Raw genomic sequence first — 55,363 nt, 5'->3', positions numbered from 1 at the left:
ACAACTGGTGCGGGGTGATGGTGTTGAACACCTTGACCACCTGGGAGTCCGCGAGGTGGCGCTGGATCAGCGCGCTGGAGGTCAGTTCGCCCGCGTCCAGCTCGGCCAGGTGGCCGTCCCGCTCGGGGTAGTAGTTCGCCGTGTCCAGCACCGTCTTGCCGGCCAGCGCTTTGGCGGGGAGCCGCCCGTAGGCGTTCAGCGGGATGGCCGCCACCACCAGGTCCGCGGCGCGTGCCGCCTCTGCCGGTGTGGCCGCTCGGGCACCCCCGCCCAGGTCGGCGACCACATCGGCGAGGGTCTCGGGTCCTCGCGAATTGCTGAGGACAACCTTGAGGCCGGCCGCGATGGCCAGGCGGGCAACGGAAGAACCGATCATTCCGCTGCCGATGAGTCCGAGCGTTTGGGACACGACTTATCTCCATTCATTCGGGTGGATGCCGGGACAGGAGCTCGTGGGTGGCTCGCCTGACAGCGTGGAGCCGCCGCGACCGCCCGGCCAGGCCCGTGTCCTGCGTACTCACGGCGTGATCACCCGCCGCACGCCCAGACGTAGGGTTGTCGCGTGGACGACCGGATCGAGCTGAGCGAGTTCCTCAAGTCACGCCGTGCCCGTCTGCGCCCGGAGGACGTCGGGCTGCGCGACTACGGCCGAGCGCGCCGGGTCGCGGGTCTGAGGCGTGAGGAGCTGGCCCGGCTGGCGGGCGTGAGCATCGCCCACTACACGCGTCTGGAACAGGGCAAGGGCGACAGCGTCTCGGACGAGATCTTGGGCGCCATCGGCGCGGCGCTGCGCCTGGACACCGACGAACTGACCTACCTGCACCGGGTAGCGCGGCGTCCGCAGCCGTGCGCGGGTGCCGGAGACCCGTCGGAGGTGCCTCTTGGCTTTCGCCACCTGTTGGCGTCGTTCGTGACGACGCCGGCGCTGGTGATCGGACGGCACACCCAGATCTTCGGCTGGAACCAACTCGCCGTGGCGGTGTTCGGGGACTTCCCCGCGTTGGCCGAGAACCGCCGCACGCTCTCGCACCTGCTGTTCACCGAGCCCTCCGCGCGCGTGCTGCACCACGCCGGTTGGGAGCGGGCCGCGCGCGAGCACGTGGCGCATCTGCGCGTTCTGCTCGGGCGCCATCGCGGGGACGCCGGACTCGCGGCGCACATCGGCGACATGCGGGAACTGAGCGCGGACTTCGCGCGGATGTGGGCCGAGCATCCGGTCGCGCGGCTGCGGTCCCGGACGTACGTGCTGCACCACCCGGTCGTGGGCGAACTGACCCTGCACCGCGAGCTCATCACGCTGCCCGACGAACCGTCGTGCTGCGGGCTGGACCTGTACGCCGCCGAGCCGGGTTCGGCAGCTGAGCAGGCACTGAAAGAACTCGGGAGCCTGTAGGCCGCGTGCCCTGTCCCCTCCGGCGCCAAGCGCGTATAGTTCGTTAAGATTCTTCTTAACGATCGATGCTATATAGGCGGTAGATACGGTGACCGAGATCGCCCCGGACGAGGCCGAGTTCGTTGACCGGCTCGGGCTGTTCTTCGAGATGGTGGGCGGTCCTCGTACGATGGGACGGATCTACGGCTGGCTGATGATCTGTGATCCGCCGCAGCAGTCGCTGACCGAACTGGCGGCCGCGCTCGGGGTGAGCAAGCCGTCGATCAGCACCGTCATCCGGCCCATGCAGGAAGGCGGCCTGGTGGAGCGGCTGCCCTCATCGACCCGCGAGCACCGTTACCGGCTCACACCCGGCGGTTTCACCCGCGTGCTGCAGGTCCAGCTGGATCGTATGGGGGCCGGTGCGGAGGCGGCCGAGTTCGGGCTGTCGGTGATCGGGGAGGGCCGCCCGGAGCAACGGGACCGTCTCGAAGAGCTCCGCGACTTCTGCGAGTTCTCCGCCACCGAGGTACACGACGAATTCATGCGGCGGTGGGAGGACTACCGCGCGGCGAAAAGGAGAGGGCGATGACGGAGAAGATCGACTTCACCGGCGTGGAGCAGACGATGCTCGCCACCCTGTATCTCCGGGCCTGGGAAAGTCGTTCGAAGGATTCGATTCTCCGGGATCACATCGCGGCCGGGGTCGTGGATCGTATCGACTACGACTTCGGCAAATTAATGCTACGCGGTGGGGCGGGCAACCGGTTCATGCTGGCATTGCGCGCCAGGCAACTCGACGATTGGAGCGCCGATTTCCTCCGCCGGCATCCGGACGCCGTCGTGCTGCACCTGGGCTGCGGGCTGGACAGCCGGGCCTTCCGGCTCGACCTGCCGGTCGGCGTCCGCTGGTTCGACGTCGACCTACCCGATGTCATCGACCTGCGCCGCAAGCTCTATCCGGAGCCGGACGGGTATCGCACCATCGGTTCCTCGGTCACCGAAACGAGGTGGCTGGATGAGATTCCCACGGAGTATCCGGTGCTGGTCATCGCCGAAGGGCTGCTGATGTACCTCACCGAAAACGAGAACAAGCGGCTGCTCCAACAGTTAACCGACCGTTTCAGCAGCGGCGAATTACTGTTCGATGGATTCGCCCCATGGGTCGTTCGCCTGACACAACGGATGTCGAAGAGGCTGGCCCGCAAGGGATATCCGTCCTACTCGACGGCGATTCGGGACCGCCGGGAGATCGAGCGGTGGAATCCGCGATTCAGATATCTCGAGGACGTCCCCTTCCCCTCGCTCTACGCGAAGATTCCGGTGCGCGTTTACCGCCTCACGTACCGGCTCATGAACATGATCCCCGCGTCCAGAGACTTCTACCGGATGTTCCGCTTCGGTTTCTGACCGTGCCGGACACTGGACCCGATTGATCGTTTAACCTTTCCGGGTGACGGATACACCTGAGGGTCTCGCGTTGCCCACTGCCCTGGCCGAGGTGGCTGAGGTCGGCTTCGAGTGGGAGTGGGACGAGGAGACCGACGAGACCCGCGGCTGCGACTTCGAGCCATACGATCACTTCGAGGAGCCCGACCGGACGGCGTGGTGGTTTCGCCTGTGGACCGGCAACCAAGAGGTCGACGGCGGCGAGTTCCGCTTCTTCGGCACGACCGGGTCGGGTGATTACACCGGCTTCTGGCTGGTACGGCCCGATGCGGCGATCACTGAGCAGCCCGTTGTCCATATCGGTTCGGAGGGTGAGTCAGGTGTGATCGCCCGGGATCTCGGCGACCTCCTCTGGCTGTTCGCCGCCGGGCTGGGCCCCGCCGAGGCCTTCACGGACCCCGATTCCCCCACCGAGCCGAATGAGGCCTTCCATGTGATCGCCGAGCGACACGCACCCGGCCGTCGCCGCACCCCCACGCAGATCGTCGCTGCCGCACGAGCCGAGTTCCCGCAGTTCACGGATCTCATCGACGCGATGTGTCGCTGAGTGAGACTCACTCGGCCTTATCTCGCCGTCAAAGGGTCAGCAGCGACCCGTGCCGTGCTCTCCGCGTGGATGCCAGTCCTCCGGCCAGGCCGCTCACGGCGCAGACCAGCACCAGCCCGGCGTACTGCGGCAGGGAGTAGGCGAACCACGCCTCGCCGGTCGCGGCCTTTCCGAGCGCGGTGAGCGAGGCGGCGGCGATGCCCGTTCCGAGCAGCGTCCCGGCGCACGTCACGATCAGCGTCTCCCAGCACACCGCCCTGGCCAGTTGCCGACGCTTGATCCCCACGCTGCGCAGCAGCCGGATCTCCTCGGTCCGCTCGGCCATCGTCATGGCCGTCGCGTTGAGCACCGAGATCACGGTGTAGACCACCGCCGAGCCCACCAGCATCGGAGCCGCCCACGCCGACGCACCGGTACGGGTGACACCCGCCGCCGCGTCGGAGGTCGCCACGGCGAACAGGAAGGTGCACGCCAGCGCCACGGTCAGCATCACCGGGGACGCGGCCGACATCGCCCGGCGAGGCTGGGTGACCAGCGAGGACCTGACCAGCATCCCGGCTCCTGGATCGAGCCAGGCCACCACGCCCCCGAGCAGCCAGCCCATCCCGCGCAGCGCCCCCGGGCCCAGCGCGGACGCGCCCACGCAGAGCACCATGGTCGCCCCCAGCCCGGTGGGCACCGCGGCCTTCGCCTTGACCAGCGGCACCAGAAACAGCAGTACGGTGCCCCCGGCCAGCGCCACTCCTCCAGCCACCGCCCTGGGCCAGGGCAGCAGTCGCCGCTGCGCCGCGTTCTCCCGCAGCACCTCCAGCGGGCCCACACCCACTGCCTTGCGTACCGCGGACCGGGCCGCCAGCAGCGTCACCACCAGCCCGACGACCATCGCCAGGATGAACGGCCCCGTCGTGATCTCCACCGGGACGCCCTCGGGCGCCAATCCGGTCATCCGCATGAACGCCGCCATCAGCGTGGCGTACGGCACGGCCAGCGCGCAGCCCGCCGTGCTCGCCAGCACGGCCACCACCAGTGCCTCCGCCGTGACCAGCCGGCCCACCTGCCGCGGCGTCATGCCGATCGAGCGCAGCAGCGCCCAGGTCCTGCGCTGACTCAGCACGTGCAGGCTCAGCATGCCCGCGACCACGAAGATCGACACGAACCCCGACACCACGGCCGACAGCACCAGCAAGCCCATGACGCCGTTCAGATCGTCGCTTGCGCCCGCGCCGACGACCACCAGGCCGCTGCCACCCACCAGCATCACGGCCAGGAGTACCGCTGTGAACGAAGCGGCGAGGCCCATTCGATTGACCCGGACGTTGTTCCAGGCGAGGACGAGTGTCACCGGCGACCACTCAACCGCATGCCGATCTGGTCCGCCGAGGGCCTTTCCAGGACGTCGACGATCAGCCCATCGGTCAGGAACAGCACGCGGTCCGCCCGAGCCGCCGCCTCCGGATCATGGGTGACCATCACCACCGTCTGGCCGAATTCGTCGACCGCCTCCCGCAGCAGTGCCAGCACCTCGTGCCCGGTGCGGCGGTCCAGCGCGCCCGTCGGCTCGTCGGCGAACAGCACCTCCGGCCTGCCGAGCAGGGCGCGGGCGATCGCCACCCGCTGCTGCTGGCCACCGGACAACTGCGCCGGGCGATGCCCCTCCCGCCCGGCCAGGCCGACCCGGTGCAGCAACTCGCGCACGTGTGACGGGTCGGGCCGCCGCCTGGCCAGGCGGCGGGGCAGGATCACGTTCTGCCAGGCAGTCAGTGAGGGCACCAGGTTGAACGCCTGGAAAATGACGCCGATCCGGTCGCGGCGGAGCACCGCCAGCTCCTTCTCCGCCAGGCGGGTGATGTCCTGCCCGGCGATCAGGACCGCGCCCGAGTCCGGCCGGTCCAGCCCTGCCGCGCACTGCAGCAGTGTGCTCTTCCCCGACCCCGACGGGCCCATCACTGCGGTGAAACTGCCGCGGGGGAACCCGGCGCTGACCTGCCGCAGCGCGGCCACCTCGGCAGCACCTTTCCCATATGTCCTGGTAACTCCCTCAAGGAGAACCACGTGATCGCTCATGATCGGCAAGCCTGCCGCAACGTGTCGATCATCGCCCATCAGGTATCTCCCTGATCGGTCCCTGAGGCTCGCTGCACGCCTCCTGAGGGTGCGTCGTTTTGTCATGAACCGCTCAAGAACGTCGGAGCATGCCGCTAACTTTCTCCGGTATGCACCACGAATCGCCACTCAACGCGCTACCCGACGGACTGCCACCGGGCCGTCTGGTGACGCCCGAACGCGGCTCCGACAGCCCCGTCATGTGGGTCTCGGACCAACGGCTTCCTGACGCGGGACGACACTGGCGGCGACTCTTCGAACTTCGCGACAAGACCGGCCTCTACCCACTGCTGCTGGACGAGCTCCGAGACGACTCCGGACGACCGTGGCACGACGGCGAACTCAATGCCGCGCCGATCGGTGCCATCGACGCGCTGACCGCCGAGAACGTACTGGTCGGGTTCTGGACCGACGGCCCGCTCGGCCCTTGGCCCGGACTGGCGCCGCCGGGCGTGCCGGGCCGGGATCCTGACACGGCCGCCGCACTGCTCGCGGAGTCCCTCGGCGCGGCCCGCCCCTGGTTGCTCGGCCTGGTCCCAGCCACGCGCGGCGCGGACACGCTGACGCTGTGCGGATGGACCGGGCCGCTCAACCACACCAACGAAACAGAGAAGATCTCGGCCGTGGTCCGTTCGTGGGAAGAGCGGTTCGGGGCTCGTGTGGTGACCGTCGGTTACAGCACGCTTGAGCTGTCCGTGGCCGCACCACCGACCACGCTCGAGCACGCCCGCCAGGTGGCGGCCGAGCATGAGGCGTTCGCCCCGGACACCATCTGGCAGGGCTGCGGAGACTTCGAGGACTATGCCAAAGCACTGGTCGGCTCCGACGATTGGTCCTTCTGGTGGGACTGACATCTCGGCCAGTGGCCCTCAAGCTCCAGAGGCAAGCGACGGCGAAACAGGTGAACGGACCGGTCAGGAACCGAGCCGCGCCTAGCCTGACCGCTATGGGTATCACCATTCACCCGAGCTTCCTGCCGCACGACGACCCCGACCTCTTCGCGCTGAGCCTCGACAGGGCCAGGCCGGCTCACGACCGGCGACGGCAGTTCGCTGAGCCGACCGGAACGGTGAGACCATCGACCCGGCACTGACCGGACGTTCGAGACGACTCTCAGACTCTGGGGAGGAGACCAGCCCACATGCCCACCGGAGCGACCCCCGAGGCCAACCGGTCCTACCGCGCGGTGCTGCGCGACCGCCAGATGGCCGGGCTCCTGCTGGGCGACCTCCTGGCCAACGCCGGTACGGGCATGATCATCGTGGCCATGCCTGTCCAGACGCTGTCCATCCACGGCAGTGTGCCCAAGGCGATCGCCATCGGGCTGGTGGAGGCCGCGCCGTTCGTCCTGTCCACCATCCTCGCCCTGGCCATCGGACTGGGGCGGGTGAGGGTGCCGCCGCGAACCCTCCTGATCGCCGACTGTGTCCTACGGTCGCTGACCTTCGCCATCCTCGGCGTCTTGGCCGTCACCGAACAACTTTCGCTGCCCGTGCTGATCGTTGGTCTCCTCTTCGGCGCGACGTTCCGGATGGCCGGCTCAAGCAGCCGACGTCTGCTGGCGACGTCCATCGCGGGAGAGAGCGGGCGGTTCGCGGTCAACGGCTTACTCGGGCTGAATTCCACGTTCGCGCTCTACATCGTCGGCCCGGTGCTGGGCGGAGTGATCGTGGCGTCCACCGGGGCGGGCGTCGCGCTCTTCTTCGACGCGTGCGGTGCGCTGATCCTGCTGGCCGCCGTCCTGGTATCCGTTCCCCGAGCCACCAAAGATCGTGACGCGCCTGGTCGCCCAGGAGCCCGCGAATCGGGCTGGCGGATCCTGCGTCGCCGACCGGTCGCCGCGCGGCTGCTGGTGGTCGAGTTCTTCTTCAATTTCTGCTATATGCCGATCGAGGTGGCGCTTCCCCTGTACGTACGCGGGACGCTGGACGCCGACGCGTCCGCTCTGGGTCTCATGTGGGGTGCGCTGGGCATTGGCGCATTCGTCGGCGCCGCTCTCGTCAATCAGTTGCGCAACCTTCCGCAGCGTCATGTGCTGATCGCCATCATCGGCCTGTGGGCGATATGCCCGATCGCTCTGGCGTTCGTCGGCGATCTCACTCTCGCGCTGATCGTTTTCGGTCTGGGCGGCCTGGTGTGGGCGCCGTTCACGCCTGTCGCGTACAGCTTCCTGCAATCGGGGCTCGAGCCCGACGAACAACAGCAGGTCGTCACGCTCTGGACGACCGGCTCCACGGTGGCCGCCCCGCTCGGCCTGATCGTCGGCGGACCGCTGATCGAGCTGGCCGGGAGCACCGGAGGGCTGGCGTTGTCCGGTGGGCTGACACTGCTGCTGCTCCCGATCGCGGCACTGGCCGTGCTCAGACGCGCGCCCGGGTCGATCGCGCCTTCCACGCGCGATCGGGTGCGGTAAACGGACCTGTCACCAGCGACGGTACGAGATCTCGGGTTGTGTCATCTCCGGGTCGAGAGGTCAGACGCGGAGCAGGTCGGACGAGACCGTCCAGAGGCGCTTGGCGGCGGTGGGATCGAGCGCCCATTCCTTGACACCGTGGGGGTGCTGTGCGAGGTCGGCGTCGTCCGGCACGGTGTAGGCCTCCTGCGCGTCGTCGAGGTAGTGGCCTCCGGAGTGAGCGAACTCCGGGGCGACGGCCGCGACGATGCTGGTGGCGGCTCCCTGCTCGACCGTTTTGTAGGTGAAGACCCCGGCGGCCTCGGCCGCGTCGAGCGACGCCTTCTGTTGCGCGGTGAAGTTCCGCTGCAGTCCCGTTGCGACACCGCCGGGGTTCACCGTGTTGGCGATGATGCCGTCGGATGACCAGAGGCGGGTCGCCTCGACGGCGAACAGAGAGTTCGCCGTCTTCGATTGGGCGTAGGCGATCTGCGGATCGTAGCCGCGACGCTCGAAGTGGAGGTCGTCGAAGTCGATGCCGGAACGCATGTGCGCTGTCGAACTGACCGAGACGATACGTGCTCCGTCGCGGTCGGTCGCTCCCAGGGCCAGGGCGTCGTGAAGGCCGCAGGCCAGGGCGAAGTGGCCGAGATGGTTCGTCGCGAATTGCAGTTCCCAGCCCTCAGGCGTCCGTTCGAGGCCACCGGTGACCACGCCCGCGTTGTTGATCAGCAGGTGAAGCGGGCCGTTCCACGCGTCGACGAATCGAGTGACGGTGGTCCTGTCGGTGAGATCGAGCCGGACGACTCGGGGCCGGATCCCTCCGGTCGACTTCGCGATCGTCTCGGCGACAGCGTCACCCGCGGTCGTGTCTCGGACAGCGAGCGTCACTTCCGCTCCGGCAGAGGTCAGCACACGAGCCGTCTCGGTCCCGATTCCAGAGGAAGCTCCGGTCACGATCGCGCGGACGCCGGTGAGATCGACGCCCCGTAGCACCTCTGCGGCGGTGCTGGACGAGGTAAAGGGTGTGGAGATGAGTTTGGCGGTGGTCATGGTCGCGACTATACAGACTAGACAATGTTTGTATAGTTAGCGTCTCGCTCGTATGCTCGCTTCATGAGCAGTCCCGAGGTTGGTCACCCGCCGCCGTCGACAGTCGCCGACACCGACCGTCGGTCCATGGTTCTGGACTCCGCCATGGTCACGTTCGCGCGATTCGGTTACCGGAAGACCTCGATGGAGGAGGTGGCGCGGGCGGCGCGCATCTCCCGGCCCGGGCTCTATTTCCTGTTTTCCGCGAAGGAGACTCTGTTCCGTGCCGCGGTCGCCCAGGCCTTGGACCGCGACATCACAGCGGTCGAACACGTCCTGGCCGACACCGGCCGACCCCTTCTGGAGCGTCTCGTCGAAGCGTTCGATCAGTGGGCGGGTCGTTACATCGGCCCGCTGACGAGCGATGTCGCGGTGGTCATCGAGGACAATCCCGACCTCCTCGGAGAGATCATCGAGACCCCGCGGCGACGTTTCGAGGAACTGATCACAGACGCGATCGCCATGAAGTCGGGACGAGAGGCGGCTTCCCCTGTCGCGCAGACGATGATCAGCGCGTCGATCGGCCTCAAGCATCAGATCGCATCACGGGAGATCTACCTCGAACGACTGGAGGTAGCCATCGATCTCCTGCTGCGCTGAAGACGCTCGCCAAAGTCGTACGTGGAGGCGTTGTCGACCACGGCCCCGCCGCCTGCCGCGCGGATGGCGGGGAGCTAGCCGCCGAGTGGGCTCACCTCAGCACGTCGACCGATTTCGCGTAGCCGGCTACTGACGGCGGAGGGAGCCGAGGGCATCGGCGAGCAGGTCGATGCCCTCGACGATGGCCGGTTCGGTCAGGTTGCCGTACCCGAAGACCAGACCTTCCGGTCCGGCCTTCTCCACCCAGTAGGGCGCCAAACCGTAGACCCCGAGGCCGCGTTCCAGCGCCGCGTTCGTCACAGCGGCCTCGGTCAGATCGGGCGGCAGCCACGTCATCACATGGAGGCCCGCGGAGACTCCGATCGGCACGAGGTCCGGCACCCGCTCGGTCAGCCGGCCGACGAGCGTGTCCCGCAACCGCCGGTACCGCGGCCGCATCCGGCGCAGGTGCCGATCGAACTCACCTCGCGCGACGAAGTCCGCGAAGGTCAGCTGGTCGAACACCGGCGAGCCGCGATCGTCGAGCACCTTGGCCGTCGACATCGGCTCGACCAGACGGCTCGGCAGGATCAGCCAGCCGAGCCTGAGCCCGGGCGCCAGCGTCTTGCTCGCCGTACCGGCGTAGACCACGGACTCCGGCGCCAGGCCCTGGATGGCGCCGATCGGCTCGCGGTCGTAGCGGTACTCCGCGTCGTAGTCGTCCTCGATGACCAAGACATCGTGCTTCGTGGCCCACGCGACCAACCCGGCCCGCGTCCGCGCCGAAGCCACCGCACCGGTCGGGAACTGGTGCGCAGCGGTCACCAGGACGACGTCGGCTCCCGACCGCTCGAGCGCCTCCACCTCCAGCCCGGTCTCCAGCACCGGTACGCCGACCGTCTCCAGCCCCGCCTTCGTCGCGACGTCGCGAACCTCATTGTCGGACGGGTCCTCGACCGCCAGCCGGCGATACCCGGCGGCCGCCAGCACCTGCAGGAGCAGCCGCGAACCTTGGGCGAAGCCGTTGCAGATCAGCATGTTCTCCGGCCGCGCCGACGTACCGCGAACCCGGTTCAGGTAGTCGGCCAGAGCCTCACGGAGTTCGGCGGTGCCGCGCCCGTCCAGGTAGGCCAGGCTCCTGTTCGGCGTCTCGTTGAGCACCTTGCGGATCGACCGCAACCAAGCGGCGCGAGGGAACTGGGAGACGTCCGGCTTGCTGTACTTGAAATCGATCCGGGGCGGCTCACCGGTTGCCGCGGCGCTCTTCTGCTCCACCTGGATCCCGGCCGCCGCCGGCGCGACCTGCGTGTAACCGCCGGTCCGGCTGACCAGATACCCCTCGGCCACCAACTGCTGGTAGGCCTCGACGACCACTCCCCTGGACAGCCCGAGATCCGTCGCGAGGGCGCGCGTCGCCGGCATCACCGCGCCGGCCCGGAGCAGCCCCTGCCGGATCCGGTCCCGGATGCCGCTTTCCAACTGCTGGTGCAGCGGCACGGACAAGTCGCGCCGGAGCTCGACGAGCAGCTCACCGGTGCCCAAATTGGTCCTGGATCGGCTCACAGAACTGGACCTTATCGAAGTACCGCTTCGCTGTCAGGGTGGTGAGCACCACCACTTGCGACAGGAGTACGACGATGACCACCACCGCTCTCACCCTCGAACTGCTGCACCCGGGAGAGGCCGGGTACGAGGAGGCGCGAACGGTCTGGAACGCGATGATCGACCGGCACCCGGCCGTGATCGCCCGCTGTCACGGCACCGCGGACGTCGCGGCGGCGGTCCGCTTCGCCCAGGCCAGGGACCTGGAGATCGGGGTCCGCTGCGGCGGCCACAACATCGCCGGACTCGCCGTACCCGAGGGCGGGATGATGATCGATCTGACGCCGATGAACGAGGTCCGCGTCGACCCCGAGCGGCGGCTCGCCTGGATCCAAGGCGGCGCCCTGCTCGGCGAACTGGATCGCGCCGCGCAGGAGTACGGCCTGGCCACCACGGCCGGCAACGTGTCGCACACCGGCGTCGGCGGCCTCACCCTCGGCGGCGGGATGGGCTGGCTCGCCCGGCAGTTCGGGCTGGCCTGCGACAACGTGGCCTCGTACGAACTCGTGACCGCCGCCGGCGACATCGTGACAGCGAGTGCGACCGAGAACCCCGAGCTGTTCTGGGGGCTACGCGGTGGCGGCGGCAACTTCGGCATCGTCACTTCGTTCGAGTTCCGCTTGCACCAGGTCGGCACCCGCACCCTCGTCGCCGAGTTCACCTATGCCTGGGAAGATGCCTTCGCCGTACTGCGAGGTTGGCGCGACCTGAACGCCACCGCACCCCGCCAGGCCACCTTCACCGCGAGCCTCAGCGGCCAGGAGCTGACCATCGGCTTCGTCTGGGTCGGTGACCCGGACGAGGGCGCCGAGCTGATCGCGGCCTTCCGCGAGCTCGGCACGATAGTTGCCGAGAGCGTCGAGGAGCTGTCCTACCTGACCCTGCAGAGCCGCGAAGACAGCGTGCAAGGACATCGGTTCCGCCGCTACTGGAAAGGCCACTACTTCAAGTCTCTGCCCGACGAGGCGATCCGCGCCCTGCTCCGCAACCCCGGCATCGGCGCCAGCCTGCAGGCGTACGGCGGCGCGATCGCCGAGGTCGCGGATGACGACGCCGCCTTCAGCCACCGCGACACGCAGTTCGAGTTCGTCACCGCCACCCGCTGGGAGGACCCCGCCGACGACGCGGAGCGGATCGCCACGATCCGTGCGTACGCCGCCACCCTCGACCCGTACGCCGGCGGCGCCTACGTCAACACCCTTAACGGCGAGAGCGTCAGCCGCGCCTTCCCACCGGCCAAGCTGGCCCGGCTGACCGCGCTGAAGAACAGCTACGACCCGGCCAACGTCTTCCACCTCAACCAGAACATCCGGCCGACCGTCCAGGAGCCTTCTGAAGATGTTGCTGGTGTGACGGGTCGCAGGCCAGCCACCCGCTGAGGCCCTCCAACTGGGTAGCAACCCCGGAGAAGGCCCACCCTCAACCCCTTGATCACCGCGCTCCTGCCGCGCGTGGGCGTCATTCCTGTGGCCGCCGCCGGGCTACAGCACTGGCCGATGGTGCGGACACGGCCCCAGGCGTCCCCAGCAGCGGCAGCCATATCTCGTCCACGATCTCGACGATCGACTCCTCCGGCACCGCGCGCATCGTCATGAACATGTCGTGGCGCAACAGGTCCAGCGGCAGATTCACCACGCGGGACGAACGTGGCACGTCGGGCAGTTCGCCGCGCTCGACCGCACGGGCGACGATCATCTCGAAGGCGGTCACCTGGCCCGGCGGGAGAAGGGTGTCGCGCAGCTCACTGAGGCTGGTGCCGGTGTCGCGGAAGTAGCCGGCCAGCTGCACGCTCATCAACGTGATCATGCCTGCTCGGTCGGCGTCGGCGTTGCGCAGGAAGCCGATCGCGTCGTCGCGGAGGTTGCCGGTGTCGGGCACCGCGATCAGCTGCCAGAACTTGGTGAGGGTGGCCAGCAGCAGGTCCTCGCGCTGTGGCCAGCGCCGGTAGAGGACGGGACGACTCGTGCCGGCGCGGGCGGCGACGGTCTCGTAGGTGAAGCCGTGATATCCGTGCTCGACCAGCACGTCCCACGCGGCGTCGAGGATCGCGTCCTCGAGTTCGGCGCCGCGCCGACGGGATCCGCCGGCGCCACGGGCCGCGCCGCCGCCAGCACGACGTCCCGCCGCCTGTGCCCCGACCGCCCCGATCGCCTCGCGCTCCTCCGCGCTCCGCCCGCGCTTGAGATTCACTTGCGTATCTTATCGCGGTCACTTACGGTGTCCCCGGTTAGATACAGTCGCGTACCTTAAGGCGGATATCAGTGACGTTCGACGTCATCATCGTCGGCGGTGGACCCGCCGGCCTGTTTCTGGCCTGCGAGCTCCGCCTCGCGGGAGTCCAGCCTTTGGTGCTGGAACGACGGCCGGAACCAGACCTGTCAGACAAGGCACACGGCCTCGTCGGTCAGGTCGTAAGGCTGATGGACAACCGTGGCCTCTTCGAGCGCTGCGGGGGCCGAGGAGTGCCGGAGCCCGCGCCTGGGTTCTTCTTCGCCGGGATGCCGCTGCCGCTGCACACGCTCGGTAAGGAGAACCCGATGTACCTCCTGCCGATCAACCAGCGTGATCTTGAACGGGTGCTCAACGAGCGTGCGGCCGAACTCGGCGCGGAGGTCCGGCGAGGGTGGGACGTGCTGTCCTTCAGCCAGACCGATGACCGGGTCGACGTCGTGGCACGCGGTTCGGACGGCACCGAGACGACCTTCACGGCCCGATACCTCGTCGGCTGCGACGGCGGCGGCAGCCTGATCCGGAAGCTGTCAGGAATCGGCTTCCTCGGCACCACCGACCACGTTGTCGACCGGACAGCCCTCATCGGGCCGAGCGACCACTTCCGTTTCGTGCCGGGTGGACGTGTCGTGATCGACGGCCTCGGCGAGATCCCGGCGATGTTCCACCGTACCGACCGGGGCGTTCTCAACCTCCTGCCGCACGACCCGGAGCGGCCGCTGGTCAACACGGCCGAATGGGAACGGCACCCGGCAGGCGACTTCCCGGGGCCGGGTGCGCCGATGACCCTGGCCGAGATGGAGGACAGCATCGAACGGGTCATCGGAGTCCGCCTGCCCCTGACTCCGCCGCCCGAGGGCGCGCCCACCTTGCTTCGCCGCGTGTGCCATCGAAACTCCCGGCAAGCCGACCGCTACCGCGACGGCCGCGTCTTCATCGCTGGCGACGCCGCACACGTCAGCCACGGGCCGACCCTGAACGCGGCGCTGCAAGACGCGGCCAACCTGGCCTGGAAACTCGCCGCGGCAGTACAGGGCTGGGCTTCGGAAGGCCTCCTGGACAGCTACGAAACCGAACGCCACGCGACCGGCGAGCGCGTGCTCATGCATACCCAGGCCGCGTCCGCCCTGCTGGCGCCCGGAGGCGACGTCACCGCACTACGCCGGCTCTTCGCGGAACTCCTCGACCGCACCGAGAACCTGCGCATGGTCGCGGCCACGACGGCGGGCGCCGATGTCCGTTACGACATGGGCGAAGAACACCCCGCCGCGCCCACCGGCTGGTTCGTACCACCCCTTGACCTGACCACTGACGACGGACGCGCGCGGCGCCTCGCCGAGCTCCTGCGCGACGCCCGTCCCCTGCTTCTCGACCTCACCGGCGCAAACGACCTCGCCACCACCGCGGAGCCCTGGTACGACCGAGTGCGCCGCGTGACCGCGACCGCCGACGACGCCCCAGCACCCGCGCTGCTCATCCGTCCCGACGGCTACGTCGCTTGGGCGGGCGCGGATCCCGACAGCCTGAAAGTGGCCCTCACCCGCTGGTTCAGCCCAGTGCTTCGGCAAGGACGTCGCCGTGTTCACCAACGAACCAAGCCACCGAATGTGATCCAACCCGGCGGGCTTGAACTGGTGAAATACCGCTCGCCAAGAACGTCGATCTGGCCAAGGCAGAACACGGCACAGCCGTGTTCTGCCTTGGCGGAGAGCGTCGCACCGACGCTTTGACCTACTGGACCGACCACACCAGGACGAAGGAGAAATCCAGTTTCGTCCTGCGGTTCAGCGGGATATCGATCTTGACCCGGCGAGCGATCTCATTACGGCTGATGCCCAGTCCATGGGCGATGAGCCGTCCGGGACGGACCGGCACGGGATCGTCGAAGGTGACCGTGATCTGAACGGGCCACGGATCCTCGGGAACGGGAGGTGCGTGGAGTTCCCAGCACCCGTCCCAATCGAGGGCGAACCGGTTGCGTCGGGCGATCAACGGGTCGAGAAGGGTATCGGCGGCGAGGGACGGCGAGTTGTCCGAGTAATCGGCCAGAAGGTCGGCGGGCAGTGAACGGACCGGGACGCGATCGTGGACGGTGAGCTTGCTGGTCCGGTCACAGGAAACGCAGTTGACCAGGAGCCAGACGTCGAGAAGTTTGCCGTTGGCGTTGACGCGGAACTTGCCGTTGCCGATGGTGGCGCGGCCGGAAGGGCAGGCCACGCACCGGAGGGCGAGCAGCGGCAGGCGGGTGCGTCGTACGGCCCAGGGCAGCACGATATGAGGATGTGAAGACATGATCTCTCTGAAGACCTGACGAAGAGCACGGAAAACAGAGCCGACGGCGTCCGTCGGCGACCGATGCGCAGGAAAGTGTCAGGTCTAAAGAGCAGGCGGCGTCATGCGCGCGAAGTCCTCACGTAGGGGTGGGGGCCCAATCTAGTCGAGGCCGCAGATGGTGGCGATCTGGGGTCTCAGTGTGGCGAAGGGCAATGGTCGTACGGCCTGCTGCATGAGGGTGCCCAGCAGATAGGAGAACAACGCGTGGGCTCGCGCGGGCGCGTCGTGCCGTTCCCCGTTCCGCGCCTCATGAGGACCCGTCCCCGCTACTCCTGCGCGCTCGCGCCGGCCGCCGGCGTCGTCGACACGGCCAGGCTCGCCGAACAGCTCGGTTACCGGCGCGTCTGGCTGTTCGACTCACCGGCGCTGCACGGCGACGTTTGGGTGGCGCTGGCGCGCATCGCGTCCGGGACCGACCGGATCGGACTCGCCACCGGGGTCGCCGTCCCGGGCCTGCGCCATCCGATGGTGACCGCCTCGGCCATCGGCTCGGTCCACGAGCTGGCGCCCGGCCGGCTCGTCGCCGCCGTCGGGACCGGCTACACCGCGCGGCACGCTCTTGGGCACCAGCCCGTCTCCTGGGCCGACACCGTCCGCTATATCCGCCAGGTGCGGGCACTTCTCGACGGCGAGGTCGTCGAGGTCGACGGCCGGCCCTGCCAGATGACGCACCTGCCCGGCTTCGCACCCGCACGTCCGATCGACGTGCCCCTGTGGGTGGCCGCCTCCGGGCCGAAGGGTTTCGCCGCGGCCCGGGAGCTCGCCGCGCCCGGCGTCGTGATGACCAGCGTCCCGGTGGACGGCGATCACGGATGGGAACGGTGCGCGGTACTGAGGTTCGGCACCGTCCTGCGCCCGGGCGAGGACCACACCACCCCGCACGTCATCGAGGCCGCCGGTCCCGGTTATGCCAGCATTGTGCACGCCGTGTGGCAGAAAGCGGGCATCGCGGTCGATGCCATGCCAGGCGGAAAGGCATGGCGGACCTCGCTCGAAGCCGAACGCCCTGAGCGCGAACGGCATCTCGTCGCCCACCAAGGCCATATCTCCCGGCTGACCGAACGTGATCGCGGCGTCGTGACCGCTGCCGGGCCGGCGATCCTGGAGCCGGGCTGGACCGGTGATGCCGCCTCGATCGCCGCCCGGTTCGACGAAGCAGGTGCCGCCGGGGTCACCGAGGTCGTGTACGTCCCGGCCGGACGCGATATCCCCGGCGAACTGCGGGCGTTCGCCCAGGCCGCCCGCTCGTGACCCCGCCATTGCCGAGAAAAGCGTCCACCGACTCGCCTGCAAAGCGGCGCGCACTTTACTGAATGGCTTAATGCGCCTCCATGCCCTGCCGCATGGTCATTATTGTCCGAAGGCCCCACACGATCGCCATAAATTCGCCATAATTTCGCTACACAGCCCCTTCGCCTGCATGAACACATAAATAAATCGCAGCAGAGGCATGGCTCCACTGGCGATTTAACACCGGCCCGTGAAATTGTCAATCTCTTGTCAAAGCGATTTATCCATGCTTATCCTCCAGGTGATCAAATCTCTTTCTCAGTTTTCCTGGAGGCACCACTTGCGCCGATTAGCGCTCCCCGTCGCCGTCACGGCGATGCTTATCCCCTTCCTCGCCCCCGAGGTCTCCGCCGCCACGCAGACCTCGACGGCCTCCGCCGCCCTGCTCGCCGACCCGCCGCCGGCCGACGTTCAGGAGATCGGCCCCGGCCAGTACTCCGCCGACAACCAGACCTTCAAGCTCACCGAGCTGGACGTGTCCGCGGGCGCGATCAGCCGCAGGCACGGTGTGGCGCTGGCCGGTGGCGACCTGGCTCGGCCGCAGTCGGCCCCGGCGACCCGCCCCGAACTGGGCGTCTTCGGGCCGAGCTGGCAGGCCGAGTTCGCCGGCGGTCAGATCAACCGGAAGCTCGAGAACCAGAACGGCACCCTTGTCGTCACGGAACTCGACGACGGGACGTCGACCAGCTACCCCCTCAAGAGCAGCGTCTCCACCCCTGACGGCGGCGGCATCCAGATCTACCAGGCCGCCAACGGATCCAAGATCACCGAAACCACCAAGTGGGACGCGGTCGTCGGTGCGATGCGCACCACGACGATCGAGACGCTCGTGTCGGACGTGGGCGCCCAGGAGGCGGGCGACGACGGCTTCACCAACGCCGACGGCACCCCCGTCAGCGCCACCGACCTCCAGCCCACCTACACCTGGGCCCGGCCGGCCGGTGCGCCGAGCGCCGACCCCTGGCGGGTGACCGACGTGGGCAACACCGCCTTCGGCAAGTCCACGATCACCTACGACACCCAGGGTCGCGTCAGCACCGTCAAGGAGCCGGCCGGCGTGTCAGACCCCGCGTCCGTCACCAAGTTCACCTACGCCACGGCCACCACGGCCACCAGCACCTCCAACGGCGACTTCGCGGGCCGGCTCAAGGAGGTCTCGGTCACCTACGGGACCGAGACACCGCAGACCGAGGCGAGCTACTCCTACGACCCGAACGGTCTGCTGCGCACCGTCACCGACCCCAGCGTCGGCGCCGTTCAGGGCACCTACTCCTACGACCCGGTGGGACGCCTGTCGTCGATCGACTCCGTCACCAACGGCGGCTGGCAGCTCTCCTTCCCGGCGGGCGTCGCGGCTCCCCAGGTGACCGCCACCGGCACCGACATGCCGGCCAACGGCGGGACCACCACGGGCGCGGCCGGGCTCGACGACCCCAACGCCACCGAGCCGCCGGCCGGCGACTTCCTGCCGGACGGCGTGGATCCCCCGCAGTCCTACCCGGCGAAGTGCAGCACGGCCGCGACCTGGATGTGGTACACGAAGTCGGGCTGCTCGGCCTGGGCATGGCACGGCGGCAAGTGGCGCAAGCCCGACTGGAAGCGCACCGCCAGCGGCTTCAAGGTCAGGGGCATCTACTACGACCACTGCACGAGCTCTCCGGACAAGCCACACAACTTCGACTTCCGGCCGGCCTGTGACTCCCACGACTACGGGTACGGCCTGATAGCCAACAAGAGGAAGCATTACCGCTACTACCTCTCCAACGCCCATTCAAAGGCTGACGTGGACAACCGGTTCTACGTCACCATGCGCGACAAGGTGTGCGGTGGCTACTTCATCCTGGTGCGGCCCGACTGCCGGGCATGGGCCTGGGTGTACTACAAGTTCGTCAAGAGGTACGGCAATCCCTGATAACCGCCCGAGCTCGACGTGACACCTGAGCTCTGACCTTTTCGGGGGACTTTCCCTCCGCCGGATGGCGGCCTCGGCCGCCATCCGGCCACCCCTTATGCCGGCGTCGTCTCCCTGCACCTCCTTCATGTAAGGCGCGGTACGTCATGAAATTGCGAGTCTTATCCTGTGTCATCGCGGCGCTGGCGGCCACGGCGCTCGCGACCGGGCCGGCCAACGCGGCAGAGGCCCCGCCCACGACTCCCGCAGCGTCCGCTTCGGCCACACAGCAGACCACTTCGACCGCTCAGCAGGGCACTTCGGCGGCTCCCTATGTCGAACCCCAGCTCAGCGCGCGGGTGGCGGCCGCGGGCAAGATACGAGTGAACGTCGTCAGCAAGACCCGCGCCGACCTGCCGGACGCGGCCTCCAGCGGCCAGGTCGTTCAGCAACTGTCCCGCTTCCCCGTGGTCACCCTGCACGTCGACCAGGCCGGGCTGGACCGGCTGGCCAAGCTGCCCAGTGTGGTGAGCGTGACCGAGGACAAGCCGGTGCGGCCGGTGCTGGCCGAGAGCGTCCCGCTGATCGGCGCCGACAAGACCAGGGCCGCGGGCAAGACGGGCGCCGGAGCCGTGGTGGCCGTGCTGGACACCGGCGTCGCGGTCAACCACCCCTTCCTCAAAGACCGGGTGCTGGAAGAGGCCTGCTTCTCCCCCATCGACGCCGACTACTCCTCCACCAGCCTGTGTCCCGACGGCACCGCCGAGCAGGAAGGGCCTGGCGCCGCCGACGCCGACCAGGGCCCCTGCGCCGACGCCGCGCTGGACTGCGACCACGGCACCCACGTGGCCGGCATCGCGGTCGGCAACGGCCAGGGTGTGACCGGCGCCCCGCCGGCCGGAGTCGCGCCCGGCGCCGAGCTCGTCGCCATCCAGGTGTTCAGCAAGTTCACCTCCGAAGACCTCTGTGGGGCGGGCGCCGCCCCGTGCGTGCTCAGCTTCACCAGCGCTCAGCTCGCCGGCCTGGAGAAAGTGCTGGAACTGAAGGACGAGGGAGTGCCGCTGGTGGCCGCCAACCTCAGCCTGGGCGGTGGCCAGTACACCGCCGCCTGCGACGGCGACCCGCGCAAGGCGATCATCGACAGCCTGCGCACCGCCGGTGTGGCCACCGTGGTCGCGGCCGGCAACGACGGCTTCGGCACCGCCGTGGCCGCCCCGGCCTGCGTGTCCTCGGCGATCACCGTCGGCGCCACCACCGACCAGGACGGCGTGGCCGCCTTCAGCAACCGCGGCGCGCTGCTGGACCTCTTCGCCCCCGGTGTGTCGATCATCTCCTCGGTGCCCGGCAACAAGTGGGCCTCCTTGAACGGCACCTCGATGGCCGCCCCGCACGTCACCGGCGCCCTGGCCGTGCTGCGCCAGGCGATGCCCGACGCCCCGCTGGCCCAGCTCGAAACGGCCTTGAAGACCACCGGCAAGGCCATCGCCTACAACGGCGTGACCACCCCCCGCATCCAGGTCGACGCCGCCGTGCTCGGAAAGACTCCTGACGCCGGAGCCTGGCCCGTTCCGTACTACGAGAACATGAAGGACACCGCGATCCCCGACCACGGCACCGTGACGTCCTCCATCTCGGTCACCGGCCTGCTCGGCACCGCGCCCGCCACCACTGAGGTGTACGTCGACATCCACCACACCTGGCGTGGCGAGCTGAAGATCGACCTGCTCGCCCCGGACGGCAAGGTCTACCCGCTGCAGGCCAACGACCCCAACGACAGCGCCGACATCCTGCACGAGACCTACCAGGTCAACGCCAGCGCGTCGCCGGCCAGCGGCACCTGGAAACTGCGCGTGCAGGACGTCGAATACCTCGACACCGGCTTCATCGACGGCTGGTCGATCCGGCTGCCCTGCTTCGGCAACTGGGACGACACCGCCATCCCCGATCCCGGCGTCGCCGAATCCAGCATCGTCCTGGCCTGGATCAACGGCAACGCTCCCACCCGCTCCCGGGTCCACGTCGAGATCGACCACACCTGGCGCGGTGACCTGAAGCTCGACCTGGTCGCGCCGGACGGCAAGGTGTACCCGTTGCGCGCCGCCGATGCCAAGGACGGCACCGACAACATCGATGAGAGTTACTGGGTGAACGCCAGTGCCTCAGCGGCCAACGGCACCTGGAAACTCCGGGCGGAGGATTTAGCCAAGGGTGACAAGGGCTTCATCAACGGATGGACCCTGACCCTGTAGCGGCACTCGCGAAACGGGGTCCGGCCAGGAACGCGGACGCGCTCCTGGCCGACCTCACTCTGCCGCGGTTAGTCGTTGAGGAACAGCTCGATGACCGGTACGACGACGTCGGGACGCTGGACCGGCAGGTCGAGGGTCAGGGTGTCGGGGGTCAGGGCGCCGATCGCCGTGTTCTGGGCCGTCTGGCTGGGGTCGATCACGCGCGTACGGATCTCCGAGGCGTCGTGCAGGAACTGGGCGTACTTCACGCGCCCGCCCAGCCCTGGCAGGTGCAGGTGGCGGAACGGCCAGCCGAACACGTGCAGATAGAGCCGGTTACCGCGCTGGGTGTAGCGGCAGTCGGGAGGCGCGGTGAAGCCGCTGGGGCCGGCGCCGTAGATGGAGCGGGAGTTCAGCCGCATCCAGTCGCCGATGTCGGCGAGGCTCTGGCGGGCGCGCGGGTCGATCTGGCCGCGTCCGTCCGGGCCGACGTTGAGCAGCAGGTTGCCGCCCTTGGCGACGCTGTCGATCAGCATGCGTACGAGCAGGTCAGGGGTCTTGTAGTCGAGGTTGTCCCGGTCGTATCCCCAGCTGCCGTTGAGGGTCTGGCAGGCCTCCCACGGCACCTCCTGGCCGTCGATGGTCATCGGGGCGGCGGGCTGGTACTGCTCGGGGGTGACGAAGTCGCCGGGGATGCCGAGCCGGTCGTTGACGATGATCCCCGGCTGGAGCTCGCGCACCATGTCCATCAACTCGGGTGAGCGCCAGTCGTCGGCGCCCTTGCCGCCCCAGTAGCCCGTTCGGCCGGCGTAGGAGAAGTCGAAGAACAGGTAGTCGATCTGGCCGTAGTCGGTGAGCAGCTCGCGTACCTGGGCGTGCAGGTAGTCGGCGTACTTGGAGATGTCGCGGCCCTTGGCGGCGGCCTTGAACTCCTCGTCCTCGCGCTGCGGGTGCAGGGAGTCGACGGGGAACTCGGGGTGGTGCCAGTCGATCAGCGAGTGGTAGAAGCCGACCTTCAGCCCTTCGGCGCGTAGGGCCTCCACATACGGCGCGATCAGGTCCTTGCCCCAGGGGGTGCGCGTCACCTTGTAGTCGGTCTGCGCGGAGTCCCACAGGCAGAAGCCGTCGTGGTGCTTGGTGGTGAGAACGACGTAGCGCATGCCGGCTTGCTTGGCCAGCCGTGCCCACTCCGCGGGGTCGTACAGGTCGGGGTCGAAGTGGTCGAAGTAGCGCTGGTAGTGCTCGTCGGTCATCTGCTCGCGGTTCTTCACCCACTCGTGGCGGGCGGCCAGGGAGTACAGCCCCCAGTGCACGAACATGCCGAAGCGGGATTCGGAGAACCAGGCGTGGTCCACTACGTTCCTTTCAAAAAGGGGTTTCATCGGCCGCCGAGACCGCTCGTGGCGATCCCGCGTATGAGATGTTTCTGCAGGAGGATCAGGATCGCCGCGGTCGGCGCCATGGAGATCACCGAGGCCGCCATGATCAGGTTCCACTGGGTGCCCTGCTGGCCGACGAAGAGCGACAGGCCCAGCGGGACGGTGGCCTTCTCATCCACGGTGTTGATGATGATCAGCGGCCACATGAAGCTGTTCCAGTAATTGATGAACGTGAAGACCGCCAGCACCGCGAGCGCGGGTCTGATCAGCGGCAGCATGATGCTGGTGAAGATGCGCACCGATCCCGCGCCGTCGATGCGGGCGCCCTCGGAGATCTCTTCGGGAACGGTCAGGAAGAACTGGCGCAGCATGAACGTCCCGAAGGCGGTGAAGGCCCAGGGGAAGATCAGCGCCTGGAAGGAGTCCACCCAGCCGAACCATTTCATCAGCATGAACATCGGCACGACCAGCACTTCCTGGGGGATCATCAGCGTGGCCAGGAAGACCAGGAAGAAGCCGTCGCGACCGCGCCAGCGCAGCCGTGAGAAGGCGTACGCCGACATGGCCGACGCCACGAGCACCACGACCGTGCCGCAGATGGCGACGGCGAGCCCGTTGAGGACGAACTTCCCGAACGGCAGGAACTCGAATGTCTCCTTGTAGTTCTCCCACCGGATCAGCGAGCCGAACAGGCTCGGTGGCGACTGGAACACCTCGTCGGCGGGCTTGAGCGAGGTGGCCAGCATGTAGACCAGCGGCGTCAGGAACGCGGCGGCCACCAGGTAGAGCGCGACGTGTGAGATGACCAGCCTGACGCGGCGTACGGCGTGATCAGACATCGTAGGTCACCCATCTGCGCTGGCCGACGAACTGCACCGCGGTCACGCCCAGGATCAGCACGAACAGGATCCAGGCTCCGGCGGACGCGAGTCCGTACTGGTAGATCGAGAACCCCTTGTCGAAGACGAACATCATGAGGGTCTCGGTGTCCATGCCCGGCCCTCCGCCGGTCATCAGGAACGGCTGGGTGAAGACCTGGAAGGAGGTGATGAGCGTCATGGTCGAGGCGAAGAACAGCGCCGGGGAGATCATCGGCAGCATGATGCGGAAGAACTGCCGCCACGGTCCCGCCCCGTCGATCTGCGCCGCCTCCAGCAGGTGTCGCGGGATGGCGTCCAGCGCGGCCGCGAAGACCAGCATGTTGTAGCCGAACCCCTGCCACACGCTCATCGCGACGACGGCGAACATGGCCCAGCCCGGCTCACCGAGGAAGTTCGGCGCGTGCGTGCCGGTGGCGGCGTACAGCGAGCCGTCGATCAGCCCGTTCGGCTGGTAGATCATCCGCCAGACGATCGCGTTGGCCACCATCGGCGTGACCACGGGCAGGAAGAACACCACCCGCAGCGCCTTGCGGCCCTTGATGCGCGGGCCCATCCACACCGCCAGCCCCACCGACACGATGAGGTTGAGCGGCAAATAGAGCACCACGAACAGCAATGTGTTCAACAGCGCCCGCCGGAAGACGGGGTCGGTGAACAGCGTGGTGAAGTTCTCCAGTCCGGTGAAGGTTCGCTCGCCCACCGCGGGCCACTGGAAGAAGGCCATCACCAGAGACAGCACGATCGGGAAGAGGGTGAACACCGTCAACCCGATCATGCTGGGCGCCGCGAAGAAGGCCGCGGCCCTTCCGTCGCGGCGCAGACGGGGGCGCCGTCTGCCCGCGACCGCCGCGGGGCGGGCTATGGCGTCGTCGGACACTTCGCTCCTTAGGCCGGTGACTGCTGCTGCACCTGGTCGAGTGCGTCCGCCGCCGTGGACTGGCCGTTGAAGGCCTGGATGCCGTACTGGGCCAGCAGCTTCTCCACCGGGTCCCAGTTCTTGGTCGTCCGGAACGGCTTCGCGGAGGCGTTGGCGGCGTCGAGGACCGGCTTGGAGCCCTCGAAAGCGTTCTCGTACCACTTGTTCTGTACGGACTTGCGCGCCGGGTAGGCGCGCCCGACCGCGCCGAGCTGCCCGAGCACCTCGGCGCTGGTCATCGTGCTGACCGCCTTGAACGCCTCGTCGGGGTACGGGCAGGACTGGGAGATGCCGAAGCCGGACCCGGCCGTGTAACTCTTGGTCCCGTCTGGACCGGCGGGGATGGTGGCCAGGCCGACACCGAACTTGGCCTTCGCCTTGAGCTCCAGAACGGACCAGGGGCCGTTCACCGACATCGCCGCGTTGCCGTTGAGGAACTGGGTCTCGGTGAAGTTGTTGTCCACGCCGGGTATCTTGGGCGAGACTCCCTGCTTGGCGGTCAGGTCCGCGTACCACTGGAAGCCGGTCTTCATCTGCTCAGTGGTGAGGGTGAGCTTGCCGGACTCGTCCATCGGCTCCGCGTTGCCGGTCTTGGCGAGGATCATCGAGAACATCCCCAGGGCCGAGGGGTAGCCCACGAAGCCGTACTTGCCGCCGGTGGTCAGCTTCTTGGCCGCCGCCTCGAAGTCGGCCACGCTCCAGCCGACCTTCGGCTCCGGCACACCGGCCGCCTTGAACATGTCCTTGTTGTAGGTGATGATCAGCGAGCCGACATCGTAGGGCAGCGCGTACTGCTTGCCGCCCGAGGCCAGCCCGGCCATGATCGAAGTGTCGAAGTCGGCGGTGTCCAGGCCGTTCTTCTTGATCAGGTCGTCCAAGGGACGCATGCCGCTGACGTAGCCGCCCGTGCGCAGGCTCTGCATCGAGACGACGCACGGAGCGCTGCCACCGGCGAGGCGGGTGCCGAGCTTGGTGAAGTAGTCCTTGAAGGGCGAGGTCTCGAGCGTGATCTTGATGTTCGGGTACTTCTGGGTGACCTGGTCGGCCACTTTCTGCCAGGCGTTTCGGTCCTCGGTTCCGGACGCCCACATCCCCCAGGTGAGCGTGACCGCACCGTTGCTCGCCTTGTTGCCTCCCGCCGATTCCTGGCCGCCGCCTCCACAACCGGCCGTTAGTCCCCCCGCGATGACCACCGCTGTTGCGACCGCCAGCGATCTCCGACCGCTATACATCTGCCTGCCCATCGCAGCTCCACTCAATAAGCTCGGGGCCGAGTTAATTGATCCGAAACTAGGGCGTAGCAATCCGTAATGTCAATGAGCTCGTGATAGGAAATATCCGATGACTGCTCGCCGAACAGCCGGTCGTGGCGATCTGACCCGCGTCGAGATCCTGGCGCTTCTCGGCACTGCGGGCGCCCTGGACCGCCGTCAGATCGCGGCCCGGCTCAAGCTCGGCGACGCGACCGTTCACGAACACACGAGACGCCTTCTGGCCTGCGGTTATCTGCGGACTCTCAGTCCACAGGCCGGGGTGGTGGGCCGGCCGCGCATTCCCCTTCAGGTCGTGCCTGAGGCCGCCGCGACCATCGGCGTGCGCGTCGCGACCGACCACCTCGTCACGGTGGTCGCGGGTCTGGATGGACGACTGCTCACATCCGATGTATCGTCCTTCGACTGTCACGCAGACCCGCTCACCCAGCTACTCACTGTCATCGACCGGCGATTGGCCGACCCTGTCCTGGGCCCCAGGCTCAAGGCCGTGGGCGTGGCCGTACCGGCTTCCGTTGATGCGGGCTATATCCGGTTCTGTCCCCGCTTTGGGTGGAGCAACCTTCCCCTCGGCGAACGGCTGCGCGCCGAGCTGCCGATCCCGGTGCTCGTCGACAACGACCTGACGGCCAGCACCACCGCCGAGCTCCTGTATCGGGCGGGACTTGAGCACGACGACTTCCTGGTGCTCGGTATTGGCGACGGGGTGGGGGTCGGCGCGGTTCTGCGGCGGCGGGTGCACCGCGGTCCGGGCGGGCTGTCCGGCGAGTTCGGCCACACGCCGGTCGCCGCCACCGGCCCGCGCTGCGCCTGCGGCGCGCGGGGCTGCCTGGAGACCTTCACCAGCGACGACGGGATCCTGCGCGCCGCCCGTCGCGAGGGCCTGGCCGAGGCGTCCACCACCATCGAGGAGCTCCGCTCGCGGTGGGTCGCCGGTGAGCGGTCGCTGGCCCGGGTGCTCGCCAAGGTCGGCGCCATGCTCGGGCGGGCCGTCGCCGGCGTCGTCAACCTGCTCGGCACGCCCACCATCGCGATCATCGGCGAGAACCACGTTCTCTGGCCGGGCCTGGAGCCCGGGTTCTCCGTGGTGATGCGGACCAGTCAGGTCACCGCGGCCCACCGCGTCCAGGTGATCGTCCGTCCGTGGAGTGACGCCCAGCATGCGCTCGGCGCCGCCGGTCTGGCGCTCGCCGCTCCGGAAACGCTCTTCATCTGACGAGCTTGCGTCATCGCTATTCAGCGTTTCTATGTACTAGTAGTCAGCATTGCTGGGTAGTTGAAGAGGTGTTCCATGGGCAAGCAGGCGACGGAGATGCTCAAGGGGACGCTGGAGGGCATCGTCCTGGCGATCCTGTCCAGCCGGTCCGCGTACGGCTACGAGATCACGGCGTGGCTGCGGAAGCAGGGCTTCTCCGACATCGCCGAGGGCACCATCTACGCGCTGCTGGTCAGGATCGAGCAGCGCGGCCTCGTCGACGTGGAGAAGGTCCCGTCCGAGAAGGGTCCGCCGCGCAAGGTGTACTCCCTCAATGACCAGGGACGGGCCTACCTCGAAGAGTTCTGGAGGACCTGGAGCTTCCTCACCGAACGGCTCGAACAGCTCCGCGAGAGCAATGATCGAAACCTGTGGATCTGAGGGGAAGGGGTGTACCTTCCCGAATCATCTGATCAAGGTTTCGAGATAGGCCGACGTTGCCGCGTCGGTCGGGAAGGCACACCCCGTGTCGCTCACCGTAGTGCCCGAACTGCCCGCTGACGACCACTCGCCGACGTCCTCCTCCTCGTTGATCGACCAGATCGTCCGCGAAGGTGCCCGCAAGATGCTGGCCGCCGCGCTACAGGCCGAGGTGGACACCTACATCGCTGCCTTCGCCGACGAGCGCGATGAGAACGGCCGCCGCCTGGTCGTACGCAACGGCTACCACGCCCCGCGCCACCTGCTCACTGGCGCGGGCGCGATCGAGGTCAAGGCTCCACGGGTCAACGACAAGCGCACCGACGAGGAGACCGGCGAGCGCCGGCGATTCTCCTCCGCGATCCTGCCCGCCTGGGCGCGCAAGACCCCGCAGGTCACGGAGGTGCTGCCGCTGCTGTACCTGCACGGCCTGTCCTCGGGGGACTTCGTGCCCGCTCTGGGCCAGTTCCTCGGCTCGACGGCGGGCCTGTCCGCGTCGGTGATCACCCGGCTGACCGAGACCTGGAAGGCCGAGCAGCGGGCCTTCGGCGACCGGGACCTGTCCGGGGTGGACTACGTCTATCTGTGGGTGGACGGCATTCACGTCAACATCCGACTGGAGGAGCACAAGCTCTGCCTGCTGGTGATGATCGGCGTGCGCGCCGACGGCCGCAAGGAACTCGTCGCCCTGACCGACGGCTACCGCGAGTCGGCCGAGTCGTGGGCCGACCTGCTGCGTGACTGCAAGCGGCGCGGCATGCGCGCGCCGGTACTCGCGGTCGGGGACGGTGCGCTCGGCTTCTGGTCGGCGCTGGGTGAGGTGTTTCCGCAGACCAGAGTCCAGAGGTGCTGGTTCCACAAGATCGCGAATGTGCTCGGGGCGCTTCCGAAATCGGCCCACCCGGCGGCCAAGAAGGCGCTGGCGGAGATCTGGAACGCCGAGGACAAGGACCACGCTCTCGCCGCGGTGAAGGACTTCCGGGCCGCCTACGGCACCAAGTACCCCAAGGCGGTGGCCAAGGTAGTCGACGACCTCGACGAGCTGCTGGCCTTCTACGACTATCCCTCAGAGCATTGGGTTCATCTCCGTACGACCAACCCGATCGAGTCGACCTTCGCGACCGTCCGACATCGCACCAAGGTCACCAAGGGGCCGGGCTCACGAGCTGCTGGGCTCGCGATGGCCTTCAAGCTCATCGAGTCGGCGCAGAAGCGCTGGCACGCAGTCAACGCACCCCACCTCGTCGCCCTGGTCCGCGCCGGAGCGGCCTTCGTCAAGGGCAAGCTCGTCGAGCGGCCGGACGAAGCGCCCTCCGAGGAGGAGTCGCCCATCGCCGCTTAAAAGATCTTGATCCACAAGTATTGACGATTGCTCCTCCGCCCCCGAAGGAGGAAAGCAGACATGACCACAGAGTCATCAGGCCGCTATCCCTGGCCGGCCACCTTGTCCAAGAAGGAGTACAGGTTCGCCCGGATGCGGGCGACCTTCTCCTCCAGGCTGAGGGACTCATCGATGATCCCGCCCCCTGCCGCCTCCTTCTTCCCGCGCGTGTAGAGGGAGCAGGCCAGGTCGGTGCACAGGTAGTGCCCGACCGAGTTGCCCAGGCGGCCGGCTTCGCCGGTTCGGCGCGCGGTCATCAGCGCCACGCCGCCGTTGGTGTGCGTGGTCAGGCACAGCGAGCACATGCTGCGCGAGGTGAAGCCGCGCGACGCGCCGGATGCCACCCGCAGCGCGATGCCGACGAGGGGGCCGTCGCGTTCGGCGACCAGGTAGGCGCGTTCGGGCGCACCCGGATCTCGCCACCCGAGGAAGTCGAGGTCTTCCCAGGGATGGTCCGCGAGGTCTTTGGGGACGTTCAGCCGCTTGGTCTCTCCCTTGGAACAGTTCACGAATGATGTACGGATGTCGCGCTCGGTGATTGCTCTCATGGGCGGGGAGGCTAGCTTCCTTACAGGTATTATGCAAATACTTAAGGCCTGTAAGTTAACGGAGAAGGGCGGCACATGGCACGCGCGGGATTGACCGCCGAACGCCTGACCAGGGCGGCGGCGGACCTGGCCGACGAGATCGGTTTTCAGAACGTGACCGTCTCGGCGCTCGCACGCGGTTTCGACGTCAAGCCTGCGGCCCTGTACTCGCACGTCAAGGACGTGCAGGCCCTAAGGGTGGGGGTGGCGTTGCTGGCCCTGGCGGAGCTCGCCGACAGGGCCGCCGCCGCCCTGGCCGGCCGCGCGGGCAAGGACGCGCTGGTGGCCTTCGCGAACGCCTACCGGGGCTACGCGAAAGAGCATCCGGGCAGGTACGCCGCGATGCAGATCGAGCTCGACAGAGCGGACACCAGCGCGGGGCGTCCGCACTCGGACATGACCCGCGCGATACTGCGCGGATACGCGCTCTCGGAGCCCGATCAGACGGACGCGGTACGCATGCTGCACAGCACGTTCCATGGCTACGTGAGCCTGGAGACGGCGGGCGGGTTCCGCCGCCACCCTCGTGACGTGGACGCTTCGTGGTTCAGAGCGCTGGACGCCCTCGACGCCGTTCTCCGCAACTGGCCGCCGGCCTGAGCTTATTCATTGGCCGCTTCAGGACGCGGGGTGCGATCATGGAGCGATGGCGACGACCTGGGACGAAGCATTCGCGAAGCGGTACCAGGAATGGTCGAGTCATATGACGGCCGACGTGGACTTTTACGTTGGCCTCGCACGCGAGGCGGACGGGCCGGTGGTCGAGCTGGCGATCGGGGACGGGCGGGTCGCGATCCCGGTGGCGCGGGAGACCGGCCGGCGAGTCGTCGGGATCGATGTCTCACCGGCGATGCTCGCGCAAGCCCGCACCCGTGCGGCCGAGGCCGGTGTGGAACTCGACCTGCGCGAGTGCGACATGCGCGACTTCGCCCTGGACGAGCCCGCGGCGCTGATCTACTGCCCGTTCCGATCACTCCAGCACCTGCCGACCTGGGCCGACCGTCGCCGTACCTTCGAGCGGGTCGCCGCCTCGCTCCGGCCGGAGGGGCGGTTCGCCTGGAACGCCATCGCCTTCGACCATCGGATCGCGGTCCAGCTCGACGGCGCGCGGCAGGAGAAGCCCGTACCGCACACGGTTCGTTACGCGGTTGGCGACAACCGCGTCGACCTTGTCCTCGACGACGGCGCGAAGAGCTCCTTCTGGTGGGCGACGAAGAACGAATGGCTCGGGCTTCTGGATGTCGCCGGACTTGAGGTGGAGGCGCTCTACGGCGGGTTCGCCCGCGAGCCGTTCACCGAGGACAGCCGCGAGTATGTGTTCGTCGGCCGCCGACGGCCCTCCTAGGATTCTTGGAGCCCCGGAGCATCGTCCCCATCGCGAAAGCGCCGAGCACGCAGCCGATCTGCGCGAGGGCGAGAGAGGTGGGCAGGGAAGGGAGCCTCCCGAGGTCGCCCAGCGCCGCTGCGGGCAGGAACAGCAGCAGCGACGCGCGCCGTCCCACCACGGACCTGGCCGCGTATCCCGCTGCCGCCGCCATGATGATGAGCCACGGCACCGGTTTCCAGAGTGCGATCTCATAGTTGGTGGCGCTGTCGAGCAGGTGCCTGCCGACCTTGCTGGCGGCCAGCCCGATCAGGCCGAACGGCATCCAGAGCAGGACCGTGCGCCAGGGGATGTGCGACGCACCCTTGCGGGCCGGACCGGTGAAGGCGACGGCGACCGCCACCAGTTGCGCCAGAAGGGGCAGGGCGACGTTCGGTAGTGCCATGGGCAGGAAGAAGGGCGATGTGCCGACGTGCAGGAGGAACGCCAGCGCGCCCAGTGCGGCGATCCCCCGGTCGCGAAACGCGACCGCGAGCACGGGCAGGGCGAAGACGATGACCGGCCGAGCCCAGAACAGGATTGACCCCGGTTCTTGCGCCCAGTGGTGAAGCAGGCCGAACCCGATGCTCGGTGCCAGGAAAATGATCTGGCGGGCCAGCGTGTCGGTCAGGATGAGCAGCGGCCACAGCGCCGCACCCACGGCCACGGCGTCCCGCCAGGCGGGCGCCGACACCGTACCGAAGGCCCGCCGGCAGTGCACACGAACCGCGCCGGCCAGCAGATCGGCCGTGTCGGCGAGGTGCGGGCGGGTCTGTCCGGGCCGTGATCCGGCCAGGAGTACGCCGATCATGTCCTCCTCGTGCCGGGTGCGGTGATCGTGGGGATAGCAGGCCAGGAGCCGCCGGTATCGGGCTTCGAGGGAGGTCACGCCATTCCTCCGAGGCCGGCGGCGCGCAGCCGGGTGGATGCCGCTCGCGCGTGACGGCGCATCCGCTCGGCCTCCGCCGCCAGCCGGGTCGCCCCGTCATCGGTCAGCCTGTAGTAGCGCCGGACCCGGCCGTCCACGATCTCCTCGCGATCCTCGGCGATGAGGCCCTCTTCCTGCAGGCGGTCGAAGGCGGCGTAGAGGGTCCCGGCGCGCAGCCGCACCCGGCCCTCGGAGATCTGTTCGACGTCGGTGATGAGGCCGTAGCCATGTTGGGGGCCGGCGGCGAGCGCGGTAAGGATCAGGAAAGTGGGCTCCTGCATCGATCTCATTCGAGCATCATATACCGATGATCTTTCCATGAGGGCGGCGCAGGGGGTGGCGCGTCCCACCTCGTCCATGTCACACTCACTGTTATAGAACTCTATGAAGAGTTATAGAACGAGGTGAGTGTGTGATGCGAGAGATGTCGCCATGGCGGGAGCCCGTCCCGGTGGGCGGGACGATGGGCGAGCCTGAGGCGCGAGGCCGATTCGGCGAGTACGGCGGGCGGTACGCGCCGGAGTCCCTGGTGGAGGCGTGCCGCGAGGTGGACGAGGCGTTCCGGGAGGCACGGGCGGATGCGGGCTTCCGCGGCGACCTGGCGGAACTGCTCGCCTTGCACGCCGGACGGCCGACCCCGCTCACACCGGCCCGGCGGCTGTCGCAGGAGCTGGGCGTGCGGCTGTACCTCAAGCGCGAGGACCTCACCCACACCGGGTCACACAAGATCAACAACGTGCTTGGCCAGGCCCTCCTCGCCACCCGGATGGGACGGCGCAGGCTGATCGCCGAGACGGGAGCGGGCCAGCACGGGGTGGCCACCGCGACCGCCGCCGCACTACTCGGGCTCGAAGCCACGGTCTTCATGGGCGAGCGCGACATCGAGCGGCAGGCGCTGAACGTCTTCCGGATGCGCATGCTGGGCGCCGAGGTGATCCCGGTCACCACGGGCAGCCGCACGCTCAAGGACGCGACCAGCGAGGCCATGCGGCACTGGGTGGGCGTCACCGGCGACTCCCACTACTGCGTCGGCTCGGTCATCGGGCCGGATCCGTACCCATGGATGGTCAGGGAGTTCCAGCGGGTCATCGGCGACGAGGCCCGCGCGCAGTGCGCCGCCGAACTGCGGACCGGCGTGCCGGACCACGTGGTCGCGTGCGTCGGCGGCGGATCCAACGCGGCCGGTACGTTCGCCGGCTTCGCCGACACCTCGGCGCGCTTCGTCGGTGTCGAGGCGGAGGGCGGCGCCGGTGCGGCCCGCGGCAGGCTCGGCGTCCTGCACGGCTGCCGCTCGCTGTTCCTGCAGGACGACGACGGGCAGATCGTCGAGGCGCACTCCATCGCCCCCGGCCTCGACTACCCGGGGGTCGGCCCGGAGCATGCTCACCTGCGCGAGCTGGGCCGGGCCCGGTACGTCACGGTGGCCGACGAGGAGGCGGTCGGCGCGGCGCTACGGCTGGCGCGCACCGAGGGGATCGTCCCGGCGCTCGAATCGGCGCACGCCCTCGCCTGGGTGATCCGCGCGGCGGGTGACGGCGACCTGGCCGCCGGATCGACGGTCCTGATGACGCTGTCCGGCCGGGGCGACAAGGACATCTCTACCCTGAAGGAGCTGCTGTGACGGACATCCTGGCCCCGGGCGAGGTCGAACGCCACCTGCGTGCCCGCCGGGACACCGGTCGCGGTCTGCTCATGCCGTACATCACCGGGGGCATCACGCCCGGCTGGACGCGATACCTGCAGGCGTTCGCCGCGGCCGGCGCGGACGCGATCGAGGTCGGCCTGCCGTTCTCCGACCCCACGCTCGACGGCGTCACCATCCAGCAGGCGAGCAGCGTGGCACTGGCCCGGGGGGCGAGCACCCGCCGGATCCTCGCCGACCTGGCCGAGGTCCAGAGCGTGGGCGTGCCGCTGGTCGCCAGCACCTACTACAACCTGGTGCTGCATGACGGGCCCGAGACGTTCTGCGCCGCGCTGCGCCGGGCCGGCGTCGGCGGCCTGATCGTGCCCGACCTGCCGGTACACGAGGCGGACGAGCTGACGGACGTGGCCGCCGCCGCCGGGATCGAGCTGGCCCTGCTGACGTCGCCGTCGACGCCGCAACCGAGGCTGGCGGAGATCTCACGCCGCAGTCGCGGATTCGTCTACGCGGTGTCGGTGATGGGCACCACCGGCGAGCGGGCCGACCTCGCCGCCTCGGCGGCGGAGCTCACCGCGCGGATCAAACGCGGCACCGACCGGCCGGTCTTGCTAGGATTTGGCATTTCCACGCCTGACCAGGCGCGGGAGGCAGGTCGGCAGGCCGACGGCGTGGTGGTCGGCGCCGCGGTCATGCGGCGGGTGCTCGACGGGGCGGGGCCGGACGACCTGCGGGCCTTCCTCGCGACCCTGCGCCAGGCCCTTGACCAGGAGGGTGACCGACCACGATGACTCCCGACGCCAGGCCCTCGACCAGGAGTGACGCACCAGGATGACCCCCGACGCCGGGCATGAGGCGAGATACCGCGCCATCGCCGCCGACCTCGCCGCGAAGATCCGGTCGGGACACTACGCCCCCGGTGCGGCCCTGCCCCCGCAACGGGAGCTGAGCACCTCCTACGGGGTGACCCTCATGACGCTGCGCCAGGCGTTGCGGGAGCTCAGCGACGAGAAGCTGATCGTGCAGCGGCCCGGCAAGGGCACGTTCGTGGCCCCGGCCCATCTGGCGTACCAGCTCGGCTCGCTCCGCAGCCTGGCCGACGATCTGCGGGAACAAGGCCACGACGTACGCACCGTGGTGGCCGGGCGGGCGATGCGCCGGGCCCCCGCCCGGATCGCCGCGGAGCTGCGGCTGCCTCCCGGCGACACCGCCCTGCGGCTGGAGCGGGTCCGCGAGTTCGCCGGCCGTCCCGCCGTACACCAGGTGTCCTGGGTACGCCGGCCGGCGGCCGACCAGATCCGCGACCGCGACTTCACCGCCGTCTCCCTCTACACGGCGCTCGCCGAGGCGGGAGTGGCGGTGGCCCGGGCGTCAGAGGTGGTCCGGCCCGGCCTGCTCGACCCCGCCGCCGCGCGCCGCCTGCACGAGCCCGAGGGCAGTGCCGTGCTCGTCAGCACCCGGATCGCCTATACGCCCGACGCCGTTCCCGTCGTGTCCGACCATGCCACCATCCTGGGCACCATGATGGAGATCCGCACCGAACGCGCCGCGACCGGCCTGTCCCTCACCTGGCGCGCCACCAGCTAGGTGGCGGCGCGCCAGCGAGAGTATGAGCCCGAGTATTACGACGGGTAGCACTCTCGCCGCATCGGCCGTAGCATACGGATCATGGCCAAGGAGAGAACATCCGTCAGCATCGCCCCGTGGGTCCTGGAGGCGGTACGCAAGCACGCTGAGGCGAACGGGCTCAGCGTTTCCACCGTCCTGGAGCGCGGAGCCCTTCGCGAGATCGCCGCCACCCACAGCGCGGCCGCCCGCGCCAAGGTCTACGGCGAAAGCGCCCACCAGGAAGCCGACGAGCGGATCGTCGCCGACGACACCGCGCGGGCCGCCGACGAGCGCCGCGGCGAGGCCGCGTGAGCCACCGATTCGGCGAGCTGTGGACCGTCCAGCTCGGCGACCGTGAGGAAGTCCGGCTCGTCGTGACCGGCGACTTCTACCACACGCTCTACAACGACAACGTGCTCACCGCCCACGTCGAGGCCGCCGACCTGGCGCACGCCCTGACCGCCTTCGTCGTCGACGTCGGCGACGACCGAGCCGCCATGATCGACCGCATCAGCACCGTGGCGGCCACCCGGCTCAAGAGCAAGGTGGGCGACCTGCCCGAGGCCCAGCTCGCCGCCGCGCGCAGCATGCTGGGCACGATCTTCTCCGTCACGGGATGACGCGCCGCCGGCGCGGCGCGGACCGCGGCGGCGGGCGGGCCTACCTCCCCCGCCGCGCGAGGTCGGCGACAGGGACCCGGCTGAGCTGCACATCCTCCTTGTTGGTGCCGTAGGCCGCGTACAGAGAGCCCTTCCACACGATGCTCTTCGGGTAGCTGTACCCGGCGTTCTTGTACAGGCCCTCGTAGCGGCGCGGCTGCAGGTCCTCGGCGGTGCGCAGGTTGTAGGCCTTGTCGAAGGTCACCCCGTCGGCGCTGGTCAGCACCGTCAGGGGGTACCTGTTGCGGGTGCCGGTCGGGTTGCCCACCAGGTAGGCGGTGCCGTCCGGCAGGTTCCCCGCGCTCTGCTTGGTGCGCGAGTCGGGCACGTTGGTCTCCACCGACGCCGACCAGGTCTCGCCGTCGTCGGTGCTCACCGCGGCGAGCTTGCGCAGGGTTCCGCCGCCCTGGTCGCGGAAGACCATCACGATCGAGCCGTCCGGGCGCCGGTACCAGCTCGGCTCCAGCTCGCGGCTCATCTCCGGGGTGTTCGGCTGGTTGGTGAAGTCGCCCTGCTTCCAGCCGGAGACGCCGAGCGGGTCGTCGGTGTAGTACGGCTTGACGAACAGGCCGGGCTGCATGTGGAACGCGGTCAGCACCCGCCCGCCCGGCAGCGCCTTCACGTCCTGCTCGATGATGCCGTTCACCGGCTGCCCGTCGGCTCCGGTCACCCGGCGGGGGCTGCTCCAGTGCCGGCCGTCCCTGCTGGTCACGTACTCGGTGTAGCCGCCGCGCGGGGTCAGGCCGCGTGGCCAGACGTTGAGGTAGGCGACGAGGGTCCGCCCGTTGGTCCACCAGCCGCCGCTGGAGGTGTAGCCGTCGGTGCGCGGCGCGGTGAGCGGGATCTGCTTCGACCACCTCTTCCCGTCTTTGCTGGTGGCGTAGGTGACGATCGTGTCGGGCGCGTCCTCGTCCACGGCGGAGCTCTGCCACTGCGCGTACAGCCGTCCCTTGAACGGTATGAGGACGACGCCGTGGTTGTACTTCCGGTCTTCGGCGCCGGGCGCGAAGACCGTGATGGTCTCGGCGCGCGCGGCGCGGTCCAGGCCGAGCGTGGCGGTGTTGGAGGTGTCGATGAGCCCGTCGGGCACCTTCAGCGGCGGGCCGTCCGTGGTGGCGTGCGCCGGGGCGGCGGACAGGGCGAGGAGGGCCGCCAGGGCGAGGGCGGCGGTGCGGACAGAGGGGTGTGAACGCGTACGCGTCATGGCATTCTCCATTTGGCTGGATGCGAAGCGATCAAGGTGGTCAGTGGTGGAGCGGGAGGTCGCGGGCGAGCCGCCGCAGGGCCTCCTGGTCGGGTTCCGGGATCGGCATGCGGGAGCGGCCGACCGGCCGCCCGGCGAGGCGGTGCACGGCGAGCATCCGCGTCGGCTCGCCGCGGATCGCGTCCACCACCTCGTCCACGTCGCCCCGCAGGCGCGCCACGGCGCCGACGTCCGCGCGCTCCAGTGCGGCTCGCATCGCGACGAACGGCTTGGCGAACGCCGACGCCACGCCGGACACGATCCCGTCGGCGCCCGCGGCGGCCGCCGCCGCGTAGTCGGCGTCGCTGCCGGTGTAGATGAGGAACCCTTCGGGCAGGCGGGCCCGGTACGAGGCGATCGTGTCGAGCGATTCGCCGCTGACCTTCACCCCCACGACGTTCGGCAGGCCCGCGAGCCGTACCAGCAGTTCCTCGTCCACCGCCACGCCGGTGCGTGCCTCGAAGAGGTAGACGAACATGTCCAGCCCGGCGGCGTCCGCGCTGACGTCCCGGAAGAACGCGTAGACCTCTTCGGGTGGCGTCGGCAGGTAGAACGGGGTGAGCACGGCGATCTCGCGGGCGCCGGCCGCTCGCGCGCCCGCGATGAGTCGCGACACCTCGTACCGGCTGGCGGCCCCGACGTGCACGATCACGCGGATGCCGGGCAGCACCTCCACGGCGAGCGCCGCGACGGCGTTGCGCTCCTCTATCGACAGGGCCGGGAACTCGCCGGTCGTGCCGAGCACGAGCGCCCCCTGGACCCCGGAGCCCGCGACGTACGCGAGGATCTCACGGGTCCCGGCCAGGTCGAGTGCGCCGTCCTCAGCGAACGACACGGGTACGGCGGCGATGATGTCATGTGACGAGGTTTCAGTCATGGATCTTTCGCGGGAGATGGGGGATACGGGGAGATATGCGGATCAACCGGCGGCGTACGCCTCGTCCATCGAGGCCAGCACCTGCTTGGCGTCCGCCTGTCCGGAGAAGAGCTGCTGGATCCCGGCGAAGTGAGCGGCCTGCACCTGCGCGTTGGGCCAGCCGGAGTCCGGGAAGGGCGCGGTGTGACCGGCGGCGATGATGTCGATCGCCGCCCGCACGGCCGGCGCCGCCTCGACCTCGGCCCCCTGGATCGCGGGTATGCCGGGCGCGGTGTCGAACCAGACCTTGATGGCCTCCGGCGTGGCCAGCCAGTCGACGAAGCCGAGGCCGTTCACCCTGTTCTTGGCCTTGTCGTTGACCGCGAAGCTCACGCCGATGCCCCGCGGGACCGGGTTGGTGCCGCTGTCACCGCCGGGCAGGGGGAAGAACCCGAACTCCGCGTCCTTCGGGGCGGTCGAGGTGATCTGCGAGTACGAGGCGAGCACCTGCACCACGCCGACGGCCTTCCCGGTGTTGACCAGGTTGTAGGAGGCGGTCACGTCGGTGCCGAGCGGATCGGCGTTGAAGCAGCCCGCCTTGCTCATCTCCAGGTACTTGGTGAAGGCGGCCTCCCAGCCGGAGTCGGCGAAACGCGCCTGCTGCTTCGCCATCTTGTCGTTGAACGACGGGTCGGCGGCGTAGAGGTCGGCCAGGTAGCCGGCCTTCTGCAGGATGGAGATGGCGCCGGGATTGCCGCTGCCCGGCCACACCGTGAACACGTCGGGCGCCGTCCCCGACGACAGTTGGGTACGCAGCGTCGTCTGGTACTGCGCGGTGTCGGCCACGGTCACGTTGATGTCGAGGCCGGTCTTCTTCTTGTACGCCTCGACCACCGCCTGCATCGGCGCCTGGTTGTTCGACGTCGTGGCGATGGTGAGCGCCTTGGGCTTGTCGTTGCTCGACGCCTGCGGCTGCGACCCGCAGGCGGTCAGGGTCAGCGCCGCCGCGGCGAGAGCGGCGATCTTCCGGTTGAACATGCTGGTCGTACTCCAGGGGGGTCGAAGGGAAATCAGTGGATCGGCGTCACAACGGGCGTTGCGGCTCCGGCCGGGAAGCGGAAGGTGTAGCTTCCCGACGCCAATCGCAGCCGGGTGCACTCCGGCCGCTCCGCCTGGAGGATGACCCCTTCCGAACGGGTGACGGCCTCGCCACCTTCCGTGATCATCGCCACTGAGGGCACCGGGAGCACGGCCTCGGCGGCCGCTCCCGGCGGTATCAGGACCGACCATTCGCACCACCCCGCCTCGTCGCGGCGCCAGGAGCTGGCAACGCGCCCGCGAGGGGTGTCGATCGCGCCGCGCGCCCAGTCGAGGGAGGTGTGGAGCTGCGGCGCGAGCCGGATGTCGGCGTACCCGGCCGAGCCGGGCGCCTGCCCGATGCCGAGCACCCCGGTGAACAACCACTCGCCGACCGCGCCGAGGGAGTAGTGGTTGAAGCTGTTCATCCGCGGCGACTGGAAACCGCCCTCCGGCGTCCAGCCGTCCCAGCGCTCCCAGATCGTCGTCGCCCCGTTGCGCACGGAGAACAGCCACGACGGGTAGCGGTCGTCGTTGATCAGCGCGTACGCCAGATCTGAGCGGCCGATCGCGGTCAGCACTGGGCACAGCAGCCCGACGGTGATGAATCCCGAGGTGAGGGAGACGCCGCGGCGTTCGATCGCCGCCACGAGCCGCTCGGCGACGGCACCGCGCTCCCCCGCCGCGCACAGGTCGAAGGCGAGGGTGAGCAGGTAGGCGCCCTGGGTGTCGCCGTGCACCCGGCCGTCGGGGCCGACGAACTCCGCCCGATAGGCCGCGCGGACGCGCTCGGCGAGGCCGGCCAGTTCCCGCGCCTCGGCGTCGCGCCCGAGCACGGCGAGGCTGCGCGCGGTCAGCTCGGCGCTGTGCGCGAAGTAGGCGGTGGCCACCACGTCCTTCGGGGTCTCCGCGCCGACCTGCAGCCAGTCCCCGTAGTTGTTGCCGACGCGCTCGCGCCAGATCAGCCCGGGATTGTGCCGTTCGACGTGCCGTACCCAGGCGACCATCGCGTCCACGGACTCCCGCAGCACGTCGGCGTCGCCGCTCGCGCGGTAGAGGTGCCAGGGGATCGTCACCCCGCCGTCGCCCCAGGCCGGCGCGCCCTCCCGCAGGTGGATGAGGCGGGGCGAGAGGTCGGGGAACGCGCCGTCCGCGGACTGGCCGAGGCGCACGTCCCGCAGCCAGCGGCGCAGCAGCGGGGCGACGTCGGCCAGCAGCAGCGCGGTCGGCGTGAACACCTGCGCGTCGGCCAGCCAGCCGAGCCGCTCGTCGCGCTGCGGGCAGTCGGTCGGAATCGACACGAAGTTGCCCCGCAGACTCCAGGTGATGTTCGAGGCCAGCGCGTTCAGGTCCGCGCTGGAGCTCTCGAACGCGCCGGTCAGCGCGAAGCCGTTGTGCAGCACGACCGCCTCGACCTGCTCGGGGCCGAGCTCCCCGGTCAGGCCGGAGACCTCCGCGTAGCGGAAGCCGTGCAGGGTGAAGCGGGGCTCGAACACCTGCGCCGGCGAGCCGTCGGTCCAGAAGACGTCCACGGGTTCGGCGGTGCGCAGGTTCGCCGTGTAGAGGTCGCCGTGCTCGTCGAGCACCTCGGCGTGGGTGAGCTGGACCCGGGTGCCGGCGGGCTGGCCCGTCAGGGTGAGGGCGACGCGGCCGACTACATTCTGCCCGAAGTCGACCACGAACCGCCCGCCGCCCCGCGGCGTCACCGCGACCGCGGGCACCCGGCCCGTCACCCGCACCGCCGGGTCGGCCTCCGGGACCAGCGTGGAGGTGTCGCGGGAGGCCACCACCGCCGCCGACCAGGTCGAGGTGTCGTGTCCCGGCAGTTCCCAGCCAGGTTCGGCGCGGCGCGAGTCCTCGTACTGGCCCATCAGCAGGTCGGCGTAGAGGATGTCGCTCGGCGACTCCTTCCACCCCTCGCCGCTGACGATCGACCGGCGCGACCCGTCCGCCCCGTCCACGTCGAGCTGCACCAGCAGCTCGGGCTCGGTGCCGTAGTGCTGCGCCTGGTGGCGCCGGTCGGTGCCGATGAAGCCCACGTACCAGCCGTCGCCCAGCAGCGCCGCGACCGTGTTGCGGCCGGGCCGCAGCAGGGCGGTCACGTCCCAGGTCTGGTACGTGATCCGCTCCCGATACTCGGTCCAGCCCGGCACCAGCTCGTCCCGCCCGACCCGACGGCCGTTGACGTAGAGCCGGTACACGCCCTTCGCCGACGCGTGCACCCGGGCCGACGCCGGCGCCTCGGTCAGGTCGAAGCCGTGGACGAAGCGGCGTACCGGCTGCAGCTTGTTCACCGTGTAGCTGATGTCGGTGTCCTGTGGCGGCGAGGCCACCTGGCGGTAGATCGGGTTGCGGCCGATCCACGCGGCCCGCCACTCCCCCGCGTGCACCACCCCGGTGCCGAACCGGGCCCGCGCCACCGTACGCGCGCCCGTCTCGTCCTCGACCTCGACCTCCCATTCGTAGGCCGACGACGTCACCAGCGGCCCGCCGCCGTAGCGGGCGCCGACAGTGCTGTCCGACTCCACCACGCCGGAGTCCCACACCAGCACCGCGCCGCCGGTCGCCGGCAGGTGCCGCACCCGGACACGGTAGGAGCGCTGGCGCGCGCCACGCCGCTCCGACTCCAGCCGCCAGGAGAACGAGGGCGCGGCGACGACGCCCAGCGGCTCCTGCTGCCCGCCGGTCCGCAGCTCGTAAGGTCGCAACCCGGTCATCCCTTCAGCCCTCCCGCGAAACCGCTGATGATCCTGCGTTGCAGCAGGAAGTAGACGACCAGCACCGGCAGGATGCTGATCACCAGGCCGGCGAACACGATCGGCCAGTTGGATACGTACTGCCCGACGAAGGCGTACAGCGCGACCGTCACCGTCTGTCGCGGCGTCCCGCTCAGATACAGCAGCGGGACCAGGAAGTCGTTCCACACGGTGATCGCGTTCAGGATGACGACGGTGCCGGTGACCGGGCGCAGCAGCGGGAAGATGACGCTGCGGAAGGTACGCAGCGCGCCCGCGCCGTCGATCGAGGCCGCCTCCTCGTACTCCCTCGGGATCGCGCGCAGGAAACCGGTGTAGAGGAAGATCGAGAACGGCACCTGCATGCCGGCATAGAGGATCACCAGCGCCCACAACGAGCCGAGCAGCCCGACGTCGCGCATGGTCTGGTAGAGCGGGATGAGTGCCACCTGGAACGGGATCAGCATGCCGGCCAGCACCAGCCAGAAGACCGTGGACGACAGCTTCGAGGTGATCCGCGCCAGCGGGTAGGCCGCCATCGAGGAGATGACCACGATCAGCACCACGCTGACGCCCGTCACGATCGCGCTGTTGACCAGCGCGCCCGCCAGGCCCGCCTGCTCCCAGGCGGCGAGGTAGTTGTCGAAGGTCGGTGCCGTCACCGGCCGCAGCGGCGAGGAGGCGTCGCCGGCCGGCCGCAGGGACAGGTTGACCAGGATGTAGACCGGCAACACGAACACGAGGGCGGCCAGGAGCATGACGGCCTCGCGCGCGAACACGCCCTTGGTGTAGCGGAACATCAGCTCACCGCCTGCCGGTTGGACAACCGGTACTGCGCGACCGAGAACACCGCGACGATGACGGCCAGCACGAGGGCGAGCGCGATGCCGTACCCGAACTGGTCGAACTGGAAGGCCGACTTGTAGAGCAGCGTGGAGAGCGTCTCCGTCGCCCCACCCGGTCCGCCGCCCGTGAGCACGTACACCTCGGTGAACATCTTGAATCCGCCGATCAGGGTCAGCATCACGTTGATCGTGGTCGCCGTGGCCAGCAGCGGCCAGGTCACCGACCAGAAGCGGCGCCACGCGCCCGCGCCGTCCACCGCCGCCGCCTCGATCACCTCTGGCGAGATCGACTGCAGGCCCGCCAGGTAGATCACCATCGAGTAGCCGGCGTGCTGCCACACCACGATCATGACCACCGACACCGCCGCCCACGTCGGGTCGCCGAGCCAGCTCTGCCGCAGCGCGCCCAGCCCGACCGCCTCCAGCAGGCCGTTGACCGCGCCGTCCGGCGTGAGCATGAACTTCCACAGGTACGCGACCACCACCGGCGTGATCACGACCGGGGCGAAGAAGACCACGCGCAGCACGTTGCGCGTCTTCAGGCCCGTGTGCAGACCGACCGCGAGCAGCAGCCCGACGCCGTTCTGCAGCACCGTGATCGCGAGCGCGAAGATGAGCGTCATGGTCAGCGCTTCGAGCGAACTGTCCGAGGAGAAGATCCGCGCGAAGTTGTCGAGGCCGACGAAGTTGTAGTCCGGGGAGAGCCCGTCCCAGTCGGTGAAGGCGAGCGCCCCGCCGCGCAGGGTCGGCACCACGACGGCGAACCCGTAGAAGGCGAGCGCGGGCAGCGCGAACCACAGCAGCTTCCGCGACGGCGCCGCCCACCGCCGTCCGTTCGCGGCGCTTGGGTGGCCGGGCGCGCACGCATGGTGGGCCTCTTCGACGTGAGCACTCCGAAACCTTCCGTTCACTGTTAACGGTGGTCAGTTAACCGTTAACAAAGAGCGTGCGTCAAGACCGGCAGCCCTTGGGCCGGGCTCCTGCGATACCTTCGGCCGTAGCAGAATCCAGGGGGTCCCTGGCATGCTCACGCTGGCGTTCTCCGCCTACGACCTGACCTCCGTCAGGTTCGCGTACTCCCCGCTCAGGGAGGTCTCCGCCGGCATCCAAGCGCTGCGCACCCCCGCCGGGCGGCCCCTGAATCTGCCGTGGTTCAAGCAGGTAGGCCCCCTGATCGGCGGCGAGCCGGCCCTGCTGCTCGGCCTGATCCTGTACGCGCAGGCCTCGTACGTGCTGCCCTTGGCCTGGCCGCCGACGGACTCCCGGCATCCCCGTACGGTCTGCTCATCACCGTCAAGGGCGCGATCGTTGTGATCTTCCAGCCGCTGTTCATCTCCTGGCTGTCGCGCCTGCCCCGGCTGCCGGTCTGGTGGGCCTCGGCCTGGCCAGCCGGCCGTGGCACTACGTGGTCACGGTGGTGGTGTGGTCGATCGGCGAGATCGGCATGGCGGGCTTCGAGGCGGCACTGATCACCGACCTCACCCCGGACGGCGCCTACGGCACCTACCAGGCCCTTTATGGCTGGAGCATCGCCATCGCCCGCTTCGCCGGATGGGCCGTCGGCGCCGTACTGTTCCAGGCCGGGATGCTGTGGTGGGCCTGTGCCGCGACGGGCGTCCTGTGCGTGGTGTTCGTCTTCACCCTGATGCCCACCGTCGCGCGGCGGGAAAGGCAGGCTCAGTTCTGCGGTTTGCGCCACACGATGCTGTAGCGCAGCAGCAGGTGGCGGCGGTAGTGGGAGCCGGGCAGGATCTCCGCGGCCAACGCGCGCATCTGCGGATACGTCACCGGAGGCGGCCACACGGTAGGGGACGAATGCTGCCAGAGGCCCTTCCTGGCGCGGTGGAAAGTGCCGACCGCGACGCCGGCGAGGGCGCGCGGCAGGTCCCTGGGCATGGTGCTGCGGGCGAGGCCGACGATGGCCAGGACGCCACCGGGGCGCAGCAGATCGCGCATCCGGGCCAGCCCGCCGGCGGCGTCCATGTGATGCAGGGTGGCCACCGACGCGACGACATCGAACGAGGCGGGCTCGAACGGATGGGTGAGGAAGTCGCCGAGGACGTAGTCGACGTCGTCCGACTGCTCACGGGCCTGGTCGATGCTGGGCGCGTCGAGGTCGATACCGATGACCTGCGGCACGGCCCGCCGCAGTTCACGGGCGAGCATGCCTTCGCCGCAGCCGACGTCGAGCGCCCGCCGGGCTCCATCAGGGACGGCGTGGAGGATGCGGGGGTGGTAATGAATGTTGTGGTTCCATCGCCTGCGGCCCTTTTCTGGCATTTGATCATTTTGCCAGAGCTCCTGGTGAGTCAGCGTTGGCGCTCTTCGGCCGTCTGCGGAGCGTAGTGGGGGGTGGCCAGGTCCAGCAGGACCATGGCGTCGTAGTCGGGGGTGCCGGGCTCGGCGACGTACACGGCCAGGCGCTGGCCGGGAGTGCCTTCCAGGTGCATGCTCTGGACGTCGAGGGTGATCGTCCCGACGTGGGGGTGGCGGAAGGTCTTGCGGGCGTTCTTACGGCCGGTGACCTCGTAGCGTTCCCAGAGCTTGGCGAAGTCGGGGCTCTTGAGCAGGAGTTCGCCGACGAGGTTGGTGAGGTCGGGGGCGTCGGGGTCGGTGCCGGCCTGGGCGCGCAGCCGGGCCACGCAGCCGCGGATCTGGTTCTCCCAGTCGGGGAACAGCTCGCGGGCTGTGGGGTGGAGGAACAGGTAGCGGGCGAGGTTGCGTTGCTTGGCCGGCCAGTCGTCCATCCCGGCGTACAGGGCGAGCCCGCCGGGGTTGCAGGCGAGCAGGTCCATGCTGCGGCTGACGATGTAGGCCGGGTTCGGGCGCATGGTCTGCAGCAGGAGCTTCAGGTGCGGGCGGACCGTACGGCTGGGCGGGGGCGGCGGTTCGGGCGCGTAGTGGGCTGCCCGGGCGGCGAGGCCGCGCAGGTGCTCGTGCTCGTCCTCGTCCAGGCGCAGGGCGCGGCCGAGGGCGTCGATGACGGCGGGGCTGGGCCGGGTCTCCTTGCCGCGCTCCAGCCTGGTGTAGTAGTCGATGCTGACGCCGGCCAGGGTGGCGAGTTCCTCCCGGCGCAGGCCCGGGGTGCGGCGCAGGCCGGGACCGGCGGTCAGGCCGACCTCGGCAGGGGTGATCTGGGTACGACGGGCGCGCAGAAAGCGGCCCAGCTCGCTGCCGCCGGCGTCGTTGTGCTGCTCAGCCATGCTTTCAGTCTTACAGCCGCCGGCCGCGAACCGCGCGGCCGAGGGGGGCCCTGTCACACCCCTGAACGCGGCTCCCCGGCACAGCACGGTCTGCCACCGGGCGAATGCGCTGAGCACGATGGATGTTGGTGACGATGTCGCACTTCCTTTCGTCAGGAGATTCATCCCTTGTCCACCGCTACCCTTCCCACGTCCTCGATCGGTGATCTCGCCAACCGCCGTTTCGGATCTGGCCCGGCGCTGATCGCCGCGCTCCTGGGGTTCTTCGTGATCACCCTTGACGCGCTCGTCGTCAACGTCGCGCTGCCCGCCATCGGCCACGGCCTCGGGGGCGGCATGGCGGGGCTGCAGTGGGTCGTGGACGGCTACACGCTCATGTTCGCCGCGCTGCTGCTGTCGGCCGGGTCGGTGTCCGATCGGATCGGCGCACGGCAGGCGTACGCGGTCGGGCTGGCGGTGTTCGTCGCCTCCTCCGCCGCGTGCGGCCTGGCCCCGAATCTGGGCGTGCTGATCGCGGCACGTCTGGTGCAGGGCGCGGGTGCGGCGGTGATGCTCCCGGCCACGCTGGCGCTGATCCGTGAGGCGTTCCCCGACTCCGCCAAGCGGGCGTGGGCGATCTCCATGTGGGCGCTGGGCGGCTCGGTGGGGACGGCGGCCGGTCCGGTGGCCGGTGGCCTGCTGACCCTGATCGACTGGCGGATGATCTTCTTCGTCAACGTTCCCGTTGGGTTGACGGCGCTGTTCCTGCTCACACGCACCGCGCGTTCCCCGCGCCGGGAGGCGCCGATCGACTGGATCGGGCAGATCGCCGCGGTCGCGGCGATGAGTGCCCTGACGTACGGGGCCATCGAGGCCGGGGCCGTCGGCCTGGCCGCGCCCCCGGTGCTGCTCGCGTTGGCCATGGCCGTGGTGGCGGCCGTGGTGTTCGTGGTGGCGCAGGCGCGCGGGACGCATCCGATGGTGCCGCTGCCACTGCTGCGTTCGCGGACCATGGCGATCTCGGCAGCGGTGGGCTTCGCGATGAATGTCGGTTTCTACGGCATGATCTTCTTGCTCGGCCTGTACTTGCAGGAGATGCGGGGCCTGTCCGCGCTGTCCACCGGCCTGGCCTTCGTGCCGATGGCCCTGCTGACCGCCTTCGTGAGCCCGACCTCCGCGTGGTTGTCGGCGAGGTTCGGCGCACGGATGCCGATCATCACCGGGCAGCTTCTCATGGCGACCGGCCTGGCGATCCTCATCGCCGCCCCGGCGGCGGCGCCCACGTGGCTGCTGGTCGTACTCATGATCCCGGTCGGGACCGGCGGCGCACTGGCCGTACCGTCACTGACCGCGCTGCTGCTCGACCGGGTCCCCGCCGAACGCGCCGGAACCGCCGGCGGCGTGCTCAACGCCTCCCGCCAGACCGGCGGCGCGCTGGCCGTGGCGGTGTTCGGCGCCCTGGTCGCCGACCGGGCCGGCTTCGTGCCCGGCCTGCACACCGGCCTGCTGATCGCCGTGGCCGCGCTGGCGGCGACCGCCGCGGCCAGCCTGCTGCTCAAGCCCGTCCCCCGCGAGGGACGATCACACACATCAAGGTATCGATCCATTGGAGAGAGCAACGATGAAGCACATCAAACTGCGTGACCTGGACGTTTAGCGCTGGCTGCTGGCCCAGGGCGACGACATCGCTCCCATCCCCGGGACCAAGCGCGTGAGCCGGGTCGAGGAGAACACCGCCGCCGACGGCATCCGGTTGTCGGAGGAGCAGCTCGCGGCGCTCTCCAGCCTGCCCCCGGCCGCCGGCGACACCCACACCGAGGCCGGGCTGCGGATGCTGGAGCGCTGACCTACCCGCCTTCCCGCAATCCAAAGGAGCACCTCATGCGTGCAGCCGTGATGTACAGTGCCGGCGACGTCCGCGTCGAGAACCGGCCCGACCCGAAGATCCAGCAGCCCACCGACGCGATCGTCCGCGTGGTGCTGTCATGTGTGTGCGGCAGCGACCTGTGGCCGTACAAGTCCATGCCCGCCACCGGCACCGGACGCCCGATGGGGCACGAGTTCCTCGGCGTGATCGAGGACACCGGCTCCCAGGCGCGCACCCTGAAGACGGGCGACCTGGTCGTTACGCCGTTCACCTACTGCGACAACACCTGCGACTTCTGCCGCAAGGGCCTGCAGCCCTCCTGCCGCCACGGCGGCCGCTACGGCCTGGACGGCGTGGACGGCGGCCAGGGCGAGGCAGTGCGGGTCCCCCAGGCCGACGGCACCCTGGTCAAGCTCCCCGTGGAAGAGAACAGTCCGCTGCTGCCGTCCCTGCTGACGCTCTCGGACGTGCTGGGCACCGGCCACCACGGCGCCGTCACCGCCGGGGTCCGGCGCGGCGACCGCGTCCTGGTCATCGGCGACGGCGCGGTCGGCCTGTCCGCCGTGCTCGCCGCCAGGCGCCTGGGCGCCGAACAGATCATCCTCATGGGCAGGCACACCGACCGCACCGACCTGGGCCGCGACTTCGGCGCCACCGACGTCGTGGCCGAACGCGGCGACGAAGGCGCGACCCGGGTGCGCGAGCTGACCGGCGGCGACGGCGTCGACCGCGTCGTGGAGGCCGTCGGCGCCCTGGAGGCCCTGCGGACCGCCTTCGCCACTGTCATCGACGGCGGCACGATCAGCCGCCTGGGCGTTCCGCAGTACGAGGACGGCCCCATCGGCCCTGCCATGATCATGCGGAACATCGCCCTGACCGGCGGCGTCTCACCGGCCCGCGCCTATATCGAGGAACTCATGCCCGACATCCTGAACGGCGTCATCGACCCAGGCCGCGTCTTCGACCGCACCGTCGGCTTGGAGGAGATCCCCGACGCCTACCGCGCCATGGCCGACCGTGAAGCTCTCAAGGCGCTCATCCGCCCCTGATCTCTCCTCGCTCTGTTCGAAGAGCGGCAGGGGCGGAGTTGTCATCGGCACACTGCTGCGCTCGGCGTGCAGCCGAGTAGTAGTCCGGTCGGCAACTCCAAGCTGATGTCCGTATCGTGAGCCTCGGACGCGTTCAGCGGTCCGTTTCTCCCATTGGGCGCAGGTGAGTGATGTCGTTCAAGGCCGAGCAGATCGCGCGGCTGGCCGAGTCCGGGTGGTCGTGCTGCGAATCCGTGGCCGAAGCGGTGGCGCGGGCCGGGCTACCTGCGGTGACGCCTGACTACCTGGCGGCCGCGTTCTCCGACGATCTGTGGGAGGCCGCCGGGCGCGCGGTGCTCGCGCTTCGGAACCACTTCGCCTCGGCTCGCTTCGCGGAGGAGGCGATGTACGGGATTCTGCTGGTACCCGACCCTGGTCGGTTGGACACCCGGGGCCCGATGGCCGCGGCCATGCGAGCGGATCAGCTCGACACGCCCACCGAGGACGTGTTCGACGCGCGGCTGCCCGCAGGTGTCCTCGGCGTCCGACCCGGCAGGCCGTGGACCATGGTCGCCACGGTCACCGGGGTCTATGGGCCGTCTCTGGGTAGTCACCACCAGATCGTGGACGGGCCGGCGGCGTCGTTCACGGTGGCGGGCACGGACACCAGGACGCTGATGATCCGTCAGCTCTGGGGCGCCCGAGTCCTGCAAAGCGGGCGTGACCTGCCCGACTGCGAATCGAACGCGAGGTGGACGTTCACGCTGTTCCCCGGCGAGGGCCTCACCGAAGGCCATGCCGAATCCGGCACCGTGCTCAAGGGCAAGGTGCGTTTCCGGCTCGGCAAGCCCGACCGCGGCATCGGATCGGCGCGCGTGGCTCCCGCCATCGCCGTCACTTAGGGCGCCAGCGGCCCATGATGAGACGCCTACGCCCCGCCGTACGCGATGGCGTTGGGGCCGAACAGGGCCTTGATGTCGCCGTAGAACGCCGGCCCTGGGGTGATCTGGAAGGGTTCCAGGTTCAGGAGCACCCCTTTCGCGCCATGGCGGTGCAAGCGCACATGTACGGGCGCGCGACCGGGATGAGCGGTCAGGATGTGCTTGAACTCCTCCACAACCCGCCGGTTCAGCAGGCTCTCCTGGAGCGAGATCACCACGGGTAGCTCGGTGTTGGCCGTGGTGATGTCGAGGACGGCGATGTCCTCGCCGTACACGCTCAGTGTCTCGTCGCGGACGTTGATCCGTCCGCGCACCGAGATCACCCGGTCCTCGGCCAGCGTCTCGCCGTACAGAATGTACGTCTTGGGGAAGATCAGGCACTCCACGGCGGCGTCGTGATCCTCAAGGGTGACGATCGCCCACGGGCTGCCCTGTTTGGTGACCTTGCGCTGCAGGCCGGAGACGATGCCGCTGACCCGGACCGGGCCGTCCTGCCGCCCGGAGGCGAGCAGGTCGGCGATCGTGGTGTCGCGGTTGGCGTCCAGAACGCGTTCGGCGCCGTCGAGTGGGTGGCTGGAGACGTACAGGCCGAGCATCTCGCGCTCGTAGGCGAGCAGGGTGGCCTTGTCCCACTCCCCCTCCGGGATGGCGATGGAGAAGGCGCTGGTCTGTCCCGGTTCGCCGAACAGGGAGTCCTGACCGTGCGCCTCGTTGCGCTTGACGTCGACGACCGCGTCGACGGCCTGCTCGTGGACCGCCACCAGGGCCTTGCGGTGATGCCCCATGCCGTCGAACGCGCCCGCCGTGGCCAGCGACTCGATGACCCGCTTGTTGCAGACGACGGACGGGACCTTGGCGAGGAAGTCATTGAAATCGGTGTAGTTGCCCTTGGCCGAGCGGGTGGTGACGATCGCGTCCACGACGTTGGACCCGACGTTGCGTACGGCGGCCAGCCCGAAGCGGATGTCGGAGCCGACGGCGGCGAAGTCCAGCACGCTGGCGTTGACGTCGGGGGGCAGCACCTTGATGCCCAGCCGCCGGCAGTCGGACAGATAGACGGCCATCTTGTCCTTGTCGTCGCCGACGGAGGTGAGCAGCGCGGCCAGGTACTCGCACGGGTGGTTGGCCTTGAGGTAGGCGGTCCAGTACGAGACCAGGCCGTACCCGGCGGTATGCGACTTGTTAAAGCCGTACCCGCTGAAGGGCACCAGAACATCCCAGACAGCCGAGATCGCCTCGCTGGAGAAGCCTTGCCCGCGCATGCCCGCCGAGAACTTGTCCCATTCGGCGTCCAGGACTTCCTTCTTCTTCTTGCCCATGGCCCGGCGAAGCATGTCGGCGCCGCCGAGCGAGTAACCGGCGAGCTGCTGGGCGATGGCCATCACCTGTTCCTGGAAGACGACCAGGTGGTAGGTGTCGCCGAGGATGGGTTCGAGCGCCTCGCCCAGTTCGGGGTGGATCGGCTCGACCGGTTGTTTGCCCGTCTTGCGCAGCGCGTAGTTGGTGTGGGCGTTCATCTCCATCGGGCCAGGGCGGTAAAGCGCATTCACGGCGGCGATGTCGGTGAACGTGGTCGGCTGCATCAGCTTCAGCAGCACCCGCATGCCGCCGCTGTCGAGCTGGAAGACCCCGAGCGTGTCGCCGCGGGCCAGCAGCTCGTATGTCGTGGCGTCGTCGAGCGGGACCTCCAGGATGTCGATATCGGCACCCTTGTTGGCGCGGACGTTGGCGATCGCGTCGCCGATGACGGTGAGGTTGCGCAGGCCGAGGAAGTCCATCTTCAGCAGGCCCATGTCCTCGGCCTGGGTGAAGGGGAAGCCGGTGATCACCGGGCCGTCGGCCTTCGGTCTGGTCAGCGGGATCACGTCGATCAGCGGATCGGAGGACAGGATCACCCCGGCGGCGTGGACGCCGGTGCCCCGGGTCAGGCCCTCCAGGCCGGTCGCGGTGTCGATCACCCGTTTGACGTCAGGGTCCTGCTCGTACATCGTCCGCAGTTCGGCCGCCTCGCCGTGGCGGGGGTGGCCGGGGTCGTGGATCGCGGCGAGCGGGATCTCCTTGCCGCCGTCCGCCGCGGGGAAGGCCTTGGTGACGCGGTCGCCCAGCGCGTACGGCAGGCCGAGCACCCGGCAGGAGTCCTTGATCGCGGCCTTGGCCTTGATGGTGCTGAACGTGACGATCTGGCAGACCCGGTCCTCGCCGTACCTGCGGGTGACGTAGTCGATCATCTCGTCCCGCCGCCGGTCGTCGAAGTCCAGGTCGACGTCGGGCATGGTGATGCGTTCGGGGTTGAGGAAGCGTTCGAAGATGAGCTTGTGCTCGATCGGGTCGAGCTGGGTGATGCCCGTGCAGTACGCGACCATCGACCCGGTGGCCGAGCCGCGGCCGGGGCCCAGGCCGATGCCGTTGTCGCGGGCGTACCGGCAGATGTCGGCGACCACCAGGAAGTAGCCGGGAAAACCCATGGTGTCGATCACCGACAGCTCGTAGTCGATGCGGTCGAGCACGTCCTGCGGCGGGTGGCCGTCGTAGCGTCGGCGTGCGCCGTCGAGGGTCTCCTTGCGCAGCCAGCTTGACTCGCTCTCGCCCTCCGGTACGGGGAAGCGCGGCGTCAGGTCCCGGTGGGCGAACACCTCGCCGTAGTCGCCGACCCGTTCGGCGATCAGCAGCGTGTTGTCGCACGCGCCGGGAACCTCGGCGTCCCACAGCGCCCGCATCTCCTCCGCCGGTTTGACGAAGTAGCCGCTGCCGCTGAAACGGAAGCGCTCGGCGTCGGCGAGCCGCTTGCCGGTGCCGACACACAGCAGCGCGTCGTGCGCCTGGGCCTGGGCCTCGGTGACGTAGTGGGAGTCGTTGGTGGCCAGGGGCGGCAGGTTGAGCTCCTTGCCCAGTTTGAGCAGCTCGTCGCGGACTCGGCGCTCGATGGCCAGGCCGTGGTCCATCAGCTCCAGGAAGTAGTTGTCCTTGCCGAAGATGTCGCGGTAGCGGGCGGCGGCCTCGCGGGCCTGGTCGTACTGGCCGAGCCGGAGCCTGGTCTGTACCTCCCCGGACGGGCACCCGGTCGTGGCGATGATCCCTCGGCCGTGCTCCGCGAACAGTTCATCATCCATGCGCGGATATTTCTGGACATGGCCCTCTAGCCAAGCCCGCGACTGGAGCCGGAACAGGTTCTTCAGCCCCTCCGCGCCATCAGCCCACATCGTCATGTGCGTGTACAGCCCGCGCCCCGAGACGTCCCCGCCCTCCCCCGTCTCGTCGTTGGAGCGGCGCAGCGCCAGGTTGTCGCTGTAGTACACGGGCTGCCGGTGACGCCGTGAGGCGGGCGCGACGTAGCTCTCGATGCCGATGATCGGCTTGACGCCCGCCTTGCGCGCCGACTGGTAGAACTCGTACGCCCCGTGCACGTTCCCGTGATCGCTCATCGCCACCGCGGGCATCCCCTGACGGGACACCTCGTCCATCAGCAGGCCGACCTTGGCGGCCCCGTCGAGCATGCTGTACTCGGTATGGACGTGCAGGTGTACGAACACTACTCCCCCTGGTTGTAGGCTCTTGGGCGAACCCGTGCATTCGACCCGAGAGCAGGCGGGGTTGTCCAACAATCGACACACCGAAACTTCACAACCACCGGTTGTATCCGCAGACCTGGATCTCGGCACCGTGCGCGCCTTCGTCGCCGTCACCGAGGACCGCTACTTCAGCGAGGCCGCGGCCCGTCTGGGCATCACCCAGCAGGCCATCTCCAAGCGGATCGCGAAGCTGGAGTCCGATCTCGGCCTGCGGCTGTTCTTCCGTTCGCGCAACGGGGCCGACCTCACCGAGGACGGCCAGGCGTTCCTGCCCCACGCGCGCGCCCTGATCGGCATCGCCGACCAGGCGCGGGAGGGGCTGCGCCGACGGCGGCGCGCGCTGCGGGTCGATGTCCTCGACACCCGGGTCGCCTCCATCGACCTGATCCGCTCCTTCCACGACGCGACCTCCGAGGCGGACATCGAGATCATCACCTCGAACGGGTACAGAAGCGCCCGCGCCGCCCTCACCCGAGGCTCCGTCGACGCCGCCTACTGCCGCGTCAGCGGCACGCTGGAGGAGGAGCTCCGAGCCGTCCCCGCCTACTGCGAGCCTCTCCACCTCCTGGTCAACCGCGACCACCCGCTCGCCGATCAGCCGTCCGTACGGATGGCGCAGCTCTCAGGGACCAGCGTGTGGATGCCCGGCAACGCCCCCGGCAGCGAATGGGCCGAGTTCTACGACTCCCTCGGCGCCGACTTCGCCATCACGATGGACGTCTCCGGGCCCGACTTCGGCTGGGAGCACTTCGTGGAACAGGTCGGCGTCGCCGGGCGGGTGAGCATCGTCGGCGAACGCACCCGCCTGCCCTGGCGTCAAGACACCGTACGGATCCCGCTGGTCGATCCCGTGCCCGCGTACCCGTTCCTGCTGCTCCACCACCACCAGAACCGTCACCCGCTGCTGATCGCGCTGATCGACTTCGTCACCCGCGACTACCAGCCCTTCGACCCGGACCACCAATGGCTCCCCGAACCCGACCGCGCCTCATTCCCTGCTGGGTAACCCCGCCTTCCGGGTAGTCGCGCGGCCGGAGCACCATGGGTCACGACCATCACGCACGACAAGGGCGGACACTGTGCAGCGCATCGGCATCATCGGAGTGGGCGAGATCGGGCGGGCCATCGTGATGGGCCTGTGTGACGGGGGCGGTGAGTCGCCGGAGGTCTTTCTCTCCCCGCGCGGCGCTCGCACCGCCGCGGAGCTGGCCGAGCGCTACGAGGGCGTGCGGGTATGCGCGGACAACCAGGAGGTGGTGGATCGCTCCGAGGTGGTGATCATCGCCGTCCGGCGACCGGACCGGCACGAAGCGCTGGCCGGGCTGCGGGTGGACGCGGGCACGGTCGTGGTGAACCTGATGGCCGGGGTCGGCAACGACGAGCTGCGCCGGACGCTCGCCACGGACGCGCCGCTGGTGCGGGCCATCCCCCTGCCCACCGTACGAGAGCGTCGCTGCGTCACGGTGACCTACCCGTCGCACCCGGTGGTGGACGCTCTCTTCGAGCACCTGGGCGGGGCGCAACCGGCCGCGGACGAGGCGGCCTTCAACATCTTCTCCGCGCTGACGGGGACGCTGACCACCCACTACTCCTTCCTCGCCACGCTCGCGTCATGGGCCGTCGAGCACGGCATCGCCGCCGACGACGCGGACCGCTACGTACGCGGCCTCTTCCAGGGCGTCGGCCGTTCCCTCAGCGACGAGACCCGCTCGCTGCAACGGCTCGCGGCCGATCACGAGACCCCGAACGGGAGCAACGAGCGCATCCGCACCACCTGGTTCAACCCCGCCAACTCCGACGCCCTCGGCAAGGCCCTCGACGACCTTCTCACCGATCTGAACTAGCCGGTGAGTGCTGGGCCTCGTACGCGGTTCTGCCGGCCTCGATGTCGGTGATGTGCTCCATGGCCCAGCCGGCCAGGGCCAGCGCGGGCGGGATGAGGCTGAGCTCGGTGGGGTCCCGGTAGCACTGACGAAGTTTCGGTCGGATATAGCCGTGACCTGTGGTGATTCCGCGGCGTGGGGCCTCGAAGTCGATCAAGCACTCGTGCACGTGTCCGCGACACGTGCACGAGTGGGTGGTGATCAGGAGCTCCAGGGGGTGGCCGTCAGAAGCGGAACCCCCAGCCGGGTGTGCCGGGCTGCGGAGCGACGGGCTCGCCGAGCGTGCTCACCTCAGCGGGCGGGACCGCCGGGCAACGGGCTCCCTTCGCCGGGAGTGTCTGCGTGAGCAGGTAGGACTCGATGATCTGGTTGCCGCACGCGCCACGCCCCAGGACGATGTGCCCCCAGCCCTCGTACGTGAGCAACCGCCCGGAACGCCCCAGTTGGCGGGTCGCACCCAGTGCCCACGGGTAGACGGTGGCGGGGTCGTGCAGGGAGTTGGCGACCAGCAGCGGCGTGTCCGTGCGGACGTTCAGGCGATGCTGCGGGTTGGGGATCGGGCCCGGCGTCCCGAGGCAGGCGACGCTCGTCGCGAGCGCGATCGGGCTGTACCGCATTTCGGGCGCGATCTTGGCCATACGGCGCAGGTGCCCGGCGAACTCTCGGTAGTCCCGGATCGGCAGCCGGTAGTCCAGGCAGAAGATCTGCAACGGGTTCGGGCTGACCTCCTCCGCGCTGGTCT

56 protein-coding genes (2 of these 56 cut by a window edge) are annotated in these 55,363 nt (G+C 69.1%); 31 read left to right on the top strand and 25 right to left on the bottom strand.

Translation table 11 applies throughout. The annotated features are described in order from the left end of the window. Positions 1-409 carry the 5' portion of an NAD(P)-binding domain-containing protein gene (locus tag ACIBO2_RS52775; protein ID WP_358548353.1) on the bottom strand. 338 nt of this gene lie to the left of the window's left edge, so only the first 409 of its 747 coding nucleotides appear in the window; the start codon lies at positions 407-409; the stop codon falls past the left edge of the window. Positions 410-562: 153 nt separating this feature from the next. Here ACIBO2_RS52775 and ACIBO2_RS52770 point away from each other — a divergent pair, with 153 nt between their 5' ends. From ACIBO2_RS52770 to ACIBO2_RS52755, 4 genes are all read left to right on the top strand, one after another. Further along, positions 563-1,393 carry a helix-turn-helix transcriptional regulator gene (locus ACIBO2_RS52770; protein ID WP_358548350.1) on the top strand — a complete coding sequence of 277 codons (831 nt, stop codon included), beginning with the start codon at positions 563-565 and terminating at the stop codon, positions 1,391-1,393. 88 nt (positions 1,394-1,481) lie between these two features. Next, complete coding sequence (locus ACIBO2_RS52765) at positions 1,482-1,964, top strand: MarR family transcriptional regulator (RefSeq protein WP_358548348.1); 483 nt, start codon at positions 1,482-1,484, stop codon at positions 1,962-1,964. Next, complete coding sequence (locus ACIBO2_RS52760) at positions 1,961-2,782, top strand: class I SAM-dependent methyltransferase (protein ID WP_358548346.1); 822 nt, start codon at positions 1,961-1,963, stop codon at positions 2,780-2,782. Before ACIBO2_RS52765 ends, ACIBO2_RS52760 begins: the two co-directional genes overlap by 4 nt. Before the next feature lie 43 nt (positions 2,783-2,825). Next, a complete protein-coding gene (locus tag ACIBO2_RS52755; protein ID WP_358548343.1) occupies positions 2,826-3,368 on the top strand; it encodes an SMI1/KNR4 family protein in 543 nt (180 codons plus the stop codon). A 28-nt stretch (positions 3,369-3,396) separates the two neighbouring features. Here the strand turns inward: ACIBO2_RS52755 and ACIBO2_RS52750 are convergent, their stop codons facing one another. Together ACIBO2_RS52750 and ACIBO2_RS52745 are read right to left on the bottom strand one after the other, a co-directional pair. After that, positions 3,397-4,710 carry an FtsX-like permease family protein gene (locus tag ACIBO2_RS52750; protein WP_397304830.1) on the bottom strand — a complete coding sequence of 438 codons (1,314 nt, stop codon included), beginning with the start codon at positions 4,708-4,710 and terminating at the stop codon, positions 3,397-3,399. Continuing rightward, positions 4,707-5,432: an ABC transporter ATP-binding protein gene (locus ACIBO2_RS52745; protein ID WP_358548337.1), complete on the bottom strand. Its 726-nt coding sequence runs from the start codon at positions 5,430-5,432 to the stop codon at positions 4,707-4,709. Before ACIBO2_RS52745 ends, ACIBO2_RS52750 begins: the two co-directional genes overlap by 4 nt. A 149-nt stretch (positions 5,433-5,581) precedes the next feature. On the opposite strand from ACIBO2_RS52745, the gene ACIBO2_RS52740 reads away from it, so the two are divergent. From ACIBO2_RS52740 to ACIBO2_RS52730, 3 genes are all read left to right on the top strand, one after another. Continuing rightward, a complete protein-coding gene (locus ACIBO2_RS52740; protein WP_397304829.1) occupies positions 5,582-6,322 on the top strand; it encodes a DUF4253 domain-containing protein in 741 nt (246 codons plus the stop codon). Positions 6,323-6,417: 95 nt separating this feature from the next. After that, positions 6,418-6,564 (top strand): hypothetical protein, encoded by a 147-nt coding sequence (locus ACIBO2_RS52735; RefSeq protein ID WP_358548332.1) that lies wholly within the window; start codon positions 6,418-6,420, stop codon positions 6,562-6,564. A gap of 48 nt (positions 6,565-6,612) precedes the next feature. Next, entirely contained in the window at positions 6,613-7,884 is a 1,272-nt protein-coding gene (locus ACIBO2_RS52730; RefSeq protein ID WP_397304828.1) for an MFS transporter, read from the top strand. Between the two features lie 60 nt (positions 7,885-7,944). Here the strand turns inward: ACIBO2_RS52730 and ACIBO2_RS52725 are convergent, their stop codons facing one another. Continuing rightward, positions 7,945-8,916 carry an SDR family NAD(P)-dependent oxidoreductase gene (locus tag ACIBO2_RS52725; protein WP_358548327.1) on the bottom strand — a complete coding sequence of 324 codons (972 nt, stop codon included), beginning with the start codon at positions 8,914-8,916 and terminating at the stop codon, positions 7,945-7,947. 63 nt (positions 8,917-8,979) lie between these two features. Here ACIBO2_RS52725 and ACIBO2_RS52720 point away from each other — a divergent pair, with 63 nt between their 5' ends. After that, complete coding sequence (locus ACIBO2_RS52720) at positions 8,980-9,555, top strand: TetR/AcrR family transcriptional regulator (RefSeq protein WP_358548325.1); 576 nt, start codon at positions 8,980-8,982, stop codon at positions 9,553-9,555. Positions 9,556-9,681: 126 nt separating this feature from the next. On the opposite strand, the gene ACIBO2_RS52715 is transcribed toward ACIBO2_RS52720, so the two are convergent. Next, on the bottom strand, positions 9,682-11,097 hold the full coding sequence (locus tag ACIBO2_RS52715; RefSeq protein WP_397304827.1) for a PLP-dependent aminotransferase family protein: 1,416 nt from the start codon (positions 11,095-11,097) through the stop codon (positions 9,682-9,684). 74 nt (positions 11,098-11,171) lie between these two features. On the opposite strand from ACIBO2_RS52715, the gene ACIBO2_RS52710 reads away from it, so the two are divergent. Continuing rightward, positions 11,172-12,515 carry an FAD-binding oxidoreductase gene (locus tag ACIBO2_RS52710; RefSeq protein ID WP_358548321.1) on the top strand — a complete coding sequence of 448 codons (1,344 nt, stop codon included), beginning with the start codon at positions 11,172-11,174 and terminating at the stop codon, positions 12,513-12,515. Between the two features lie 79 nt (positions 12,516-12,594). Here the strand turns inward: ACIBO2_RS52710 and ACIBO2_RS52705 are convergent, their stop codons facing one another. Further along, complete coding sequence (locus ACIBO2_RS52705; protein ID WP_397304826.1) at positions 12,595-13,326, bottom strand: TetR/AcrR family transcriptional regulator; 732 nt, start codon at positions 13,324-13,326, stop codon at positions 12,595-12,597. A 71-nt stretch (positions 13,327-13,397) separates the two neighbouring features. Between ACIBO2_RS52705 and ACIBO2_RS52700 the strand changes: the two genes are divergently transcribed. Next, positions 13,398-15,095, top strand: coding sequence for an FAD-dependent monooxygenase (locus ACIBO2_RS52700; RefSeq protein ID WP_397304825.1), 1,698 nt, complete (start codon positions 13,398-13,400; stop codon positions 15,093-15,095). Position 15,096: 1 nt separating this feature from the next. Here ACIBO2_RS52700 and ACIBO2_RS52695 read toward each other — a convergent pair whose 3' ends face one another. Further along, a complete protein-coding gene (locus ACIBO2_RS52695; protein WP_397304824.1) occupies positions 15,097-15,636 on the bottom strand; it encodes a DUF1062 domain-containing protein in 540 nt (179 codons plus the stop codon). Between the two features lie 267 nt (positions 15,637-15,903). Between ACIBO2_RS52695 and ACIBO2_RS52690 the strand changes: the two genes are divergently transcribed. From ACIBO2_RS52690 to ACIBO2_RS52680, 3 genes are all read left to right on the top strand, one after another. Next, positions 15,904-16,950, top strand: a complete 1,047-nt coding sequence (locus ACIBO2_RS52690) for an LLM class flavin-dependent oxidoreductase (RefSeq protein ID WP_397304822.1) — start codon at positions 15,904-15,906, stop codon at positions 16,948-16,950. Positions 16,951-17,305: 355 nt separating this feature from the next. Beyond that, positions 17,306-18,901, top strand: coding sequence for a phospholipase A2 (locus ACIBO2_RS52685; RefSeq protein ID WP_358548308.1), 1,596 nt, complete (start codon positions 17,306-17,308; stop codon positions 18,899-18,901). 146 nt (positions 18,902-19,047) lie between these two features. Further along, positions 19,048-21,129, top strand: coding sequence for a S8 family serine peptidase (locus tag ACIBO2_RS52680; protein ID WP_358548305.1), 2,082 nt, complete (start codon positions 19,048-19,050; stop codon positions 21,127-21,129). A 68-nt stretch (positions 21,130-21,197) separates the two neighbouring features. Here ACIBO2_RS52680 and ACIBO2_RS52675 read toward each other — a convergent pair whose 3' ends face one another. Genes ACIBO2_RS52675 through ACIBO2_RS52660 form a run of 4 tightly spaced genes read right to left on the bottom strand, consistent with a single transcriptional unit; the run spans position 21,198 to position 25,375 of the window. After that, positions 21,198-22,463 carry an alpha-L-fucosidase gene (locus ACIBO2_RS52675; protein WP_397304821.1) on the bottom strand — a complete coding sequence of 422 codons (1,266 nt, stop codon included), beginning with the start codon at positions 22,461-22,463 and terminating at the stop codon, positions 21,198-21,200. 23 nt (positions 22,464-22,486) lie between these two features. Continuing rightward, the gene (locus tag ACIBO2_RS52670) at positions 22,487-23,326 is read right to left on the bottom strand and encodes a carbohydrate ABC transporter permease (RefSeq protein WP_358548299.1); all 840 of its coding nucleotides are present in this window, start codon (positions 23,324-23,326) and stop codon (positions 22,487-22,489) included. Further along, positions 23,319-24,245: a sugar ABC transporter permease gene (locus ACIBO2_RS52665; RefSeq protein ID WP_358548296.1), complete on the bottom strand. Its 927-nt coding sequence runs from the start codon at positions 24,243-24,245 to the stop codon at positions 23,319-23,321. The genes ACIBO2_RS52670 and ACIBO2_RS52665 overlap by 8 nt, the downstream gene beginning before the upstream one ends. 8 nt (positions 24,246-24,253) lie before the next feature. Further along, positions 24,254-25,375: an ABC transporter substrate-binding protein gene (locus ACIBO2_RS52660; protein WP_397304820.1), complete on the bottom strand. Its 1,122-nt coding sequence runs from the start codon at positions 25,373-25,375 to the stop codon at positions 24,254-24,256. Positions 25,376-25,625: 250 nt separating this feature from the next. Here ACIBO2_RS52660 and ACIBO2_RS52655 point away from each other — a divergent pair, with 250 nt between their 5' ends. The 3 genes from ACIBO2_RS52655 (at position 25,626) to ACIBO2_RS52645 (ending at position 28,572) form a co-directional block, all read left to right on the top strand. Next, positions 25,626-26,771, top strand: a complete 1,146-nt coding sequence (locus tag ACIBO2_RS52655) for an ROK family protein (RefSeq protein WP_358548292.1) — start codon at positions 25,626-25,628, stop codon at positions 26,769-26,771. 75 nt (positions 26,772-26,846) lie between these two features. Beyond that, complete coding sequence (locus ACIBO2_RS52650) at positions 26,847-27,191, top strand: PadR family transcriptional regulator (RefSeq protein WP_397304818.1); 345 nt, start codon at positions 26,847-26,849, stop codon at positions 27,189-27,191. A 100-nt stretch (positions 27,192-27,291) separates the two neighbouring features. After that, positions 27,292-28,572, top strand: coding sequence for an IS256 family transposase (locus ACIBO2_RS52645; RefSeq protein ID WP_397304850.1), 1,281 nt, complete (start codon positions 27,292-27,294; stop codon positions 28,570-28,572). A gap of 83 nt (positions 28,573-28,655) precedes the next feature. On the opposite strand, the gene ACIBO2_RS52640 is transcribed toward ACIBO2_RS52645, so the two are convergent. After that, positions 28,656-29,159, bottom strand: a complete 504-nt coding sequence (locus ACIBO2_RS52640) for an FBP domain-containing protein (protein ID WP_358548287.1) — start codon at positions 29,157-29,159, stop codon at positions 28,656-28,658. Between the two features lie 75 nt (positions 29,160-29,234). Between ACIBO2_RS52640 and ACIBO2_RS52635 the strand changes: the two genes are divergently transcribed. Together ACIBO2_RS52635 and ACIBO2_RS52630 are read left to right on the top strand one after the other, a co-directional pair. Continuing rightward, entirely contained in the window at positions 29,235-29,798 is a 564-nt protein-coding gene (locus ACIBO2_RS52635; RefSeq protein WP_358548284.1) for a TetR-like C-terminal domain-containing protein, read from the top strand. Between the two features lie 115 nt (positions 29,799-29,913). Next, positions 29,914-30,543, top strand: coding sequence for a class I SAM-dependent methyltransferase (locus ACIBO2_RS52630; RefSeq protein WP_397304817.1), 630 nt, complete (start codon positions 29,914-29,916; stop codon positions 30,541-30,543). On the opposite strand, the gene ACIBO2_RS52625 is transcribed toward ACIBO2_RS52630, so the two are convergent. Further along, the gene (locus ACIBO2_RS52625; protein ID WP_397304816.1) at positions 30,491-31,450 is read right to left on the bottom strand and encodes a hypothetical protein; all 960 of its coding nucleotides are present in this window, start codon (positions 31,448-31,450) and stop codon (positions 30,491-30,493) included. The genes ACIBO2_RS52630 and ACIBO2_RS52625 overlap by 53 nt on opposite strands. After that, the gene (locus ACIBO2_RS52620; RefSeq protein WP_358548276.1) at positions 31,447-31,779 is read right to left on the bottom strand and encodes a helix-turn-helix transcriptional regulator; all 333 of its coding nucleotides are present in this window, start codon (positions 31,777-31,779) and stop codon (positions 31,447-31,449) included. The genes ACIBO2_RS52625 and ACIBO2_RS52620 overlap by 4 nt, the downstream gene beginning before the upstream one ends. 125 nt (positions 31,780-31,904) lie before the next feature. Here ACIBO2_RS52620 and trpB point away from each other — a divergent pair, with 125 nt between their 5' ends. From trpB to ACIBO2_RS52595, 5 genes are all read left to right on the top strand, one after another. Further along, positions 31,905-33,110 (top strand): tryptophan synthase subunit beta, encoded by a 1,206-nt coding sequence (gene trpB / locus ACIBO2_RS52615; protein WP_397304849.1) that lies wholly within the window; start codon positions 31,905-31,907, stop codon positions 33,108-33,110. After that, positions 33,107-33,919 carry a tryptophan synthase subunit alpha gene (gene trpA / locus ACIBO2_RS52610; RefSeq protein WP_397304814.1) on the top strand — a complete coding sequence of 271 codons (813 nt, stop codon included), beginning with the start codon at positions 33,107-33,109 and terminating at the stop codon, positions 33,917-33,919. Before trpB ends, trpA begins: the two co-directional genes overlap by 4 nt. A 40-nt stretch (positions 33,920-33,959) precedes the next feature. Next, positions 33,960-34,715: a GntR family transcriptional regulator gene (locus tag ACIBO2_RS52605; protein ID WP_397304813.1), complete on the top strand. Its 756-nt coding sequence runs from the start codon at positions 33,960-33,962 to the stop codon at positions 34,713-34,715. 81 nt (positions 34,716-34,796) lie between these two features. After that, positions 34,797-35,048, top strand: a complete 252-nt coding sequence (locus ACIBO2_RS52600; protein ID WP_358548269.1) for a hypothetical protein — start codon at positions 34,797-34,799, stop codon at positions 35,046-35,048. Next, positions 35,045-35,356 carry a type II toxin-antitoxin system PemK/MazF family toxin gene (locus ACIBO2_RS52595; protein ID WP_357955136.1) on the top strand — a complete coding sequence of 104 codons (312 nt, stop codon included), beginning with the start codon at positions 35,045-35,047 and terminating at the stop codon, positions 35,354-35,356. Before ACIBO2_RS52600 ends, ACIBO2_RS52595 begins: the two co-directional genes overlap by 4 nt. Before the next feature lie 40 nt (positions 35,357-35,396). Here ACIBO2_RS52595 and ACIBO2_RS52590 read toward each other — a convergent pair whose 3' ends face one another. From ACIBO2_RS52590 to ACIBO2_RS52565, 6 genes are read right to left on the bottom strand one after another with little or no spacing between them, the layout of a single operon-like run. Next, on the bottom strand, positions 35,397-36,599 hold the full coding sequence (locus tag ACIBO2_RS52590; RefSeq protein WP_358548267.1) for a sialidase family protein: 1,203 nt from the start codon (positions 36,597-36,599) through the stop codon (positions 35,397-35,399). A gap of 40 nt (positions 36,600-36,639) precedes the next feature. Continuing rightward, positions 36,640-37,515, bottom strand: coding sequence for a dihydrodipicolinate synthase family protein (locus ACIBO2_RS52585; RefSeq protein WP_358548264.1), 876 nt, complete (start codon positions 37,513-37,515; stop codon positions 36,640-36,642). Between the two features lie 42 nt (positions 37,516-37,557). Beyond that, positions 37,558-38,532 (bottom strand): extracellular solute-binding protein, encoded by a 975-nt coding sequence (locus ACIBO2_RS52580; RefSeq protein ID WP_397304812.1) that lies wholly within the window; start codon positions 38,530-38,532, stop codon positions 37,558-37,560. 32 nt (positions 38,533-38,564) lie between these two features. Next, entirely contained in the window at positions 38,565-41,288 is a 2,724-nt protein-coding gene (locus ACIBO2_RS52575) for a family 78 glycoside hydrolase catalytic domain (protein WP_397304811.1), read from the bottom strand. Beyond that, entirely contained in the window at positions 41,285-42,106 is an 822-nt protein-coding gene (locus ACIBO2_RS52570; protein ID WP_358548256.1) for a carbohydrate ABC transporter permease, read from the bottom strand. Before ACIBO2_RS52570 ends, ACIBO2_RS52575 begins: the two co-directional genes overlap by 4 nt. Continuing rightward, the gene (locus ACIBO2_RS52565; protein ID WP_397304810.1) at positions 42,106-43,062 is read right to left on the bottom strand and encodes a carbohydrate ABC transporter permease; all 957 of its coding nucleotides are present in this window, start codon (positions 43,060-43,062) and stop codon (positions 42,106-42,108) included. Before ACIBO2_RS52565 ends, ACIBO2_RS52570 begins: the two co-directional genes overlap by 1 nt. 112 nt (positions 43,063-43,174) lie before the next feature. Here ACIBO2_RS52565 and ACIBO2_RS52560 point away from each other — a divergent pair, with 112 nt between their 5' ends. Beyond that, complete coding sequence (locus tag ACIBO2_RS52560) at positions 43,175-43,465, top strand: hypothetical protein (protein WP_358548249.1); 291 nt, start codon at positions 43,175-43,177, stop codon at positions 43,463-43,465. A 55-nt stretch (positions 43,466-43,520) separates the two neighbouring features. Next, positions 43,521-43,862: a hypothetical protein gene (locus ACIBO2_RS52555; protein ID WP_358548246.1), complete on the top strand. Its 342-nt coding sequence runs from the start codon at positions 43,521-43,523 to the stop codon at positions 43,860-43,862. Here ACIBO2_RS52555 and ACIBO2_RS52550 read toward each other — a convergent pair. Together ACIBO2_RS52550 and ACIBO2_RS52545 are read right to left on the bottom strand one after the other, a co-directional pair. Next, a complete protein-coding gene (locus tag ACIBO2_RS52550; RefSeq protein WP_358548243.1) occupies positions 43,829-44,431 on the bottom strand; it encodes a class I SAM-dependent methyltransferase in 603 nt (200 codons plus the stop codon). The two genes, ACIBO2_RS52555 and ACIBO2_RS52550, sit on opposite strands and share 34 nt — an antisense overlap. 29 nt (positions 44,432-44,460) lie before the next feature. Further along, positions 44,461-45,354 (bottom strand): helix-turn-helix transcriptional regulator, encoded by an 894-nt coding sequence (locus tag ACIBO2_RS52545; RefSeq protein WP_358548240.1) that lies wholly within the window; start codon positions 45,352-45,354, stop codon positions 44,461-44,463. A 168-nt stretch (positions 45,355-45,522) separates the two neighbouring features. Here ACIBO2_RS52545 and ACIBO2_RS52540 point away from each other — a divergent pair, with 168 nt between their 5' ends. From ACIBO2_RS52540 to ACIBO2_RS52525, 4 genes are all read left to right on the top strand, one after another. Then, the gene (locus tag ACIBO2_RS52540; RefSeq protein ID WP_397304809.1) at positions 45,523-46,977 is read left to right on the top strand and encodes an MFS transporter; all 1,455 of its coding nucleotides are present in this window, start codon (positions 45,523-45,525) and stop codon (positions 46,975-46,977) included. A 67-nt stretch (positions 46,978-47,044) separates the two neighbouring features. Beyond that, a complete protein-coding gene (locus tag ACIBO2_RS52535; protein ID WP_397304808.1) occupies positions 47,045-47,179 on the top strand; it encodes a hypothetical protein in 135 nt (44 codons plus the stop codon). A gap of 35 nt (positions 47,180-47,214) precedes the next feature. Then, positions 47,215-48,249, top strand: coding sequence for a zinc-binding dehydrogenase (locus ACIBO2_RS52530; RefSeq protein WP_397304807.1), 1,035 nt, complete (start codon positions 47,215-47,217; stop codon positions 48,247-48,249). Between the two features lie 170 nt (positions 48,250-48,419). Beyond that, positions 48,420-49,130: a hypothetical protein gene (locus ACIBO2_RS52525; RefSeq protein ID WP_358548221.1), complete on the top strand. Its 711-nt coding sequence runs from the start codon at positions 48,420-48,422 to the stop codon at positions 49,128-49,130. A gap of 26 nt (positions 49,131-49,156) precedes the next feature. Here the strand turns inward: ACIBO2_RS52525 and dnaE are convergent, their stop codons facing one another. Continuing rightward, a complete protein-coding gene (dnaE, locus tag ACIBO2_RS52520) occupies positions 49,157-52,699 on the bottom strand; it encodes a DNA polymerase III subunit alpha (RefSeq protein WP_397304806.1) in 3,543 nt (1,180 codons plus the stop codon). 130 nt (positions 52,700-52,829) lie between these two features. Here dnaE and ACIBO2_RS52515 point away from each other — a divergent pair, with 130 nt between their 5' ends. After that, complete coding sequence (locus ACIBO2_RS52515) at positions 52,830-53,744, top strand: LysR family transcriptional regulator (RefSeq protein WP_397304805.1); 915 nt, start codon at positions 52,830-52,832, stop codon at positions 53,742-53,744. Between the two features lie 73 nt (positions 53,745-53,817). Beyond that, the gene (locus ACIBO2_RS52510; RefSeq protein ID WP_358548213.1) at positions 53,818-54,582 is read left to right on the top strand and encodes an NAD(P)-binding domain-containing protein; all 765 of its coding nucleotides are present in this window, start codon (positions 53,818-53,820) and stop codon (positions 54,580-54,582) included. On the opposite strand, the gene ACIBO2_RS52505 is transcribed toward ACIBO2_RS52510, so the two are convergent. After that, positions 54,566-54,790 carry a hypothetical protein gene (locus ACIBO2_RS52505; protein WP_358548211.1) on the bottom strand — a complete coding sequence of 75 codons (225 nt, stop codon included), beginning with the start codon at positions 54,788-54,790 and terminating at the stop codon, positions 54,566-54,568. The genes ACIBO2_RS52510 and ACIBO2_RS52505 overlap by 17 nt on opposite strands. 55 nt (positions 54,791-54,845) lie before the next feature. After that, positions 54,846-55,363, bottom strand: the 3' portion of a protein-coding gene (locus tag ACIBO2_RS52500) for an alpha/beta hydrolase (protein WP_397304804.1). It continues 1,033 nt past the right edge of the window; 518 of the gene's 1,551 nt are visible here — the last part of the coding sequence; the start codon falls outside the window, past its right edge — the gene reads right to left on this strand; its stop codon occupies positions 54,846-54,848.

This window comes from Nonomuraea sp. NPDC050022 (genome assembly GCF_044460705.1).
In the GTDB taxonomy this organism is placed as follows: Bacteria; Actinomycetota; Actinomycetes; order Streptosporangiales; family Streptosporangiaceae; genus Nonomuraea.
This window is presented reverse-complemented; position numbering and strand designations above follow the sequence as displayed.

Excerpts from the sequence above, each read along its gene's own strand:
- trpB (WP_397304849.1), top strand. The coding sequence starts at position 31,905 with ATGCGAGAGATGTCGCCATGGCGGGAGCCCGTCCCGGTGGGCGGGACG.
- ACIBO2_RS52650 (WP_397304818.1), top strand. The coding sequence starts at position 26,847 with ATGGGCAAGCAGGCGACGGAGATGCTCAAGGGGACGCTGGAGGGCATC.
- ACIBO2_RS52530 (WP_397304807.1), top strand. The coding sequence starts at position 47,215 with ATGCGTGCAGCCGTGATGTACAGTGCCGGCGACGTCCGCGTCGAGAAC.
- ACIBO2_RS52635 (WP_358548284.1), top strand. The coding sequence starts at position 29,235 with ATGGCACGCGCGGGATTGACCGCCGAACGCCTGACCAGGGCGGCGGCG.
- ACIBO2_RS52575 (WP_397304811.1), bottom strand. The coding sequence starts at position 41,288 with ATGACCGGGTTGCGACCTTACGAGCTGCGGACCGGCGGGCAGCAGGAG.
- ACIBO2_RS52760 (WP_358548346.1), top strand. The coding sequence starts at position 1,961 with ATGACGGAGAAGATCGACTTCACCGGCGTGGAGCAGACGATGCTCGCC.
- ACIBO2_RS52605 (WP_397304813.1), top strand. The coding sequence starts at position 33,960 with ATGACCCCCGACGCCGGGCATGAGGCGAGATACCGCGCCATCGCCGCC.
- ACIBO2_RS52560 (WP_358548249.1), top strand. The coding sequence starts at position 43,175 with ATGCTCACGCTGGCGTTCTCCGCCTACGACCTGACCTCCGTCAGGTTC.
- ACIBO2_RS52655 (WP_358548292.1), top strand. The coding sequence starts at position 25,626 with ATGACTGCTCGCCGAACAGCCGGTCGTGGCGATCTGACCCGCGTCGAG.
- ACIBO2_RS52710 (WP_358548321.1), top strand. The coding sequence starts at position 11,172 with ATGACCACCACCGCTCTCACCCTCGAACTGCTGCACCCGGGAGAGGCC.
- ACIBO2_RS52585 (WP_358548264.1), bottom strand. The coding sequence starts at position 37,515 with ATGACTGAAACCTCGTCACATGACATCATCGCCGCCGTACCCGTGTCG.
- ACIBO2_RS52545 (WP_358548240.1), bottom strand. The coding sequence starts at position 45,354 with ATGGCTGAGCAGCACAACGACGCCGGCGGCAGCGAGCTGGGCCGCTTT.
- ACIBO2_RS52660 (WP_397304820.1), bottom strand. The coding sequence starts at position 25,375 with ATGTGGGCGTCCGGAACCGAGGACCGAAACGCCTGGCAGAAAGTGGCC.
- ACIBO2_RS52680 (WP_358548305.1), top strand. The coding sequence starts at position 19,048 with ATGAAATTGCGAGTCTTATCCTGTGTCATCGCGGCGCTGGCGGCCACG.
- ACIBO2_RS52740 (WP_397304829.1), top strand. The coding sequence starts at position 5,582 with ATGCACCACGAATCGCCACTCAACGCGCTACCCGACGGACTGCCACCG.
- ACIBO2_RS52570 (WP_358548256.1), bottom strand. The coding sequence starts at position 42,106 with ATGTTCCGCTACACCAAGGGCGTGTTCGCGCGCGAGGCCGTCATGCTC.
- ACIBO2_RS52620 (WP_358548276.1), bottom strand. The coding sequence starts at position 31,779 with ATGAGATCGATGCAGGAGCCCACTTTCCTGATCCTTACCGCGCTCGCC.
- ACIBO2_RS52745 (WP_358548337.1), bottom strand. The coding sequence starts at position 5,432 with ATGAGCGATCACGTGGTTCTCCTTGAGGGAGTTACCAGGACATATGGG.
- ACIBO2_RS52730 (WP_397304828.1), top strand. The coding sequence starts at position 6,613 with ATGCCCACCGGAGCGACCCCCGAGGCCAACCGGTCCTACCGCGCGGTG.
- ACIBO2_RS52735 (WP_358548332.1), top strand. The coding sequence starts at position 6,418 with ATGGGTATCACCATTCACCCGAGCTTCCTGCCGCACGACGACCCCGAC.
- ACIBO2_RS52590 (WP_358548267.1), bottom strand. The coding sequence starts at position 36,599 with ATGACGCGTACGCGTTCACACCCCTCTGTCCGCACCGCCGCCCTCGCC.
- ACIBO2_RS52580 (WP_397304812.1), bottom strand. The coding sequence starts at position 38,532 with ATGTTCAACCGGAAGATCGCCGCTCTCGCCGCGGCGGCGCTGACCCTG.
- ACIBO2_RS52670 (WP_358548299.1), bottom strand. The coding sequence starts at position 23,326 with ATGTCTGATCACGCCGTACGCCGCGTCAGGCTGGTCATCTCACACGTC.
- ACIBO2_RS52640 (WP_358548287.1), bottom strand. The coding sequence starts at position 29,159 with ATGAGAGCAATCACCGAGCGCGACATCCGTACATCATTCGTGAACTGT.
- ACIBO2_RS52725 (WP_358548327.1), bottom strand. The coding sequence starts at position 8,916 with ATGACCACCGCCAAACTCATCTCCACACCCTTTACCTCGTCCAGCACC.
- ACIBO2_RS52550 (WP_358548243.1), bottom strand. The coding sequence starts at position 44,431 with ATGCCAGAAAAGGGCCGCAGGCGATGGAACCACAACATTCATTACCAC.
- ACIBO2_RS52685 (WP_358548308.1), top strand. The coding sequence starts at position 17,306 with ATGCTTATCCCCTTCCTCGCCCCCGAGGTCTCCGCCGCCACGCAGACC.
- ACIBO2_RS52600 (WP_358548269.1), top strand. The coding sequence starts at position 34,797 with ATGGCCAAGGAGAGAACATCCGTCAGCATCGCCCCGTGGGTCCTGGAG.
- ACIBO2_RS52720 (WP_358548325.1), top strand. The coding sequence starts at position 8,980 with ATGAGCAGTCCCGAGGTTGGTCACCCGCCGCCGTCGACAGTCGCCGAC.
- ACIBO2_RS52525 (WP_358548221.1), top strand. The coding sequence starts at position 48,420 with ATGTCGTTCAAGGCCGAGCAGATCGCGCGGCTGGCCGAGTCCGGGTGG.